At 67.6% G+C, this 54,289-nt stretch carries 63 protein-coding genes and 1 tRNA gene (2 of these 64 only partly in view); 46 read left to right on the top strand and 18 right to left on the bottom strand.

Going from position 1 to position 54,289, the window contains the following annotated elements; translation table 11 throughout:
- On the top strand, positions 1-1,623 hold the 3' portion of the coding sequence (locus GGQ96_RS01480; protein ID WP_184110843.1) for a ribonuclease R family protein. It extends 627 nt beyond the left edge of the window; 1,623 of the gene's 2,250 nt are visible here — the last part of the coding sequence; the start codon falls outside the window, past its left edge; the stop codon is at positions 1,621-1,623.
- Between the two features lie 105 nt (positions 1,624-1,728).
- On the opposite strand, the gene GGQ96_RS01475 is transcribed toward GGQ96_RS01480, so the two are convergent.
- Entirely contained in the window at positions 1,729-3,555 is a 1,827-nt protein-coding gene (locus GGQ96_RS01475) for an ABC transporter transmembrane domain-containing protein (protein ID WP_184110841.1), read from the bottom strand.
- A gap of 169 nt (positions 3,556-3,724) precedes the next feature.
- Here GGQ96_RS01475 and GGQ96_RS01470 point away from each other — a divergent pair, with 169 nt between their 5' ends.
- Positions 3,725-4,954, top strand: a complete 1,230-nt coding sequence (locus GGQ96_RS01470; protein ID WP_184110833.1) for a polyhydroxyalkanoate depolymerase — start codon at positions 3,725-3,727, stop codon at positions 4,952-4,954.
- Positions 4,955-5,027: 73 nt separating this feature from the next.
- Here the strand turns inward: GGQ96_RS01470 and GGQ96_RS01465 are convergent, their stop codons facing one another.
- The 6 genes from GGQ96_RS01465 to GGQ96_RS01440 form a co-directional block, all read right to left on the bottom strand.
- Positions 5,028-5,510 (bottom strand): pyridoxamine 5'-phosphate oxidase family protein, encoded by a 483-nt coding sequence (locus GGQ96_RS01465; RefSeq protein ID WP_184110831.1) that lies wholly within the window; start codon positions 5,508-5,510, stop codon positions 5,028-5,030.
- A gap of 242 nt (positions 5,511-5,752) precedes the next feature.
- Positions 5,753-6,928, bottom strand: coding sequence for an acetyl-CoA C-acyltransferase (locus tag GGQ96_RS01460; RefSeq protein WP_184110829.1), 1,176 nt, complete (start codon positions 6,926-6,928; stop codon positions 5,753-5,755).
- Positions 6,929-6,972: 44 nt separating this feature from the next.
- On the bottom strand, positions 6,973-7,428 hold the full coding sequence (locus GGQ96_RS01455; protein ID WP_184110827.1) for a MaoC family dehydratase: 456 nt from the start codon (positions 7,426-7,428) through the stop codon (positions 6,973-6,975).
- A gap of 183 nt (positions 7,429-7,611) precedes the next feature.
- Positions 7,612-8,397 (bottom strand): hypothetical protein, encoded by a 786-nt coding sequence (locus GGQ96_RS01450; protein WP_246360002.1) that lies wholly within the window; start codon positions 8,395-8,397, stop codon positions 7,612-7,614.
- 89 nt (positions 8,398-8,486) lie between these two features.
- The gene (locus GGQ96_RS01445) at positions 8,487-9,668 is read right to left on the bottom strand and encodes a mechanosensitive ion channel family protein (RefSeq protein WP_184110825.1); all 1,182 of its coding nucleotides are present in this window, start codon (positions 9,666-9,668) and stop codon (positions 8,487-8,489) included.
- Between the two features lie 24 nt (positions 9,669-9,692).
- Positions 9,693-10,691: a DNA topoisomerase IB gene (locus tag GGQ96_RS01440; RefSeq protein WP_343058888.1), complete on the bottom strand. Its 999-nt coding sequence runs from the start codon at positions 10,689-10,691 to the stop codon at positions 9,693-9,695.
- Between the two features lie 111 nt (positions 10,692-10,802).
- On the opposite strand from GGQ96_RS01440, the gene GGQ96_RS01435 reads away from it, so the two are divergent.
- The 3 genes from GGQ96_RS01435 to GGQ96_RS01425 all read left to right on the top strand — a co-directional run bounded on the left by GGQ96_RS01435 (position 10,803) and on the right by GGQ96_RS01425 (position 13,982).
- Positions 10,803-11,354 (top strand): type 1 glutamine amidotransferase domain-containing protein, encoded by a 552-nt coding sequence (locus GGQ96_RS01435; RefSeq protein WP_184110821.1) that lies wholly within the window; start codon positions 10,803-10,805, stop codon positions 11,352-11,354.
- Between the two features lie 139 nt (positions 11,355-11,493).
- Positions 11,494-12,243 carry a hypothetical protein gene (locus GGQ96_RS01430; RefSeq protein WP_184110819.1) on the top strand — a complete coding sequence of 250 codons (750 nt, stop codon included), beginning with the start codon at positions 11,494-11,496 and terminating at the stop codon, positions 12,241-12,243.
- Positions 12,244-12,401: 158 nt separating this feature from the next.
- Entirely contained in the window at positions 12,402-13,982 is a 1,581-nt protein-coding gene (locus GGQ96_RS01425; RefSeq protein ID WP_184110817.1) for a spinster family MFS transporter, read from the top strand.
- A 37-nt stretch (positions 13,983-14,019) separates the two neighbouring features.
- On the opposite strand, the gene GGQ96_RS01420 is transcribed toward GGQ96_RS01425, so the two are convergent.
- Together GGQ96_RS01420 and thpR are read right to left on the bottom strand one after the other, a co-directional pair.
- Positions 14,020-14,553 (bottom strand): superoxide dismutase family protein, encoded by a 534-nt coding sequence (locus GGQ96_RS01420; protein ID WP_184110815.1) that lies wholly within the window; start codon positions 14,551-14,553, stop codon positions 14,020-14,022.
- A gap of 11 nt (positions 14,554-14,564) precedes the next feature.
- Entirely contained in the window at positions 14,565-15,143 is a 579-nt protein-coding gene (thpR, locus tag GGQ96_RS01415; RefSeq protein WP_184110814.1) for an RNA 2',3'-cyclic phosphodiesterase, read from the bottom strand.
- Positions 15,144-15,260: 117 nt separating this feature from the next.
- Between thpR and GGQ96_RS01410 the strand changes: the two genes are divergently transcribed.
- The 4 genes from GGQ96_RS01410 (at position 15,261) to GGQ96_RS01395 (ending at position 18,022) form a co-directional block, all read left to right on the top strand.
- Positions 15,261-16,010 (top strand): Bax inhibitor-1/YccA family protein, encoded by a 750-nt coding sequence (locus GGQ96_RS01410; RefSeq protein WP_184110812.1) that lies wholly within the window; start codon positions 15,261-15,263, stop codon positions 16,008-16,010.
- Between the two features lie 83 nt (positions 16,011-16,093).
- The gene (locus GGQ96_RS01405; protein WP_184110810.1) at positions 16,094-16,879 is read left to right on the top strand and encodes a transglutaminase-like domain-containing protein; all 786 of its coding nucleotides are present in this window, start codon (positions 16,094-16,096) and stop codon (positions 16,877-16,879) included.
- Between the two features lie 89 nt (positions 16,880-16,968).
- Positions 16,969-17,262 (top strand): hypothetical protein, encoded by a 294-nt coding sequence (locus GGQ96_RS01400; protein ID WP_184110808.1) that lies wholly within the window; start codon positions 16,969-16,971, stop codon positions 17,260-17,262.
- Between the two features lie 205 nt (positions 17,263-17,467).
- Complete coding sequence (locus GGQ96_RS01395; RefSeq protein ID WP_184110806.1) at positions 17,468-18,022, top strand: hypothetical protein; 555 nt, start codon at positions 17,468-17,470, stop codon at positions 18,020-18,022.
- A gap of 8 nt (positions 18,023-18,030) precedes the next feature.
- Here GGQ96_RS01395 and GGQ96_RS01390 read toward each other — a convergent pair whose 3' ends face one another.
- The 3 genes from GGQ96_RS01390 to GGQ96_RS01380 form a co-directional block, all read right to left on the bottom strand.
- The gene (locus tag GGQ96_RS01390; protein ID WP_184110804.1) at positions 18,031-18,762 is read right to left on the bottom strand and encodes an extensin-like domain-containing protein; all 732 of its coding nucleotides are present in this window, start codon (positions 18,760-18,762) and stop codon (positions 18,031-18,033) included.
- Positions 18,762-19,553 (bottom strand): NUDIX domain-containing protein, encoded by a 792-nt coding sequence (locus tag GGQ96_RS01385; protein WP_246360001.1) that lies wholly within the window; start codon positions 19,551-19,553, stop codon positions 18,762-18,764. Before GGQ96_RS01385 ends, GGQ96_RS01390 begins: the two co-directional genes overlap by 1 nt.
- A 111-nt stretch (positions 19,554-19,664) precedes the next feature.
- Positions 19,665-19,741 (bottom strand) — tRNA-Trp (locus GGQ96_RS01380).
- Between the two features lie 264 nt (positions 19,742-20,005).
- Here GGQ96_RS01380 and rpsL point away from each other — a divergent pair.
- The 35 genes from rpsL (at position 20,006) to guaA (ending at position 44,015) form a co-directional block, all read left to right on the top strand.
- A complete protein-coding gene (gene rpsL / locus GGQ96_RS01375) occupies positions 20,006-20,377 on the top strand; it encodes a 30S ribosomal protein S12 (RefSeq protein ID WP_019831557.1) in 372 nt (123 codons plus the stop codon).
- Between the two features lie 49 nt (positions 20,378-20,426).
- Entirely contained in the window at positions 20,427-20,897 is a 471-nt protein-coding gene (gene rpsG, locus GGQ96_RS01370; protein WP_184110802.1) for a 30S ribosomal protein S7, read from the top strand.
- 125 nt (positions 20,898-21,022) lie between these two features.
- A complete protein-coding gene (gene fusA / locus GGQ96_RS01365) occupies positions 21,023-23,116 on the top strand; it encodes an elongation factor G (protein WP_184110800.1) in 2,094 nt (697 codons plus the stop codon).
- A 138-nt stretch (positions 23,117-23,254) separates the two neighbouring features.
- Positions 23,255-24,448 (top strand): elongation factor Tu, encoded by a 1,194-nt coding sequence (gene tuf / locus GGQ96_RS01360; protein ID WP_184110798.1) that lies wholly within the window; start codon positions 23,255-23,257, stop codon positions 24,446-24,448.
- Positions 24,449-24,618: 170 nt separating this feature from the next.
- Positions 24,619-24,927 (top strand): 30S ribosomal protein S10, encoded by a 309-nt coding sequence (gene rpsJ / locus GGQ96_RS01355; RefSeq protein ID WP_007406109.1) that lies wholly within the window; start codon positions 24,619-24,621, stop codon positions 24,925-24,927.
- A gap of 214 nt (positions 24,928-25,141) precedes the next feature.
- Positions 25,142-25,897 carry a 50S ribosomal protein L3 gene (rplC, locus tag GGQ96_RS01350; RefSeq protein WP_184110796.1) on the top strand — a complete coding sequence of 252 codons (756 nt, stop codon included), beginning with the start codon at positions 25,142-25,144 and terminating at the stop codon, positions 25,895-25,897.
- A 3-nt stretch (positions 25,898-25,900) separates the two neighbouring features.
- Positions 25,901-26,527 (top strand): 50S ribosomal protein L4, encoded by a 627-nt coding sequence (gene rplD / locus GGQ96_RS01345; RefSeq protein WP_184110794.1) that lies wholly within the window; start codon positions 25,901-25,903, stop codon positions 26,525-26,527.
- A complete protein-coding gene (locus tag GGQ96_RS01340; protein ID WP_125994113.1) occupies positions 26,520-26,831 on the top strand; it encodes a 50S ribosomal protein L23 in 312 nt (103 codons plus the stop codon). The genes rplD and GGQ96_RS01340 overlap by 8 nt, the downstream gene beginning before the upstream one ends.
- 5 nt (positions 26,832-26,836) lie before the next feature.
- Positions 26,837-27,685, top strand: coding sequence for a 50S ribosomal protein L2 (gene rplB, locus GGQ96_RS01335; RefSeq protein ID WP_184110792.1), 849 nt, complete (start codon positions 26,837-26,839; stop codon positions 27,683-27,685).
- Positions 27,685-27,960 carry a 30S ribosomal protein S19 gene (rpsS, locus tag GGQ96_RS01330; protein ID WP_125994115.1) on the top strand — a complete coding sequence of 92 codons (276 nt, stop codon included), beginning with the start codon at positions 27,685-27,687 and terminating at the stop codon, positions 27,958-27,960. Before rplB ends, rpsS begins: the two co-directional genes overlap by 1 nt.
- Positions 27,960-28,337 (top strand): 50S ribosomal protein L22, encoded by a 378-nt coding sequence (gene rplV / locus GGQ96_RS01325; RefSeq protein WP_184110790.1) that lies wholly within the window; start codon positions 27,960-27,962, stop codon positions 28,335-28,337. The genes rpsS and rplV overlap by 1 nt, the downstream gene beginning before the upstream one ends.
- Positions 28,337-29,044 carry a 30S ribosomal protein S3 gene (gene rpsC / locus GGQ96_RS01320; RefSeq protein WP_184110788.1) on the top strand — a complete coding sequence of 236 codons (708 nt, stop codon included), beginning with the start codon at positions 28,337-28,339 and terminating at the stop codon, positions 29,042-29,044. The genes rplV and rpsC overlap by 1 nt, the downstream gene beginning before the upstream one ends.
- A 12-nt stretch (positions 29,045-29,056) precedes the next feature.
- Positions 29,057-29,491: a 50S ribosomal protein L16 gene (gene rplP / locus GGQ96_RS01315; protein ID WP_184110786.1), complete on the top strand. Its 435-nt coding sequence runs from the start codon at positions 29,057-29,059 to the stop codon at positions 29,489-29,491.
- Positions 29,491-29,694 (top strand): 50S ribosomal protein L29, encoded by a 204-nt coding sequence (gene rpmC, locus GGQ96_RS01310; RefSeq protein WP_184110784.1) that lies wholly within the window; start codon positions 29,491-29,493, stop codon positions 29,692-29,694. Before rplP ends, rpmC begins: the two co-directional genes overlap by 1 nt.
- A 12-nt stretch (positions 29,695-29,706) precedes the next feature.
- Positions 29,707-29,979 (top strand): 30S ribosomal protein S17, encoded by a 273-nt coding sequence (gene rpsQ, locus GGQ96_RS01305; RefSeq protein WP_125994120.1) that lies wholly within the window; start codon positions 29,707-29,709, stop codon positions 29,977-29,979.
- Between the two features lie 181 nt (positions 29,980-30,160).
- Positions 30,161-30,529, top strand: coding sequence for a 50S ribosomal protein L14 (gene rplN / locus GGQ96_RS01300; protein ID WP_017979484.1), 369 nt, complete (start codon positions 30,161-30,163; stop codon positions 30,527-30,529).
- Positions 30,529-30,846, top strand: a complete 318-nt coding sequence (gene rplX / locus GGQ96_RS01295; RefSeq protein ID WP_184110783.1) for a 50S ribosomal protein L24 — start codon at positions 30,529-30,531, stop codon at positions 30,844-30,846. Before rplN ends, rplX begins: the two co-directional genes overlap by 1 nt.
- On the top strand, positions 30,839-31,423 hold the full coding sequence (gene rplE, locus GGQ96_RS01290; protein WP_184110782.1) for a 50S ribosomal protein L5: 585 nt from the start codon (positions 30,839-30,841) through the stop codon (positions 31,421-31,423). The genes rplX and rplE overlap by 8 nt, the downstream gene beginning before the upstream one ends.
- A gap of 63 nt (positions 31,424-31,486) precedes the next feature.
- Complete coding sequence (rpsN, locus tag GGQ96_RS01285; protein WP_184110781.1) at positions 31,487-31,792, top strand: 30S ribosomal protein S14; 306 nt, start codon at positions 31,487-31,489, stop codon at positions 31,790-31,792.
- Between the two features lie 10 nt (positions 31,793-31,802).
- Positions 31,803-32,198 carry a 30S ribosomal protein S8 gene (gene rpsH / locus GGQ96_RS01280; protein ID WP_125994124.1) on the top strand — a complete coding sequence of 132 codons (396 nt, stop codon included), beginning with the start codon at positions 31,803-31,805 and terminating at the stop codon, positions 32,196-32,198.
- A complete protein-coding gene (gene rplF / locus GGQ96_RS01275) occupies positions 32,198-32,731 on the top strand; it encodes a 50S ribosomal protein L6 (protein WP_184110780.1) in 534 nt (177 codons plus the stop codon). Before rpsH ends, rplF begins: the two co-directional genes overlap by 1 nt.
- The gene (gene rplR, locus GGQ96_RS01270) at positions 32,731-33,081 is read left to right on the top strand and encodes a 50S ribosomal protein L18 (protein WP_184110779.1); all 351 of its coding nucleotides are present in this window, start codon (positions 32,731-32,733) and stop codon (positions 33,079-33,081) included. The genes rplF and rplR overlap by 1 nt, the downstream gene beginning before the upstream one ends.
- Before the next feature lie 2 nt (positions 33,082-33,083).
- Entirely contained in the window at positions 33,084-33,884 is an 801-nt protein-coding gene (gene rpsE / locus GGQ96_RS01265) for a 30S ribosomal protein S5 (protein ID WP_246360000.1), read from the top strand.
- A 6-nt stretch (positions 33,885-33,890) separates the two neighbouring features.
- Positions 33,891-34,067, top strand: a complete 177-nt coding sequence (rpmD, locus tag GGQ96_RS01260; protein ID WP_017979476.1) for a 50S ribosomal protein L30 — start codon at positions 33,891-33,893, stop codon at positions 34,065-34,067.
- Between the two features lie 168 nt (positions 34,068-34,235).
- A complete protein-coding gene (gene rplO / locus GGQ96_RS01255; RefSeq protein WP_184110778.1) occupies positions 34,236-34,778 on the top strand; it encodes a 50S ribosomal protein L15 in 543 nt (180 codons plus the stop codon).
- 161 nt (positions 34,779-34,939) lie between these two features.
- Positions 34,940-36,286 (top strand): preprotein translocase subunit SecY, encoded by a 1,347-nt coding sequence (gene secY, locus GGQ96_RS01250; RefSeq protein ID WP_184110777.1) that lies wholly within the window; start codon positions 34,940-34,942, stop codon positions 36,284-36,286.
- A 41-nt stretch (positions 36,287-36,327) separates the two neighbouring features.
- Positions 36,328-36,972: an adenylate kinase gene (locus GGQ96_RS01245; RefSeq protein WP_184112124.1), complete on the top strand. Its 645-nt coding sequence runs from the start codon at positions 36,328-36,330 to the stop codon at positions 36,970-36,972.
- A 249-nt stretch (positions 36,973-37,221) separates the two neighbouring features.
- Complete coding sequence (locus GGQ96_RS01240; protein WP_184110776.1) at positions 37,222-37,914, top strand: winged helix-turn-helix domain-containing protein; 693 nt, start codon at positions 37,222-37,224, stop codon at positions 37,912-37,914.
- Entirely contained in the window at positions 37,914-39,254 is a 1,341-nt protein-coding gene (locus GGQ96_RS01235) for a sensor histidine kinase (RefSeq protein ID WP_184110774.1), read from the top strand. Before GGQ96_RS01240 ends, GGQ96_RS01235 begins: the two co-directional genes overlap by 1 nt.
- Before the next feature lie 31 nt (positions 39,255-39,285).
- Positions 39,286-39,528, top strand: a complete 243-nt coding sequence (locus GGQ96_RS01230) for a hypothetical protein (protein WP_425506679.1) — start codon at positions 39,286-39,288, stop codon at positions 39,526-39,528.
- 153 nt (positions 39,529-39,681) lie between these two features.
- Positions 39,682-40,050 (top strand): 30S ribosomal protein S13, encoded by a 369-nt coding sequence (gene rpsM / locus GGQ96_RS01225; protein WP_184110772.1) that lies wholly within the window; start codon positions 39,682-39,684, stop codon positions 40,048-40,050.
- Positions 40,051-40,154: 104 nt separating this feature from the next.
- On the top strand, positions 40,155-40,544 hold the full coding sequence (gene rpsK / locus GGQ96_RS01220; RefSeq protein WP_019516037.1) for a 30S ribosomal protein S11: 390 nt from the start codon (positions 40,155-40,157) through the stop codon (positions 40,542-40,544).
- An 86-nt stretch (positions 40,545-40,630) separates the two neighbouring features.
- Complete coding sequence (locus GGQ96_RS01215; RefSeq protein WP_184110770.1) at positions 40,631-41,695, top strand: DNA-directed RNA polymerase subunit alpha; 1,065 nt, start codon at positions 40,631-40,633, stop codon at positions 41,693-41,695.
- Positions 41,696-41,915: 220 nt separating this feature from the next.
- On the top strand, positions 41,916-42,338 hold the full coding sequence (gene rplQ / locus GGQ96_RS01210; RefSeq protein WP_184110768.1) for a 50S ribosomal protein L17: 423 nt from the start codon (positions 41,916-41,918) through the stop codon (positions 42,336-42,338).
- 123 nt (positions 42,339-42,461) lie between these two features.
- Positions 42,462-44,015, top strand: coding sequence for a glutamine-hydrolyzing GMP synthase (gene guaA / locus GGQ96_RS01205; protein ID WP_184110766.1), 1,554 nt, complete (start codon positions 42,462-42,464; stop codon positions 44,013-44,015).
- Positions 44,016-44,150: 135 nt separating this feature from the next.
- Here the strand turns inward: guaA and GGQ96_RS01200 are convergent, their stop codons facing one another.
- From GGQ96_RS01200 to uxaC, 3 genes are read right to left on the bottom strand one after another with little or no spacing between them, the layout of a single operon-like run.
- Positions 44,151-45,470: a glycoside hydrolase family 28 protein gene (locus GGQ96_RS01200; protein WP_184110764.1), complete on the bottom strand. Its 1,320-nt coding sequence runs from the start codon at positions 45,468-45,470 to the stop codon at positions 44,151-44,153.
- A gap of 7 nt (positions 45,471-45,477) precedes the next feature.
- Entirely contained in the window at positions 45,478-46,488 is a 1,011-nt protein-coding gene (locus GGQ96_RS01195; RefSeq protein WP_184110762.1) for a sugar kinase, read from the bottom strand.
- Positions 46,488-47,924 (bottom strand): glucuronate isomerase, encoded by a 1,437-nt coding sequence (gene uxaC / locus GGQ96_RS01190; protein ID WP_184110760.1) that lies wholly within the window; start codon positions 47,922-47,924, stop codon positions 46,488-46,490. Before uxaC ends, GGQ96_RS01195 begins: the two co-directional genes overlap by 1 nt.
- Positions 47,925-48,086: 162 nt before the next feature.
- Between uxaC and GGQ96_RS01185 the strand changes: the two genes are divergently transcribed.
- Positions 48,087-49,532: a mannitol dehydrogenase family protein gene (locus GGQ96_RS01185; RefSeq protein ID WP_184110758.1), complete on the top strand. Its 1,446-nt coding sequence runs from the start codon at positions 48,087-48,089 to the stop codon at positions 49,530-49,532.
- Between the two features lie 13 nt (positions 49,533-49,545).
- Here GGQ96_RS01185 and GGQ96_RS01180 read toward each other — a convergent pair whose 3' ends face one another.
- Genes GGQ96_RS01180 through GGQ96_RS01170 form a run of 3 tightly spaced genes read right to left on the bottom strand, consistent with a single transcriptional unit; the run spans position 49,546 to position 53,900 of the window.
- Positions 49,546-49,911, bottom strand: coding sequence for a response regulator (locus tag GGQ96_RS01180; RefSeq protein WP_184110756.1), 366 nt, complete (start codon positions 49,909-49,911; stop codon positions 49,546-49,548).
- Positions 49,904-53,350, bottom strand: coding sequence for a CheR family methyltransferase (locus GGQ96_RS01175; protein WP_184110754.1), 3,447 nt, complete (start codon positions 53,348-53,350; stop codon positions 49,904-49,906). The genes GGQ96_RS01180 and GGQ96_RS01175 overlap by 8 nt, the downstream gene beginning before the upstream one ends.
- Positions 53,343-53,900: a PAS domain-containing protein gene (locus GGQ96_RS01170; protein WP_184110752.1), complete on the bottom strand. Its 558-nt coding sequence runs from the start codon at positions 53,898-53,900 to the stop codon at positions 53,343-53,345. Before GGQ96_RS01170 ends, GGQ96_RS01175 begins: the two co-directional genes overlap by 8 nt.
- A gap of 189 nt (positions 53,901-54,089) precedes the next feature.
- Between GGQ96_RS01170 and GGQ96_RS01165 the strand changes: the two genes are divergently transcribed.
- A protein-coding gene (locus GGQ96_RS01165) for a M3 family metallopeptidase (RefSeq protein WP_184110750.1) crosses the window boundary here: on the top strand, positions 54,090-54,289 show its start. It continues 1,828 nt past the right edge of the window; 200 of the gene's 2,028 nt are visible here — the first part of the coding sequence; its start codon is at positions 54,090-54,092; its stop codon lies off the right edge, out of view.

Genomic DNA, 54,289 nt, shown 5'->3' with positions numbered 1-54,289 from the left:
CGCAGCTTCTCGCTGATCGCGATCCACAAGCTCCGCATTCCCGACGTCTTCTCCGATGCGGTGCTGGACGACGCCACCCGCTCGGCGGCGCGGCCGCCGGGCGAGGGACGCGAGGATCTGCGGTCGCTGCCGATTGTCGCGATCGATCCGGCCGATGCGCGCGATCATGACGATGCGGTCTGGGCCGCGCCCGACGACGATCCGGCGAACGAGGGCGGGTGGAAGGCGATCGTCGCGATCGCCGATGTCAGCTATTACGTCCGCCCCGGCAGCCCGCTCGACGTGGAGGCGCGCAAGCGCGGCAACTCGGTCTATTTCCCCGACCGGGTCGTGCCGATGCTGCCCGAGATCCTGTCGGCGGACGTGTGTTCGTTGAAGGAGGGGGAGGATCGCGCCGCGCTCGCCTGTCACTTGCAGGTGACGAAGAGCGGCGCGCTGAAGGGCTGGCGCTTCAGCCGTGCGCTGGTGCGGATCGCGGCGAACATCGCCTATGAGGAGGCGCAGGCGGCGATCGACGGCACCGGCGCCGCCGATTGGGACCGGGATCTGGTCGACACGGCGCTGCGCCCGCTTTGGGACTGCTGGCGCGCGCTCGCCAAGGCGCGCGACGCGCGCGAGCCGCTCGACCTCGACCTGCCCGAGCGGCGCGTGGTGCTGGACGAGAAGGGCCGCATCCTGTCGGTCGCGCCGCGCGAACGGCTGGATGCCCACCGGCTTATCGAGGATTACATGATCGCCGCCAACGTCGCCGCCGCCAAGGCGCTGGAGGCCAAGAAGGCGCCGGTCATGTACCGTGTCCACGAGGCGCCCGCGCGCGAGAAGCTGGTGGCGCTGAAGGACTATCTGGAGACCTATGGCGTCGCCTTCGCGCTGGGCCAGGTGATCCGCCCGGCGACGTTCAACCATATCCTCGACCGGATCGGCGAGGCCGATTTCCGCCCGCAGGTGATGGAGCAGGTGCTGCGCACCCAGACCCAGGCCTATTACGCGCCCGCCAACCAGGGGCATTTCGGCCTGTCGCTGGGCAGCTACGCGCATTTCACCTCACCGATCCGGCGCTATGCCGATCTGGTCGTCCACCGTGCGCTGGTCGGCGCGTACGGCCTGGGCGAGGGCGGCCTGCTGCCCGAGGCGGCGGACATGGAGCGGATCGGCGAGGGGATCAGCCAGCTCGAACGCCGGGCGATGGAGGCGGAGCGCGACACGATCGACCGCTATGTCGCGGCCTATCTGTCCGAACATGTCGGCGAAGAGGTCGATGCGCGGATCACCGGCGTGCAGGCCTTCGGCTTCTTCGCGACGGTGGAGGGCGTCGGCGGCGACGGGCTGATGCCGGTGCGCGAGCTGGGCGGGGAATATTTTCATTACGACGAGGCGGGGCGGCGGCTGATCGGCGAAAGCAGCGGCGACGTCTACGCGCTGGGACAGCGATTGCGGCTGAAGCTGGCGGATGCCAATCCGGTGTCGGGTGCGTTGCGCTTCGACCTGCCGGGCGGCGGTGGCGGAGGCTATGCGCCCGCCCCCGGGCGGAGCGAGGGGCGGGGCGGCAAGGCCAAGGCGCCGCGCGTGCTGAAGCGGCGCGGACGACCGGGGAACATCCGGCATCAAGGGCGGAAGCGGTGAAGCCCCGCGATCGATCCCGCAAAGGCGGGACGATCTGACGACGTGCGTTTGAGCGCGGACGCCCGTCTTCGCGCGAACATCGATGCCTGGCTGCGAGAACCGCTCTCAGGCGTCGTGGAACTGCAGGCTGGCGAGACGGGCATAAAGGCCGCTTTGCGCGATCAATTCGCCGTGAGTGCCCTGTTCGACGATCCGGCCTTCGTCCATCACGATGATCCGTCCGGCCGCGCGCACCGTCGCCAGCCGGTGGGCGATGACCAACGTGGTGCGCGTCGTCATCAGTCGCTCCAGCGCCTGCTGCACCAGCCGTTCGCTTTCCGCGTCGAGCGCGCTGGTCGCCTCGTCGAGCAGCAGGATCGGCGAGTCGCGCAGCAGTGCGCGGGCGATGGTGATGCGCTGGCGCTGCCCGCCCGACAGGCGCGCGCCGCCCTCGCCCAGATAGGTGTCGAGCCCGCCAGGCAGGCGGCGCAGGAAGTCGGCGGCATTGGCGGCTTCGGCGGCGGCCCAGAGCGCGTCGTCGTCGGCGTCCCAGCGGCCATAGCGAAGATTGTCGCGGGCGGAGGCGGCGAAGATCACCGTCTCCTGCGGCACCATCGCGATTCGCGCGCGCAGGTCCGCCGGATCGGCCTGCGTCAACGGCACGTCGTCGATCAGCACCCGGCCGGCCTGGGGGTCGTAGAAGCGCTCGGCGAGCTGGAACAGCGTCGACTTGCCGGCACCCGAGGGGCCGACCACTGCCACCGTCTCACCCGGCCGCACGTCCAGCGTGAAGTCGTGCAGCGCCGCGACATCGGGGCGCGTGGGATAGCGAAACTCGACGCCCTCGAACCGCAGGGCGCCGCGCGCCGGCACGGGCAGGGCGGCGGGCCGGGCGGGGGCGGCGATCGCCGGCACCTCGCGCAGCAGCTCGGACAGCCGGCTCGCCGCGCCCGCGCCGCGCAGCAGGTCGCCATAGACTTCGGTCAGCGCGCCGAACGCGCCGGCGACGATGCCGCCGGTCAGCACGAACGCCGCGATCGACCCGCCCGACAATCGCCCGGCGGCGACGTCGATGGCGCCTTCCCACAGCACCAGCGTGATCGACCCGAAGACGAGCGCGATGACGATCGCGGTCATGCCGGCGCGCAGCGCGTTGCGGCGGCGGGCGGCGTCGAACGTGGCCTCCACCGCCGCGCCGAAGCGTCCGGCCTCGCGGTCCTCCTGCCCGAAGGCCTGGACGATGCGCATCGCCCCCAGCACCTCGGTGGTCAGCGAGCCGACCTCCGCCACCCGGTCCTGCGAAGTGCGCGAATGGTTGCGGACGCGCCGGCCGAGCAGGGTCATCGGCAGCACGATCAGCGGGATGCCGATCAGCAGCAGCCCGGCGAGCTTGGGCGAGATGACGAACAGATAGATCATGCCGCCGACGCCGGTGAAGGCGTTGCGCAGCGCGATCGACACGGTGCCGCCGACGATCATCTCGATCAGCGCGGTGTCCGAGGTGAGGCGGGAGGCGATCTCCGACGGCCGGTTCTCCTCGAAGAAGCGCGGCGACAGGCGCAGCAAGTTGCGCTGCACCGCCAGCCGGATGTCGGCCACCACGCGCTCGCCCAGCCAGGACACGAAATAGAAGCGGATTGCGGTCGCGACGGCGAGCACCGCCACGATCATCAGCAGATAGTGGAAGGACGAGGCGAAGGAGGTCGCCTCGCCGGTGGCGGACGCCGCCCCGCCGAAGCCGCGATCGATCACCCGCTTGAATCCATAGGGGATGCCGACCGTCGCGGCCGAGGTGGTGACCAGCGCGGCCCCGGCGATGGCGATGCGGCCGGGATAGCGGCGGGCATGGTGCCAGACCATCGACAGGTCGCCCAACCGGCGACGCTCCGGCGCTTTCGCCGCCGCGTCCCGCTGGTCGGTGGAGCCGATGGGCGGGCGGGGAGTTCTGGCCATGGTCCCCGCCTAGCAGCGGCTCCCCGGTCGCTCAACGGGCGTCGCTCGGTCTACGGGGATCGTCTATAAGACTCCTGCGGCACCGCACCACCGCTCGTCGTCCGCCGCATTGCCAATCGGTCAGATTGCGTTACGGCTCTGGCAACCCAAATGGGGGTAAGGATACCCGATGCTCTACGACGCTTATGAAATGCAGCGCTCCATGCTCGCGGGTGCCAGCGCCATGGCCAATTTCGGCGCGGGCCTTTTGCAGAACCCGGCGAACCCCTTCGCCTATCTGGGCGGCGGCGCGATCGTCGGGTCGGCGCTGGAGGTTTTCGCCCATGCCGCCGCCCCCCGCGGCAAGCCCGCCTTCGGTCTGGATCATACGACCATCGACGGCCGCGACGTGCCGGTCGTCGAGGAAATCGTGCTGCGCAAGCCCTTCGGCCAGCTCAAGCGCTTCCGTCGCGAGGGCGTCGAGGGCGGCCCCAAGCTGCTGATCGTCGCGCCCATGTCGGGCCATTACGCCACGCTTCTGCGCGGCACGGTGGAGCGGATGCTGCCCTTCGCCGATGTCCATATCACCGACTGGCGCGACGCCAAGTTGGTGCCGCTGAGCGCCGGACGCTTCGACCTGGACGACTATATCGACTATCTCGTCGCGTTCCTGGCGGCGATGGGCACGGACGACGCGCCGCGCTCGCACATGCTGGCGGTGTGCCAGCCCTCGGTTCCCGCCTATGCCGCTGCCGCGGTGATGAGCGCGGAGCGGCATCCGAACCGTCCGCTGACGCTGACCATGATGGGCGGGCCGGTCGATACGCGCGAGGCGCCGACCGCCGTCAATACGCTGGCGACCGAACGGCCCCATGCCTGGTTCCGCCAGAACGCAATCGTCACGGTGCCAATGACCTATCCGGGCGCGGGGCGGCAGGTCTATCCGGGCTTCCTCCAACTCGCCGGCTTCATGTCGATGAACCTGGGCAACCACCTGGTCAGCCATTGGGAGCTGTTCAAGCATCTGGTCCAGGGTGATGGCGACAGCGCCGAGGCGACCAAGCGCTTCTACGAGGAATATCGCTCGGTCTGCGACATGACCGCCGAATTCTATCTGCAGACGATCGAGACGGTGTTCCAGCGCCATGCGCTGCCCAAGGGCGAGTATCTGCATCGCGGCCAGCGTGTCGATCCAGGGGCGATCACCGATATCGGCCTGCTCGCGATCGAGGGCGAGCGGGACGATATTTCCGGGCTCGGCCAGACCCGCGCGGCACTGACGCTGGCGACCAACCTGCCGGCCGAGAAGAAGCAGTATCTGATGGCCGAAGGCGTCGGCCATTACGGCATCTTCAACGGCTCCAAGTGGCGCAACCGCATCGCGCCGGTGTGCGAGGAATTCATGACCGCCAATGGCTGATCGGCTATAGGCGGATAACAAGAAGGGGGCGGTGGTTGGTGCCACGGCCCCCTTTTGTGTGTCGGACGTCGGATCAGGCGATCGAGCCGACCACCGCATGGCTGGACGACTCGTCGCCTCGGATCGTGCCGCCGAACAGCATCTTCACCCGGCCCGACAGCGAGATGTCGGTTTCCCAAAGCTCCGCCGAATCGATGTCGAAGCGGAGCAGCGCCAGGTTCGGGTCTTCCTTGCCGCCGGGGAACCAAGCCTCGACCTGATTGCTCCACAGCTTGTCGATCTGCGCGCGGTCGTTCTGCTGGCTGATCGTGCCCGCCAGACAGGCGAAGAAGTCGTGCCCCTTGCCGACGAACTGCGCCATCGCATCGCCGCCCTTGGCCGCGCGATTGTCCTTGCCGGCGAAGAAGAACAGCGTGTTGGGCTGGTCGTCATCGATCTGCGCGGTCATCGGCTCGCTATGCTGGCCGTCCATCAGGCCGAGCATGACAAAGGGGCTGGCCTTCAGCTTGTCGATGAAGGTTGCGGCGATTTCCTGCGGGCTGTCGGTGTCGGCCATAATTCGCTTCTCCTTTGATCTTGTTACATGGGGAAACGTGGCGGCGGTGGGTTGGTTGCGGGGCGGGCCGGCGCCGTTGCGCGCCACCAAGGATGCGCCTTCCTCTTCGGCACGCCAAATGTGGCGAAGCGATATGCCGATCCCCTACTTCCCACCCCCCGGCGGGGGCCGGGGTGGTGGGAAGGGTCTTGCGGCTAACCCTTATGAGTGGGTGATCGGATAGTTGATGACTCCGGTGCGGCTCACAGCACCTCGAACAGGCCGGCCGCGCCCATGCCGCCGCCGACGCACATCGTCACCACGACATATTTCGCGCCGCGCCGCTTGCCTTCGATCAGCGCGTGGCCGGTCATGCGCGCGCCTGACATGCCGTACGGGTGGCCGATCGAGATCGCGCCGCCATTGACGTTGAGCAACTCGTTCGGGATGCCGAGCCGGTCGCGGCAATAGAGGACCTGCACCGCGAACGCCTCGTTCAGTTCCCACAGGCCGATATCGTCCATCGTCAGCCCGTTGCGCTCCAGCAGCTTGGGGATGGCGAAGACCGGACCGATGCCCATCTCGTCCGGCTCGGTGCCCGCCACCGCCATGCCGACATAGCGGCCGAGCGGGGTGAGGCCGCGCCGGGCGGCTTCCTCCTCCGACATCAGCACCGAGGCGGAGGCGCCGTCCGACAGCTGCGAGGCATTGCCGGCGGTGATGGTGCCGCCCTCGATCACCGTCTTCAGCCCCGAGAGCCCCGCCAGCGTGGTGTCGGCGCGATTGCCCTCGTCCTGAGACAGGGTCACCTCGTGATGCGAGACCTCCTTGGTCGCCTTGTCCACGACCGCCATGGTCGCGGTGACGGGAACGATCTCGTCGTCGAACTTCCCGGCCGCCTGCGCCGCCGCCGTGCGCTGCTGCGACTGAAGGCCATATTCGTCCATCTGCTCGCGGGTGATGCCATAGCGCTTCGCGACCACCTCGGCGGTCTGGAGCATCGGCATGTAGATATTCCGGTGCATCGCCAGCAGCTCGGGATCGGGCGCGACGTTCATCTTGGGGGTCTGGACCATGCTGATCGACTCGACGCCACCGCCGATCGCGATGGCCATGCCGTCGCTGACGATCTGCTTGGCGGCTGTGGCGATCGCCATCAAGCCGCTGGCGCATTGGCGGTCGACGGACATGCCCGCGACCGTGGCCGGCAGACCGGCGCGGAGCAGCGACGTGCGGGCGATATTGCCGGCTTGGTGCCCCTGCTGAAGCGCGGCGCCCCAGACGACGTCATCCACCTCCTCGCCGGACAGGCCAGCGCGCTCGACGGCGGCGCGGATCGCATGGGCGGCGAGGCTGGGTGAGGGCAGGGCGTTGAATGCGCCGCGATAGGCGCGACCGATTGGCGTACGGGCGGTGGAGACGATGACGGCGGAGCGCATGGTCGGCAATCCTCAGGGCTGGGAAGGGAAGGGAGAAGCGGAGATCAGGTGAAGGTCTGGCCGATCCATTCTGCGATCAGCGCGGGCTTGTCCTGCCCCTCGATCTCCACGGTGAAGGCGTGGGTGAGCTGGTACTGGCCCGGCCGCTTCTCCATGAAGTCGACCAGGCGGAAACGGCCGCGCACGCGCGCGCCGGAGCGGACGGGCGACAGGAAACGGACGCTGTTGCCGCCATAGTTCACGCCCATCCGCGCCCCGGCCAGTCGGGGCAGGTCGGTGCGCGCGGACAGCATCGGCATCAGCGACAAGGTCAGGAAGCCATGGGCGATGGTGCCGCCGAACTCCGTCTCGGCCGCACGGACCGGATCGACATGGATGAACTGCTCGTCGCCGGTCGCCTCGGCGAAACGGTCGATCATCGCCTGGGTGACCTCCACCCAGTCGGAGACGTGCTCCGTCCCGATGTTCTCCTTCATCTGCGCGGGGGTGACCGTCGCCATGGCTCGTCCTGTTCTGTGGCGCTCGACTGCGCGCCGCCCTTCTAGGACGGGGATCGCCCACACCGCAAGCCTTGCCGAACCGATCATTCGATAAGGGAGGTGGGATGGTGCGGTGAGGGTTGATTTGTCCGTGGAAAGGGCGAACCCGATCTTCTAAAAACAGTGGGGCACGGCCTCGTCACGCTATTTCAGGGTGGCGTTGCCTTGCGTGTACTCGATGCGGATGCGCACCCAGGCGCCGATCAGCGGCTTGCCGCCCAGGCGCGGCGGGCGGACGCGGAACTGCCAGGCGGCGAGGCGCAGCGAGCGGGCGAAACCCGAACCGAGCGGCGATTCGCCCAGCGATCGGCAGTTGTCGACATGATAGTCTTCGATCGTGCGGCAAGCGACCATGCCCCAGCCGGTCGGCGGTGCGTCGGCGGGCAGATAGCCGTTCAACTCGCTGTTGCTCGGCTCGCGATACCATTCGGCGTTATAGAGCCGTTGCCCGCCCGATCCCTCGCCGGGGCCATAGACGGAGCGGCTGTCCTTGCCGTCGCCCGCCTCGCCGTCATTGTCGCCGGCGCGGCCGCCGCCCGATCCCTGCACCTTGGCGAGGTCGAACGAGTCGAACAGCGTCTTGCTATTGGGGATCACGCCGGGCGCGAAGGGCGGCGGCACCGGTGCTTCGACCGGTTTGGCCTGGGCGACGGGGCGGGGTGTATCGACCTTGACGGCATCGCCGCTCTTGCGCGGCTCGACCCGGGCGGTCTTGCCTTGCGCGGCGGGCTTCGGCGCTTCGCCGCGATCGGGGAGCAGCGAGAAGCTGGTCGGCGGCTCGTCCGGCTTGCGCTCGGTCAGCGGCGGGGCGAGTCGCAGCAGCAGCAGGAGCAGCAGCAGATGCGCCAGCACCGTGAGGATAAATGCGCCGGTTCGGCGACGCGACGCACCCTGACCTTGGGCATGGGACTGGAGATACGCCGAGCGCATGAGCGCGTCGGTTAGGGCGCGATCATGGCTGCGGCAAGGCGCTCAGCCGGGGATGGCGGATTTGTCATCCATGGCGGTTTGGCGTCACTCTAGCGGTCGGGGCTGTTCTCGACATGCACCGGCTGGACCTCCGGATAGGGCATGATGATCCGTCCGTCGGGCGCGGCGGTATAGGTGGTCTGAGTCGGATAGGGGATGCTGATCCCTTCCTTCGCGAAGCGGCGCATGATCGCCACCACGATCCGGTCGCGCATCGGATGCGCCTTGTTCCAGTCGTCACCGGGCACGTCGAACAGCAGAGACAGGTCGATCGAACTCGCTCCGAACGTCTCGAAGCCGGCGCGCGCCACCGTGCCACCCTCCGCTTCGACGATCTCGCGCAGGATCGCGGGTACGCGCTCGAGCAGGTCGGGCGGCGTCTCATAGGCGACGCCGATGGTGAAGCCGATGCGGATATGGTCGCGCACCGTGATGTTTTGGATTTCCTTGTCGAGCAACTGGCGATTGGAGATGATGCGCAACTCGCCCGTATAGGCACGAATGCGGGTGGACTTGAGGCCGATCCCCTCGATCACGCCGCTGGTCTGGTCGTAATTGACCTTGTCGCCGCGCCGGAACGGGCGGTCGAAGATGATCGCCAGGGCCGCGAACAGGTCGGCGAAGATGCCCTGCGCCGCCAGACCGATGGCGATGCCGCCGACGCCGAGCCCGGCCACCAGGCCGGTGACGTTGACGCCCAGATTGTCGAGCACCACGACCAGCGCGATCGCGAACAGCGCGAAGGTGACGAGCAACCGGATCAGCCCCATCGCCGACAGCAGCGCCTCGCCCTGGTAATTGGCGGCGGAGGTGCGATGCTCGATCGAACCCAGGATCAGTTCGCGCGCCCAAAGCGCCGCCTGGAACACGGCGGCGATGGTGAACAGAAAGTGGACCGTGCTTTCGACCTGGACCGGCGCGCCGGCGTAGCCGACCACCAGCTTGGCGGCGAGCATGACGATGAAGATATTGCCGGTGCGCGACACGGTGCGGCCCAGCACGACGCCCCAGCCCGCGGCCCAGTGCGGCCGGTCGCACAGCTTCGCGCCGACCCGGCGCAGCGCATGCAGCACCAGCACGATGACGGTGCCGATCGCGAAGGCGACGAGGATTTGCAGCCAATGTTCGCGCAGCCATTCGGTGGAGGCGGCGATGAGTCCGTGAGTCTGGGATTGGAGCGCCGCCGCGTCGAAGATCGGCTCCTGCGCATTGGCAGGCGGGGATTTGGACATGAAAACCTCTTCAGAAATGCCGATTCAGGTGGCGGCCGGCGGCGTGCCTGCCTCCAGAAAGGCGATCAGCCCGCGTTCGGTGCGGCTGAGATAGGGACGTGAGCGCGGCAGGCGCAACGCCTTGCGAAAGGCTGCCTGGCCGGTCTTGGTCAAGGCGATCAGCGCCGGATGGACGTAGCTCTTGCGGGCAATCGCGGGCGTGTTGCCCAGTCGCGCGACCACCGGCTCCAGCATCGCCTTGAGGCTCAGATCCTCCTCGGCTTGGGCGAGCGCCTCGAACGCAGCGACGCTGGCGCCCCAGGTGCGGAAATGCTTGGCGGTGAAGTCGCAGGTGGTCGCCTGCTTGATATAGGCATTGACGTCCGAGGAGGTGACCGGGTGCGCCTCGCCTGCGGCATCGACCCAGGCGAACAGATGCTGCTCGTCCAGATCCTCCATCCGGCGCACCGTACTGGCCAGCGCGCGGTCGGTGATCGCGACGTCGCGCATCTTGCCCGACTTGCCCTTGTAGCGCAGCTTCAGCGTCGATCCCCGTACCGTACCGTGGCGCTTGCGCAGCGTGGTCGCGCCGAACGACTTGTTCGCTTCCGCATAGGCCTCGTTGCCGACGCGCAGATGACCGATGTCGAGCAGGCGGACGACCGCGGCGACCGCGCGTTCCTTGCACAGGCCGCGCCGCTTCAAATCGGCTTCCACCCGCTTGCGCAGCCGGGGCAGGGCGGTGCCGAACTCGCAACACCGATCATATTTGGCGGCCTCCTGCGCGGCGCGGAAGTCGGCGTGATAACGATATTGCTTGCGGCCCTTCTCGTCCCAGCCGATCGCCTGGATATGGCCATTGGCCTTCGGGCAGAACCAGGCGCGCTCATAGGCGGGGGGCAGGCCGATCGCGTTCAGCCGGGCGATCTCGTCCGGGTCCGTGATCCGCTCGCCCGCCGCGTCACGATATTCCCACTGGTCGCGAACCTTGCGGCGGGAAATTCCTGCTTTGGAATCATCGCAGTAGACGATGCGCGCGGTCACCCGGATCTCCTTCGTAGGTTTTTGCAAATGCGCGCGCGTCCGGGTTCGTTCCGGAACGGGCGCGCGCCGCATGGGTTCTCGGCGACGGGTTTCCCCCACAGGAGTAGTGACATGGCCGACCTTTCCAACGCGCGCGTGCTGATGATCGCCGCCGACGGGTTCGAGACGGTGGAGTTGTTCGAGCCGAAAAAGGCGCTGGAGGCGGCGGGCGCGACGGTCGCGCTGGCCTCGATCAAGCGCGACCCGATCCAGGGCATGGAGCAGGACATCAACAAGGCGGAGACGGCAACGCCCGATCTGACCCTGGCCGAGGTCGATACCGACGATTACGACGCCCTGGTCATTCCCGGCGGTACCTGCAACCCGGACAAGCTGCGGCTCGAAGAGCGTGCGGTGGAGATCGTCGCGGAATTCATGGAGGACGACAAGATCGTCGCCGCCATCTGCCATGGCCCGTGGCTGCTTGCCGAGGCGGACGTGATCGACGGCCGGCGACTCACCAGCTATCCGTCGATTCGCACCGACCTGGAGAATGCCGGGGGCGAGGTCGTTGATGAAGAAGTGGTGATTGACGGCAACCTGATCACCAGCCGCAATCCGAACGACATCCCCGCTTTCAACCAGGCGATCCTGAGCGCCCTGGAAGAGGAAGTGTCGGAATAAGGTCGGGAATGTATCGATAACGGCAGGGGACTCAGCGCCGCCGGGCCGATCCGGCGGCGCTGACCGCCCATATTTGCCACCATTGCCGTTTCACTTTTATTTACCATTTCCCGCAAGACATGGCATCGAAAGGTTTGCCATGCATCGTTTCCACCGCACGCCCCTGATCCGTACGCTGCCGTTCATCGCGGCCGGCCTGGCGTCCCTGATCGGTGCGGCGGTGGCGGCGGAGGCGTCGCCGGTCTGGATTGCCGCCGTGGTGCGGCCGACCGGAATGACGGCGCTGTTGCCGGTGCTCGGTACGATGCAGGGGCTGAGGGTGGTGGCGATGATCGCCGCCGCGCTGCTTGTCGCGGGGTTCGTCTGGTCCAGCCTCTATCTGCTGTTCGGCCATGGCGGTGCGCTGGTGCGCAAGGGCAAGCGGGCGCGGGCCGCCGTCTGGGGCGCGGGGCTGGAGCCTTTTCCCGAGGAGGAGCGGCGGCTGCCCCGCGATCTCGACCAGCCGCTTGCCGCGTTCGACCCGGATGCCTTGCCGGTCGTGCCGTTGCAGCCGGTGCCGACGCCATCGCCGCCGCAACTCTGCGCGGCCAAGGGCGTGCGGGAGGAGGAGCAGGAAGTGGCGGCGGAGGACGCGCCGGCCACGCCCCCCGATCCGGCGGAGGCGCCCGTCGACCTGCTGCCGATCGCCAATCTGCGATCGGGCGAACCGCCCCGGCTGGGCGAGGATGCGATCACCTATCTGCGCTCGGTCGACCTGAGCAACAACTTGTCCTCCTTTGGCAAGCGAAGCGCGCCGACGCCGGCCGCCGAGGAGCCCGGCGCCGAGCCGAGCATCGCCGCCCTGCTGGCGCGGCTGGAACGGGGCGCGGCCGGGATGAAGCAGGGCTGACCACGACGGTCGGGGATGCCGAAACCACGAACATCCTGACTGGCATGGCCCATTGCGGGGCTGTCACGGGATTGGTGGCCATACCCGATGCACGAAATCCGTTGATCGGCCGCCAGCCTCTGATAGCCTGACCGCTCGTGATGAGAGCGGGAGAGAGCATGGCCTACGCACCAGAAGCCGCCGAACCGGGCGGCATTCCGCCCGCCGCCGCCGCACCGCGCTATGCCTGGTACGTGCTGTTCATCCTGTTCCTCGTCTATGTGCTGAACTTCATCGATCGGCAGATCATCTCGATCCTGGCGGAGGACATCAAGCGTGACCTGGGCCTGCGGGACGAAGACCTGGGTTTCCTTTACGGCACCGCTTTCGGTGTCTTCTATTCGCTGTTCGGCATCCCGCTCGGCCGGCTGGCGGATAACTGGCATCGCGGCCGGCTTATGGTGATCGGTCTCGCGCTGTGGTCGACCATGACCGCCTTGTCCGGTCTGTCGCGTAGCGGCGGCCATCTCGCGGCGGCGCGGATCGGCGTCGGCATCGGCGAGGCGACCGCCAGCCCGTCGGCCTATTCGCTGATCTCCGACTGGTTCCCCAAGCGGCTGCGCGCGACCGCGCTGTCGATCTACTCTGCCGGCCTCTATGTCGGGGGCGGTTGTTCCCTGTTCATCGGCGGGTTGATCGTTCAGGGCTGGAACCGCGCCTATCCGGGCGGTGGCCCCTGGGGGCTGGTCGGCTGGCAGGCGGCGTTCCTGGCGGTTGGCGTGCCGGGACTGCTGGTCGCGGCCTGGATCGCGACCTTGCGCGAGCCGGTGCGCGGCGCGGTCGAAGGATTGCCGCCGCCCGCGCCGCATCCCGCGCCGTTCCGCGCCTTCCTGTCCGAGCTGGTGACGATCATCCCGCCGCTGACGCTGGTCGGCGCGCTGGCCGGCGGCGCGCGCGCCTTCCTCGTCAACCTGCTCGCCGCCGGGCTCACCGTGGCGGCGGTGGTCGGGCTGGTCGCGATGGGCGAGCCTTGGCCGCAATGGACGGCGGTCGGGATCGGCATCTATGCCGTCTTCTCCTGGGCGTGCGCGCTGCGGCGGCGCGACCCGCCGACCTTCGCGCTGATCATCGGGACGCCCGCCTTCGTGCTGACCGTCGTGGCCTATGGCCTCAATGCGTTCATCGCCTATGCCGCCAGCTTCTGGGCGGCGCCGTACGCGCTGCGGGTGCTGGGCGCGTCTCCTGCCACGGCCGGTTTCTTCCTGGGGGCGAGCGGCGCGCTGGGCGGCTTCCTGGGCGTGACGTTGGGCGGAGTCGCGGCGGACCGGCTGCGGCGGCGGCACCCGGCGGGGCGGCTGATGGTGGTGATTTTCGGCGCGGTCGTGCCGCTGCCCTTCTTGGTGCTGGCCTTCACCGCCGACTCGACGGCTTTGCTCTACCCGATGCTGTTCGCGGCGCAGGTCACCGCCAGCGTCGCGCTCGGCGCGGCGGCGGCGACCACGCAGGATCTGGTCCTGCCCCGGATGCGCGGAACGGCGACCGCAACCTTCTTCATCGGCACGACCCTGCTCGGCCTTGCTCTCGGGCCCTACCTGGCCGGACGGGTGTCGACGCTGTCGGGCAGTCTGTCGATCGGGATGCTGTCGCTGCTCGCCTCCGCGCCGATCACGCTCGCCGCCGCGATCGCCGCCTTCCGCCTTGTGCCCGCCGCCGAGCGATCGCGCGAGGATCGGGCACGGGCGGCGGGCGAGGCGCTGTAATCGGAACGGGCGGGGCGCATCGCCCGTTCCGGACGGTTCAGGCCGGCATGAACACGCCGCAGGCGATGCGGCCGCCGCTATTGCCCGACGGATCGGTCTTCAGGTCGTCGGGCGCGGCATGGACGATGATCGCGCTGCCGTCGGCGTCGAGCAAGCCGTCCAGCGTCGCGCCCGGCACCGTCACGCCCAGCGTGCCGCGGCCGTCGCTGCCGATGATCAGGTTGGGAAGATCGCCCTCGTGCGGACCCTGCGGATTCTGGCTGCCGTGCTTCATGGCGGTCGGATTCCAGTGTCCTCCTGCCGTGGTGAAGTCCGGTGCATCGCAGCGTCCGGTGGTGTGGACATGCGCGCCATGGGTGCCAGGCGGCAGGCCCTGCGTGTCAAGCGTCACACGCAGGCCGCCCGCGACCTCGGTGGCGGTCGCGCGACCCGCATCGCCACCGGCCGCAGTCCGCAGGTTCGCTGTGGCGGAGCGGCCGCCAGGCACCGCCTCGCCGATCGCCGTCCGATCCTGCGAACAGCCCGCCAGCGTCGCGGCGGCCAACCCGATGATCACGATCCCCTTGTACATCAATGCTCTCCCTATGATTCCGCGGTCAATCGTTCCGGCTCTGGTCCCGGTTCCAGCGGCCAGCGCGCTACCGGCTCGTACATCGCGCCCTCGCCGCCCAGATGGCTCTGGTAGAGGATCAGGTGCGGCAAGACGAAGGATGCGCTGGTCAGGCCGGCATGGTCGCCGCACCAATGCGCCACCTCCGGCGCGTGGCCGAGCGCGCGGGGCAGCCGCGCGACGGTGATATGCGGCAGATAGGCGCGGGTCTCCGGCGGCAGACCGGCGCGGCGGCAGGCCTGCTCCACCTTGGCGGCGAGGTGCGCGAGCGGTGCGGCCGGCGCCAACCCGGCCCAGAGCGTATCCGCCCGCCCGCCGCGTCCGAAGCTGCCGACCCCGGACAGGGCGACGTGCGGCGCTGGCGCATGGATGCTCGCCAGCGCGGCGGCGAGGTCCTCGCCCTGGTGGCGGTCGACCTCGCCGACGAAGCGGAGCGTCACATGCAATTGCTCGTCCGATTGCCAGCGTGCGCCGGGCACATGGTCCATCAGATCGGCCAGCGAATCGCGAATGGCGAGCGGCGGACGGAGGGCAACGAACAGCCGGATCATGTCCGGCTCTTAACCCGTGGGTGGGGGGACTGTCATCGCCCCGCGCTTGAAACATGCCGCATTCGGGCCGATATACGGCCCATCCGGCATCATGCCGGGGAGGGAGTTTTATTCACCATGGCGAATTGGTCCGATCCACGCCCCAACGCCGCGCCGTTCGGCAGGACGTTCGCGTCCGCGGGTGACGCGGCCCGTGACGCGGGCCTGCGCAGCTATATGTTGCGCGTCTACAACTATATGGCCTCGGCCGTGCTACTGAGCGGCATCGTCGCGATGCTGTTCGCCGCCGGCGGCCGGGACTCGCTGGCCGCGCAGGTCTTCGTGAGCGGCGGCATCCTCCGCTATGTCGTGATGTTCGCCCCGCTGGCGATCGTCTTCGCGATGAGCTTCGGCCAGAACCGCATGTCGACGGGCACGATGCAGGGCCTGTTCTGGGGCTTCGCGGTGCTGATGGGTTTGTCGCTGTCGACCATCTTCCTGGTCTATTCGGGCACCTCGATCGCGCAGGCCTTCTTCGCGACGGCGGCCGGCTTCGCGGCGCTCAGCCTCTACGGCTATACCACCAAGCGGGACCTGTCGGCCTTCGGTACCTTCCTGATCATCGGCGTGGTTGGTTTGCTGGTGGCCAGCGTCATCAACATCTTCCTGCAGTCGGGTCCGATGGCCCTGGTGATCAGCTTCGTCGGCGTCCTGCTGTTCGCTGGCCTGACCGCCTATGACACGCAGCGCACCAAGAGCCTGTATTACCAGGTCGCCGGCACCGAGTATGAGGGCAAGGTGGTCGTGATGTCGGCGCTGAGCCTCTATCTCGACTTCATCAACATGTTCATGTTCATCCTGCGCCTCTTCGGCAGCTCGCGCGACTGATCGCGCGGACGGGATCGAACCATCCGGGCCCGGCGGATCAGATCCGCCGGGCTTTTTTCATGCCCTCCGCTCGGAAGCCCGTCATGCCGACCCGCCTGTCGATCGCCGTCGATCTCGATTACGGCCTGCCCGAGCCGGCCGATGTGCTCCTCCAGATCGCGGCGGCGGCGCTGCCGGACCAGTGGATCGAGTCGGAGGCGCTCGACGTCTGGTCCGACCTGCCGCTGGCCGCCGTGCCGGGCGAGGAGGGAATCGGCCAGCGATGCTGGTCACACGCGGTCGGCCGCTTCACCGCCCGCTACGCCGCGACCCTGGTGGTGGATCGCCTGGTTCACCCGCTCCACCGGCTGCCGCCGACCCCGGTGCGGCATCTGCCAGGGCCAGTGGTCGGCTATCTGATGCCAAGCCGCTACTGCCCCTCGGACAAGCTGGAGGGGTTCGTGCGCGCGGAATTTGCGGGACTGAGCGGCGGCGCCCTGGCAGCGGCGCTGACCGAATGGACGGCCCGCTCGCTCCGCTATCGCCCGAGCGGCAGCACGGGCACCACCACCGCGCTCGATACCTTCGCCAGCCGGGAGGGCGTGTGCCGTGACTATGCGCATCTGCTCGTCGCGCTGGCCCGCGCGGCCGAGATCCCGGCGCGCTGCGTCGCGGCCTATGCGCCCGACGTCACTCCGCCCGACTTCCATGCGGTGGCGGAGCTGTGGCTGGACGGCGGCTGGCATCTGGTCGATGCCACCGGCATGGCCAGCCCGGCGGAGATCGCGCGCATCTGCGTCGGCCGCGATGCGACCGACATCGCGTTCATGACCGTGTTCGGCACCGCGCAGTTGATCGCGCAGCGCGTGCGCGTCGACCGGCTCGACTGATCCCATTCGGTCTTCCGTCGATCATCCGACAGGAACGCGCCGCGACACCGCTCGTTCTGTGCGTGGAACGGACATGTGGGAGAGCCGATATGAATGCCATCGACGATCGCGCGCTCGACAGCCTGTCGGTCGCGCCGGATGCGCCCAATGCGGGCAACCAGGGCCGCGATCCCCGTCAGGACGCGGGACAGGACAAGTCGATCACCAAGCGTTTGCAGAAGAACCCCGACAGCGTCGACGCCCGGCTGGACAATGGCCTGGATGAGACGATGGACGGGAGCGACCCGGTGGCCATCTCCGAGCCGGACGGTGGTGAGCCGGTCCCGTCCTCGGGCTATGACGAAGATGGCGAGCGGGCGCGCAAGGATCAGGACAACGCCTGATCGTTCCGCCAGCGGACCGGAATGTTGCCGTTTGGTGACAGCGTCGGATGCGATGATTGCGCGATTGCGCGGTTCGTCGCATCTGATGTTGCGTTGCGGCATGACATTGCGCAGTTTTCCTTTGCCGGTCGGATGCCGTTAAGCAGGCTGTTAACCATCTTGCGCTATTCCGGATCGGCGACAGGAGCTGGGCGGGGTCAAGACGATGGTATCTCGGAGCAGACCGGCAGAAGGCGCGATGGCGCTGGCCGAAATGAAGGAATTTGCGAGCTTCCCCGGAGCGACGCAGCGCTATATCCGGCGCTCGCTCGACATCGGGCTGGACCGCGACGACGCCATGAGCCGCTGGTCGCGCGACGTGGTCGAGGCCGCCTCGATCCGGGCGCAGGCGCGCCTCTACCGCGCGCTGCCCGAGCTGCGCGAGCGGGTGCCCGACGATAGCGGGCTGGAGGCGGTCGAGCCGTTCCTGGCACCGCTGGTCACGATCGTGGCGTTCGATCTGGGGCAGGGCCGGCTGAGCAGCTTCTCGGCGGTTCGCTTCCTCTACGAGCGGCTCATCGGGGCGGAGGCGCGGCCGTGGCTGCCCGCAGCGTTCTGCGCGGCGGCGGCCTTGCCGCACCTCCATCCCGACAATCGGCGCGCGCTGCTTCAATCGATCAGCGAGGCGGCGGCGACGGCATCGGGCTGGTCGAACCGCCAGCCGAGCTTCTTCCCGCATTGGGTGGAGAAGGTCGAGGGCGGCCAGTCGCTCGCCAACTGATCGTTTTCTCAGCGACAGGCGCGCCAGCCTGTCGCGCCACGCGCCGCCTGGTCCAAGTGCAGATGGTCGCGATGCGCCTCGTTATAGTCAGGCGATAGGGTCGTGGCGAACAGGTCGCACGCCCCGTCGCGCACCGCATGGAGGAAGCGGGCGGCAGGGGCGTGGCCCGTCCAGTCGCGCGCCACGCTGATCGAGCGGCCATCCGCCAACTGGAACCCGGCGATATCGATCGCATTGGCACGGGCGTGTTCGCTCCAATTGCCCTGATCGCGGCCATAGAGCCGGCGGCAGCTATAGCTGCCGAAATGACGGATGGCGACGATCCGGCTCCCCAGGATCGCCTCCGCCTGCGGCTGCACCACATTCCATTCCCACACCGCCAGAGCCGCCGCCACCGGGCAGGCCGTGCCGAGACCGGCCGGTGCGTAGGCGATCCGCCGCGCCCCGCCCGTCGCGAATCGCACCGCATCGTCATAGCCGCACTGCGCGCCGTCGGCGCGAACCGGCAGCGCGGTAAAGCGGACGCCCGCCCGGTCGAGCAGCGCGCGGCACGCGGCCGCGTCGCTGGTCAGGGCGGTCAGCTTGCGTCCGGTGAACAGGCCCACCGGCGCGCCCAGGTCGAGCGGCGTCCAGGGCAGGTCCTGTGGACGCCCCCGGACCATCGCCCAAAGCAGGAAGAGGAGCGATAGCAAGATGCCGCCGAGGATCACGACTCCCGCGATCCGGCGTAGCGCACGCATCAGCCGCGCATCGCCGCGCCGATGGGCTCGGCGGTGACCGGATAGCCCGCATCGTCGGGTATGCAGAGCCACGCATGGCCGTCGCGAAGCGCGAGACGCGGCGTGATGGTCCGCATCGGATAGCGTGCGGCATCGGCGACCGCCGCCTCGAAGTTGGTGAACTGCGCCAGCCGCTCCAGATTGCGTCGGGTCGGGTAAATGACCATCGCCCGCCCCGAATCGGCAGCGGCGAGCAGGGCGGCAGCCCCAGTCCAGACCAGCCGAACATTCTCGCTATGGTCGACGGTCGCCGGCGGCGCCCCCGCTGGCAGCGCGGCGAGGTAGAAGCGCGTGTCGAAGATGCGCGCCAGGTGATGACCTTCGGTCGGTTCGGGCCGCCAGCGGGCGAACGGGATCAGCACGGCCGGGTCGAGGGCGAGCCCGGCTTCGTCGAGCAGGGCGTCGAATGCTTCGCCGGCGTGGAGCCGCTGACGCAGCGCCGCCAACTGGCCCGGCGCGGCGCTGAAGCCAATTGCAAGTCCCGTTTCCTCCAATGTCTCGCGGGTCGCGGCGACTCGGGCAGCGGCTTCGTCGCAGGGCAGGTCCGGGAAGCGTCGCGCAAGGCGGTGGTCGCCCGGATCGACTCTACCGCCAGGGAAGACCATCGCACCGCCAGCAAAGGCGAGGGTGGCGGCGCGCTCGACCAGCAGCAGGTCGGGCGGCCCGTCGTCGCGCTCGCGCATGATGACGATGGTCGCAGCGGGAATCGCATCCACCGGGGAGGGCGCAGGGGAGGGCATGGCAGTCACCATGGCCGAACGCCCAAGTCGAGTCGGTGGTCGCACGGCGGGCGCGCTTTACCAAACCGTGGAGCGCGGCGATACGCACGAGCACGGCGTCGGACGAACAGCGATGGCGGAAAGTGGCAGGGGAGCTCGGATTCGAACCGAGGGCCTTCGGTTTTGGAGACCGACGCTCTAACCAGCTGAGCTACACCCCTGTGCGGAGGCGGGCATTAGCGCCACCGCCCGGACGATGCAAGCCGCTTCTTGATGCCCTGGCCGAGCGCCGGGCGGGTGGTTGACCGGATCGCCCCCCTTGCGTATAGGGCGCGCCTGTTTTCAGGAGCTCCTGGCTCCCGAAGGCACGCTTGAACATTGCTGGAATGAAAACGAGCCCTGGGCGCGCCGATGGTGCGCCCCCGGGCTCCTTTTGTATTCTGGATGGCTCCAGCAAAGTAACCACTTGAAAGGTGAAGGCTTCAATGCCCACGATCAACCAGCTGGTCCGCAAGGGCCGCGAGCCGCAGAAGGCCAAGTCCAAGGTCCCTGCGATGGAGCAGAATCCGCAGAAGCGCGGCGTCTGCACCCGCGTCTACACGACGACCCCGAAGAAGCCGAACTCGGCGCTTCGCAAGGTGGCCAAGGTCCGCCTGACCAACCAGCGCGAAGTCATTTCGTACATCCCGGGCGAAGGCCACAACCTTCAGGAGCACTCGGTGGTCCTGATCCGCGGCGGCCGTGTGCGCGACCTTCCCGGCGTGCGCTACCACGTGCTGCGCGGCGTTCTCGACACGCAGGGCGTGAAGGATCGCAAGCAGTCCCGCTCCAAGTACGGCGCCAAGCGTCCGAAGTAAGCCGGTCACGCTGCTGACCACATAAGGCTGAAGTTAGAAGGAAGAAGAAATGGCACGTCGTCGTCGCCCCGAGAAGCGCATCATCCTGCCGGATCCCAAGTTCGGTGATGAGGTTCTCTCCAAGTTCATGAACTCGGTCATGCTGGACGGCAAGAAGTCCGTCGCCGAGCTGATCGTCTATGGCGCCCTGGAAACCGTCGAAGCCCGCGCCAAGCGCGAGCCGCTGGGCGTGTTCCATGACGCGCTCAACAACATCAAGCCGGGCATCGAGGTCCGGTCGCGCCGCGTCGGCGGTGCGACCTACCAGGTGCCGGTCGAGGTCCGTCCGGAGCGTGCCCAGGCGCTGGCGATCCGCTGGCTGATCAGCGCCGCGCGCAACCGCTCGGAGAACACCATGTCGGCGCGTCTGTCGGGCGAGTTGCTCGACGCCGCCAACAACCGCGGCAACGCGGTGAAGAAGCGCGAAGACACGCACCGCATGGCGGAAGCGAACCGCGCCTTCTCGCACTATCGTTGGTAAGGGGCCGGTCGGCGAAGGTTCCCCGGAGCTGACGCCGACGGCTTTTCACCGGCAGCAATTGCACCTATATCGTGGGGAGCGGGCGTCATCGCCCTGCTCCCCACATCGCTAAGGAAGCACCGATCATGGCCCGCAGCCATCCGCTCGAACAGTATCGCAACATCGGCATCATGGCGCATATCGACGCCGGCAAGACGACCACGACCGAGCGTATCCTCTATTACACCGGCAAGTCCTACAAGATCGGCGAAGTGCACGAAGGCACCGCCACCATGGACTGGATGGAGCAGGAGCAGGAGCGCGGGATCACGATCACGTCGGCCGCCACGACGTGCTTCTGGAAGGCCGAGGAAGGTCAGGGTCTCGAGCACCGCATCAACATCATCGACACGCCCGGCCACGTCGACTTCACCATCGAGGTGGAGCGTTCGCTCCGCGTGCTCGACGGCGCGGTCGCGTGCTTCGACGGCGTTGCCGGCGTGGAGCCGCAGTCGGAGACCGTGTGGCGCCAGGCCGACAAGTACGGCGTGCCGCGCATGTGCTTCGTCAACAAGCTCGACCGTACCGGCGCCGATTTCTACTTCTGCGTGAACTCGATCATCGATCGTCTGGGCGCGCGTCCAGCGGTGCTGTACCTGCCGATCGGCATCGAGGGCGGCTTCAAGGGCCTGGTCGATCTGGTCGAGAACCGCGCGATCATCTGGCTCGAGGAATCGCTGGGCGCGAAGTTCGAGTATCAGGACATCCCGGCCGACATGGCCGAGAAGGCGGCGAAGTATCGCAGCGACCTGATCGAGATGGCGGTGGAGCAGGACGATGCGCTGATGGAAGCGTATCTCGAGGGCAACGAACCGTCAGTCGCCGATCTGAAGAAGCTGATCCGCAAGGGCACGCTGAACATGTCGTTCGTGCCGATCGTCTGCGGCTCGGCGTTCAAGAACAAGGGCGTGCAGCCGCTGCTCGATGCCGTGGTCGACTATCTGCCGAGCCCGCTCGACGTGCCGGCGATCAAGGGCGTGAAGCTCGACGGCGAGACGCCGGACGAGCGTCCTTCGTCGGACACCGAGCCCTTCTCGGCGCTGGCGTTCAAGATCATGAACGACCCCTTCGTCGGCTCGCTGACCTTCGCGCGCATCTATTCGGGCAAGCTCGAAAAGGGCTCGTACCTGAACTCGGTGAAGGACAAGAAGGAAAAGATCGGCCGTATGCTCCTCATGCACGCGAACTCGCGTGAGGACATCGACGAGGCCTTCGCCGGCGACATCGTCGCGATCGCGGGTCTGAAGGAGACCACGACCGGCGACACGCTCTGCGCGCAGAATGCCCCGATCATCCTGGAGCGGATGGAGTTCCCCGAGCCCGTGATCGAGCTGTCGGTGGAGCCGAAGACCAAGGCCGACCAGGAGAAGATGGGCATCGCCCTCAACCGCCTGGCCGCCGAGGATCCCTCGTTCCGCGTCTCGACCGACCATGAGTCGGGCCAGACCATCATCAAGGGCATGGGCGAGCTTCACCTCGAGATCCTGGTCGACCGCATGAAGCGCGAGTTCAAGGTCGAGGCGAATGTCGGCGCGCCGCAGGTGGCGTATCGCGAATATCTCGCGAAGAAGGTCGACATCGACTACACCCACAAGAAGCAGTCGGGTGGTTCGGGTCAGTTCGGCCGCGTCAAGGTCACCGTGATCCCCGGCGAGCGTGGCTCGGGCTACCAGTTCTTCGACGAGGTCAAGGGCGGCAACATCCCGCGCGAATATATCCCGTCGGTCGAGAAGGGCTTCCGCGAGACCGCAGAGTCGGGTTCGCTGATCGGCTTCCCGATCATCGACTTCGAAGTCCATCTGACGGACGGCGCGTACCACGACGTCGACTCGTCGGCGCTGGCGTTCGAAATCTGCGCCCGCGGCGCGATGCGCGAAGCGGCGCAGAAGGCGGGCATCAAGCTGCTCGAGCCGATCATGAAGGTCGAGGTCGTCACCCCGGAGGATTATCTGGGCGACGTCATCGGCGACATGAACAGCCGTCGTGGCCAGATCCAGGGCACCGACAGCCGCGGCAACGCGCAGACCGTCGAGGCGATGGTCCCGCTCGCCAACATGTTCGGCTATGTGAACCAGCTCCGCTCGTTCACCCAGGGCCGGGCGCAATACTCGATGCAGTTCTCGCACTATGACGAAGTGCCGAGCAACGTCGCGGACGAGATCAAGGCCAAGATGGCGTAATCGCCACGTTTCGGTCCGGCCGGCGGCTTTCGGGCGCCGGTCGGATGGAAGCACTGGCATTCCGTCCAAACTGTCGTTATGGGGCCGCGTTCGCATGGCCTCGGATGCGGCAGCGGATTCGATTCAGAAGGTAGGAAAATGGCAAAGGCAAAATTCGAGCGGACCAAGCCGCACCTCAACATCGGCACCATCGGTCACGTCGACCATGGCAAGACCTCGCTGACCGCGGCGATCACCAAGGTGCTGGCGGAGACCACCGGCGGCACGGCCGTGGACTTCGCGAACATCGACAAGGCGCCGGAAGAGCGTGAGCGCGGCATCACCATCTCGACCGCGCACGTCGAGTATGAGACGACGAACCGCCACTATGCGCACGTCGACTGCCCCGGCCACGCCGACTATGTGAAGAACATGATCACCGGCGCGGCGCAGATGGACGGCGCAATCCTGGTCGTGTCGGCCACGGACGGCCCGATGCCGCAGACCCGCGAGCACATCCTGCTCGCCCGTCAGGTCGGCGTGCCGGCGATGGTCGTGTTCATGAACAAGGTCGACCTGGTCGACGACGAGGAAATCCTCGAGCTGGTCGAGCTGGAAATCCGCGAGCTGCTCAGCTCGTACGAGTTCCCGGGCGACGATATTCCGATCATCAAGGGCTCGGCCACCTGCGCCCTGTCGGGTTCGAACGACAAGTTCGGCAAGGAAGCCGTCACCGCGCTGATGCAGGCCGTTGACGACTACATCCCGCAGCCGGAGCGTCCGCTCGACAAGCCGTTCATGATGCCGATCGAGGACGTGTTCTCGATCTCGGGTCGCGGCACCGTCGTGACCGGCCGCGTCGAGACCGGCGTGGTGAAGGTTGGCGAGGAAGTCGAGATCGTCGGCATCCACCCGACCGTCCGCAAGACCACGGTCACCGGCGTCGAGATGTTCCGCAAGCTGCTGGACCAGGGCCAGGCCGGCGACAACGTCGGTGCGCTGATCCGCGGCGTCGCTCGCGACGAGGTCGAGCGTGGCCAGGTGCTCTGCAAGCCCGGCTCGATCAAGCCGCACACCGACTTCAAGTCGGAAGTGTACGTGCTGTCGAAGGAAGAGGGTGGCCGTCACACGCCGTTCTTCGCCAACTATCGTCCGCAGTTCTACTTCCGCACCACGGACGTGACCGGCACCGTCGAGCTGCCTGAGGGCACCGAGATGGTCATGCCCGGCGACAACGTCGCGCTCGGCATCAAGCTGATCGCGCCGATCGCCATGGACGTCGGCCAGCGTTTCACGATCCGCGAGGGCGGCCGCACCGTCGGCGCCGGCGTCGTCAGCGCGATCGACAAGTAAGCATCACCGCTTAGGCCTGTCCGCAGGTCCGGCCGCCTCGGCCCGCCTTTGAAAAAAGGCGGGGCGGGGCGGTTGCCTTTTTATGAGAGTGGCGCTAATCGCGCCCCTTCACTTTCATCCGCACAGCAAGAGCCCGGCAACGGGCCCGCTCTTTCGCATCGGTAGGGATCATGGACAGCAACATCCGCATTCGCCTGAAGGCGTTCGACCATCGCGTTCTCGACCAGGCGACCGGCGACATCGCCGACACCGCGCGCCGCACCGGCGCCCTCATCCGCGGTCCGATTCCGCTTCCGACGCGCATCGAGAAGTTCACGGTGAACCGTGGGCCGCACATCGACAAGAAGTCGCGCGAGCAGTTCGAGGTCCGCACCTACAAGCGCATGCTCGACATCGTGCAGCCGACCCCGCAGACCGTCGACGCGCTGATGAAGCTCGACCTCGCGGCCGGCGTTGACGTCGAGATCAAGCTGGCCTAAGGGGCCACAGCGCCGCGGTCGACTCCGGTCCCGCGGCGCTCTCGCATTTTGAGATACCGCTGGTGGCTTCGGCTGCCGGGTCAGCGTCTCCCGTCATGTTCTCGCGCTTACGGCACGAGGACAACCAGCCCGGGACGGGGGCACGCTTCGCATTTCCGGGCTGACACGCATGGGTGGAATGGGTCTGCCTGTGCCTCTGTGAGGAGTGTTGGTCATGCGTACCGGCGTGATCGCGAAGAAGATGGGGATGACCCGCCTGTTCCAGGAAGACGGTCGGCACGTGCCGGTCACCGTGCTTCAGCTGGACGGGCTGCAGGTCGTGTCCCGCCGCGAAATGAATACGGACGGCTATACGGCTGTCCAGCTTGGCGCGGGCAGCGCCAAGGCCAAGAACGTCGCCAAGCCGCAGCGCGGCCATTTCGGCAAGGCCGAGGTGGAGCCGAAGGCGGTCCTGGCCGAGTTCCGCGTGACCGAGGACAATCTCCTCGACGTCGGCGCCGAGCTGTCGGCTGACCACTTCGTTGCCGGCCAGCTGGTCGACATCCAGGGTCGCACCCAGGGCAAGGGTTTCGCCGGCGCGATGAAGCGCTGGAACTTCGGCGGTCTGCGCGCGACGCACGGCGTCTCGGTCAGCCACCGTTCGCACGGTTCGACCGGTAACCGCCAGGATCCGGGCCGCGTCTTCAAGAACAAGAAGATGGCCGGTCACATGGGCGACCGCAACCGCACCCAGCAGAACCTCGAGATCGTCGGCACCGACGTCGAGCGCGGCCTGATCTTCGTGAAGGGCTCTGTGCCCGGCTCGAAGGGCGGCTGGCTGTTCGTCAAGGACGCGGTCAAGGTCAAGGCGCACGCCGATGCGCCCTATCCAGCCGGCCTGAAGGCCGTCGCCAGCAACAACAATGCGCCTGCCGAGACGCCCGCCGAGACCGCGGCCGCTCCCGAGGCCACCGAAGGCCAGGAGGGCTAAACAGTGAAGGTCAAGGTTCAGTCCTTTGCCGGCACCGACGCCGCGGACATCGAGCTCAACGACGAGGTCTTCGGCCTCGATCCGCGCGCCGATATCCTGCACCGCGTGGTGACCTGGCAGCTCGAGAAGCGTCGCGCGACCGCGCGCGGCACCCGCGAGCGTGCGGACGTCGCCCGGTCGGGCAAGAAGCTGGGTCGCCAGAAGGGCGGCGGTGTCGCTCGTCACGGCGATCGTCGCGCGCCGGTGTTCATCGGCGGTGGTAAGGCGCACGGCGCCCGCGTCCGCGACTTCAACCCCTCGCTGAACAAGAAGGTTCGCGCGCTGGGTCTGAAGATGGCGCTGTCGAGCCATGCCAAGGCCGGTTCGCTGATCGTCATGGATGCGCTCACCGTCGACGGCAACAAGACCAAGTCGCTCAAGGGCGATCTGGCCAAGCTGGGCTGGGGCAATCGCGCGCTGGTGATCGATGGCGACGCCGTCGAGACGAGCTTCGCGCTGGCCGCGGGCAATCTTCGCGAAGTGGACGTGCTGCCGGCGATCGGCGCCAACGTCTACGACATCATCAAGGCCGATACGCTGGTGCTGACCCGCGCGGCCGTCGAGAAGCTGGAGGCGCGCTTCAATGGCTAAGCCGCAGAACGCTGTCGACATCCGTCACTACGACGTGATCGTCGCGCCGCACATCACCGAGAAGGCGACGCTGCTCAGCGAGCAGAACGCCGTCGTGTTCAAGGTCGCCAACAGCGCGACCAAGCCCGAGATCAAGGCCGCCGTCGAGGCGCTCTTCGATGTCAAGGTTCTGAACGTGAACACGATCGTCCAGAAGGGCAAGACCAAGAAGTGGAAGGGCGCGCCCTACCAGCGGTCGGACATGAAGAAGGCGATCGTCACGCTCGCTGACGGTCAGTCGATCGACGTGACGACGGGGGTCTGAGGATCATGGCACTCAAGCAATACAATCCGACGAGCCCGGCCCGCCGCGGCCTGGTCCTCGTCGACAAGTCGCAGCTCTGGAAGGGCAAGCCGGTCAAGGCGCTCACCGAGGGCAAGAACAAGACCGGCGGTCGCAACAACAAGGGTCACGTGACCAGCCGCGGCATCGCGGGCGGTCACAAGCAGAAGTATCGCTACATCGACTTCAAGCGCCGCAACTGGGGCGTCGAGGGCACGATCGAGCGTTTGGAATATGACCCGAACCGCACCGCCTTCATCGCGCTCGTCAACTATGGCACCGATGCGGACGGCAAGGTCCAGCAGGCCTATATCCTGGCGCCCCAGCGTCTGGGCGTGGGCGACAAGGTGATCGCCGACAAGCGCACCGACGTGAAGCCGGGCAACGCCATGGAGCTCGGCCAGATGCCGGTCGGCACCATCGTCCACAACGTGGAGATGAAGCCGATGAAGGGTGGCCAGATTGCCCGTTCGGCCGGCACCTATGTGCAGGTCGTCGGTCGCGATCGCGGCATGGTCATCGTCCGCCTCAACTCGGGCGAGCAGCGCTATATCCATGGCGAGTGCATGGCCACGGTGGGCGCGGTGTCGAATCCCGACAACCAGAACCAGAATCTCGGCAAGGCCGGTCGGTCGCGCTGGATGGGCTCGCGTCCGCTGACCCGCGGCGTCGCCAAGAACCCGGTCGACCACCCGCACGGCGGTGGTGAAGGCCGGACCTCGGGCGGCCGTCATCCGGTCACTCCGTGGGGCAAGCCGACGAAGGGTGCGCGCACCCGCCACAACAAGGCGACGGACAAGATGATCATCCGTAGCCGCCATGCGAGGAAGAAGTAATGGCTCGCTCTGTCTGGAAGGGCCCGTTCGTCGAGCTCAGCCTGCTGAAGAAGGCTGAAGCCGCGCAGGACGCCGGTGGCCGTGCGCCGATCAAGACCTGGTCGCGTCGCTCCACCATCCTGCCGTCGTTCGTGGGTCTCACGTTCAATGTCTACAACGGCAAGAAGTTCGTGCCGGTGTCGGTCAACGAGGACATGGTCGGCATGAAGCTGGGTGAGTTCGCGCCGACGCGCTACTTCCCGGGTCACGCCGCCGACAAGAAGGGCAAGCGCTGATGAGCAAGCCGCAATCCCCCCGCAAGGTCGGTGACAAGGAAGCGCTGTCGGTCGGCACGCAGATCCGTGGTTCGGCTCAGAAGCTGAACCTGGTCGCGGGCCTGATCCGTGGCAAGAAGGCCGGCGATGCGATGAACATCCTGGCCTTCTCGACCAAGGCGATGGCCGTCGACGCGCGCAAGGTGCTGGCGTCGGCGATCGCCAATGCCGAGAACAACCACAACCTCGACGTCGATGCGCTTGTCGTCGCCGAGGCGTCGGTCGGCAAGTCGATCACGATGAAGCGCTTCGCGACCCGCGGCCGTGGCAAGTCCACCCGCATCCTGAAGCCGTTCAGCCGTCTGCGCATCGTCGTGCGCGAGCAGGAAGAAGCGTAATGGGTCACAAGAGCAATCCGATCGGGATGCGGTTGCAGATCAACCGCACCTGGGACAGCCGCTGGTTCGCCGAAGGCGCGGACTATGGCCGTCTGCTGCTGGAGGATCTGAAGATCCGCCAGTACATCATGAAGAACCTGCCGCAGGCCGCGATCAGCAAGGTCGTGATCGAGCGTCCGGCCAAGCTGTGCCGCATCTCGATCTTTGCGGCGCGTCCCGGCGTCATCATCGGCAAGAAGGGCGGCGACATCGAGAGGCTGCGCAAGACGATCGGGGCGATGACCTCGTCCGACGTCTCGCTCAACATCGTCGAGATTCGCAAGCCGGAGGTCGATGCCCGTCTCGTCGCGCAGGGCATCGCCGACCAGCTGGAGCGCCGCATCGCGTTCCGCCGGGCGATGAAGCGCGCGGTGCAATCGGCGATGCGCCTGGGTGCCGATGGCATCAAGGTGTATTGCGGTGGCCGTCTGGGCGGCGCCGAAATCGCCCGCTCCGAGAGCTATCGCGAAGGTCGCGTTCCGCTGCACACGCTGCGCGCGAACATCGACTATGCCGAGGCCGAGGCGCACACGTCCTACGGCGTGTGCGGCGTCAAGGTCTGGGTCTTCAAGGGCGAGATCCTGGGTCACGACCCGATGGCGACCGACCGGCTCATGATGGAGGCTCAGACCTCCGGCGTGCGCCCGGCGCGCGATGACCGTCGCTAAGGAATAGAAGCAATGCTGCAACCGAAGCGCACCAAGTTCCGCAAGGCGTTCAAGGGCCGCATCCATGGCGACGCGAAGGGGGGCACCGCGCTCAACTTCGGTGCCTATGGCCTGAAGGCGATGGAGCCCGAGCGTCTGACCGCGCGTCAGATCGAGGCCGCCCGCCGCGCCATCACCCGCCACATCCGCCGTCAGGGCCGTTTGTGGATCCGCGTGTTCCCGGACGTGCCGGTCTCGTCCAAGCCCGCCGAAGTCCGCATGGGCTCGGGTAAGGGTTCGCCCGAGTTCTGGGCCGCCCGCGTCAAGCCCGGCCGCATCCTGTTCGAGCTCGACGGTGTCGACGGCCGTCTGGCCGCCGAAGCGTTCGAGCGTGCGGCGATGAAGCTGCCGATCAAGACCAAGGTCGTCGCCCGCCTGGGCGACACCAGCCACCTCGGAGGCGAGTAATGGCCAACACCGACTATAACGGCCAGAGCGACGACCAGCTCAACGAGAGCCTGGCGCAGCTGAAGCGCGAGCAGTTCAACCTCCGCTTCCAGGCGGCGACGAGCCAGCTCGAAAAGCCGAGCCGCGTCCGCGAAGTCCGTCGCGACATCGCGCGCATCAAGACCCTGCAGACGCAGCGCACCCGCGCCGCGTCCGCCAAGTAAGGAACCGAGCACATGCCCAAGCGCGTGCTGACCGGACTGATCGTCTCCGACAAGGGCGACAAGACGGTGGTGGTGAATGTCGAGCGTAAGGTAAAGCACCCGCTCTACGGCAAGATCATCCGCCGCTCGAAGAAGTATCACGCCCATGACGAGGCGAACGAGTACAAGGCCGGCGAGACCGTGCGCATCGAAGAGATCGCGCCGCTCTCCAAGCTGAAGACCTGGAAGGTGATCGAGCGGGTGAACACCCACGCGACCCCCGACCGGGTCGACGTCGACGCCTGATCGCGCGGCCCGGCTCCGGTCGGGCCCGTCATCAAAAGGCAGGAGCGAAGGGCATTGCCTTTCGTGTCCGGAGTGGCTAAAGGCGCCGCTCCCCCTGGTGCGGATTGTCCGCGCCGGGGGTCGTTATTTTTAGGCGGGGTTGGGTCGGTATCCACCCCATGAAGAGAAGGAAGCAGGATCCATGATCCAGATGCAGTCCAATCTCGACGTCGCTGACAACAGCGGCGCGAAGCGGGTTCAGTGCATCAAGGTGCTTGGCGGTTCCAAGCGCCGGACGGCCAGCGTCGGCGACATCATCGTCGTGTCCATCAAGGAAGCGCAGCCCCGCGGCAAGGTGAAGAAGGGTGACGTCCATCGCGCCGTCATCGTCCGCACCGCCAAGGATATCCACCGCGCCGATGGCTCGACCATCCGCTTCGACGGCAACGCCGCAGTCCTGGTCAACAAGAACGAGGAGCCGATCGGAACCCGTATTTTCGGCCCGGTCGTGCGCGAGCTGCGTGGCAAGAAGCACATGAAGATCATCTCGCTGGCTCCGGAGGTGCTGTAATGGGCGCTGCGAAGATCAAGAAGGGCGACAAGGTCGTCGTCCTGTCCGGCAAGGACAAGGGCAAGACCGGCACCGTCACCCAGTCGATGCCGAAGGACGGCAAGGTGATCGTGGGCGGCGTCAACGTCGCGACCCGTCACCGCAAGCCGACCCAGGCGAACCCGCAGGGCGGCCTGGAGAAGGTTGAGGCTCCGCTGCACGTCTCGAAGGTCGCGCACGTGACCGCCGACGGCAAGCCGACCCGCGTCCGTTTCGATACGCAGGACGGCAAGAAGGTCCGCGTGGCCGTGAAGACCGGGGAGAAGATCGATGGCTGATGCCTACAAGCCCCGGATGAAGGGCATTTACGAGGACCGCATCGTCAAGGCGATGCAGGAGAAGTTCGGCTACGAGAACGCGATGCAGATTCCCCGCATCGAGAAGATCGTGCTGAACATGGGCGTCGGCGAGGCCACCCAGGACAAGAAGCGCGTCGACCAGGCTGCGTCCGAAATGGAGTTGATCGCGGGCCAGAAGCCGGTGATCACCAAGGCGAAGAAGTCGATCGCGCAGTTCAAGCTGCGTGAGGGCATGCCGATCGGCGTGAAGGTCACGCTGCGTCGCGAGCGCATGTACGAGTTCCTCGACCGCTTCATCACGATCGCGCTGCCCCGCGTGCGCGACTTCCGTGGCCTGAACCCCAAGAGCTTCGACGGTCGCGGCAACTATGCCTGCGGCATCAAGGAGCAGATCATCTTCCCCGAGATCAACTATGACCGCATCGACAAGGTGCGCGGCATGGATGTGATCGTGACCACCACGGCGAAGACCGACGAGGAGGCGCGCGAGCTGCTTCGTCTGTTCGGCTTCCCGTTCCCGCTGGAAGAGTCCGCCGAAGAGAAGAAGGCGGCCTGACATTCTACCCTCTCTCCCGCTTGATCGGCGGGGGAGGGGCTTTTCAAGGAAGAGCTTAAGTCCATGGCGAAACTGAGTTCGATCAACAAGAACGAGCGTCGCAAGAAGCTGGTTGCGCAGTACGCGCCGAAGCTGGCGAAGCTGAAGGCCCAGGCCAATGACGAGTCGCTGAGCGAGACCGATCGTCTCATCGCGCGTCTCAAGATGGCCGAGCTGCCACGCAACGGCAACCCGACCCGGATCCGCAACCGCTGCGAGACCACCGGCCGTCCGCGCGCCTATTACCGCAAGTTCCGTCTCTGCCGCGTGCAGCTCCGCGATCTGGCCAACAAGGGCCTGATCCCCGGCGTCACCAAGTCGAGCTGGTAAGGATAGTTCAATGGCAGTGACCGATCCCCTGGGTGATTTGCTCACCCGCATCCGCAACGGCCAGCGCGCGCGGAAGGACTCCGTCCTGAGCCCCGCGTCGAAGCTGCGCGTCCGCGTCCTCGACGTGCTGCAGCGCGAAGGCTATATTCGCGGCTATTCCGAAGAGCAGATGGGCCCCGCCGCCGGCGTGCGCATCGAGCTGAAGTATTTCGAGGGCCAGCCCGCGATCAAGCATGTCGCGCGCGTCTCGAAGCCCGGCCGTCGCGTCTATAGCGGTTCGCAGGAGCTGCCCCGCGTCATGAACGGCCTGGGCATCACCATCGTCTCGACGCCCAATGGCGTTCTCTCCGACGCGGAAGCGCGCGAGCAGAATGTCGGCGGCGAAGTGCTTGCGGAGGTCTTCTGATGAGCCGCATTGGTAAGAAGGCCGTCCCGGTTCCGGCCGGCGTGACCGCCGCCATCGCTGACCGCGTCCTGAGCGTGAAGGGCCCCAAGGGCACCCTGACGCTGCCGCTCGCCGACGAGATCACCTATGACGTCCAGGCGGACGGTATCTCGGTGCAGCCGGCGAACGACACGAAGCGCGCCCGTGCCTTCTGGGGCATGCAGCGCACGCTGGTGCAGAACCTGGTGACGGGCGTCACCACCGGCTTCTCGAAGAAGCTGGTCATCACGGGCGTCGGCTATCGCGCCGCGGCCCAGGGCAAGACCCTGAAGCTGCAGCTCGGCTACAGCCACGACGTCAACATCGACGTGCCGGAAGGCCTCGAGGTGAAGACGCCGGACGCCACCACCGTCGAGATCAGCGGCTCGGACAAGCAGAAGGTCGGCCAGCTGGCCGCCGAGATCCGTCGCTGGCGCAAGCCTGAGCCTTATAAGGGCAAGGGCATCAAGTACGACGGCGAGTTCATCTTCCGCAAGGAAGGGAAGAAGAAGTAATGACCAAGGGTCTCTCTCTGTTCGAGAAGCGCCGTCGGCGCAATCGTACCGCGCTCCGTGCGCGCGCCGGGACGCGTCCGCGCCTGTCCGTGCATCGCTCGGGCAAGCACATCTATGCGCAGGTGATCGACGATGTCGCGGGCCGTACGGTCGCGTCGGCCTCGACGCTGGCGGGCCACGAGGGCTCGACGGCGAACTGCGATGCCGCGTCGGCCGTCGGTCGTCGCGTCGCGGAGGCCGCCAAGGCCGCCGGCGTCACCCAGGTCGTGTTCGACCGTGGTGGCTTCCTCTTCCACGGCCGCGTGAAGGCGCTGGCCGAGGCCGCGCGTGAAGCCGGATTGGAGTTCTAAGAATGGCTGATACCAACGATATCCAGTCGCAGCCCGGCGCTCCCGCCGCGGTTGAGGCTTCCGCCGGCGACGCCGGCGCTAACACCGGCAACACCGGTGGCGGCTATCAGGGTCAGGGCGGCGGTCGTGGTCGCGGTGGCCAGGGCGGTCGTGGCGGCCAGGGCGGCGGTCGTGGTGGCCCGGGCGGCAACCGTGGCGGTCGCGACGGTGGTCGCGGTGGGCGTGACGGTCGCGGTCGCGGCGGTCCCGGTCAGGACGATGGCGGCGAGGAGCTGATCGAGAAGCTGGTCCACATCAACCGCGTCTCGAAGACGGTGAAGGGCGGCAAGCGCTTCGGCTTCGCGGCGCTGGTCGTCGTGGGCGACGGCAAGGGCCGGGTCGGCTTCGGTCATGGCAAGGCGCGCGAAGTGCCGGAAGCCATTTCCAAGGCGACTGCCTCGGCGAAGAAGAAGATGGTCCGTGTGCCGCTCAAGGACGGTCGTACGCTGCACCATGACGCGAACGGCCATTTCGGCGCCGGCCGCGTGACGCTTCGCTCGGCCCCGCAGGGCACCGGCATCATCGCCGGCGGTCCGATGCGCGCCATCTTCGAATCGCTCGGCGTCGCTGACGTGGTGACGAAGTCGGTGGGCACGTCGAACCCCTATAACATGATCCGCGCCACCTTCGGCGCCCTGACCGAGCAGACCAGCCCCAAGGCGGTCGCACAGCGTCGTGGCAAGAAGATCGCGGACCTGCTGGGTCGCGGCCAGGGCGCCACGGCGCAGGTGGCCGAGGCGGAAGCCGCGGCGATCACGGAGTAAGCTGACATGGCGACGATCAAGATCAAGCAGACCGGTTCGCCGATCCGCCGCACCAAGGATCAGCGTGCGACGCTGATCGGCCTTGGCCTCAACAAGATGCACAAGGTGAGCGAGCTTGAGGACAGCCCCGAGGTTCGTGGCATGATCCGCAAGGTCCAGCACATGGTCGAAGTGCAGGGCTGAGGCCCCGCATCTCTCATGCGCCGGAAGGGGCGGCGTCGGTTTCGACCGACGCCGCCCTTTTGCATTGTGGCAATGGCGGTGACATCTTCGCTCGACAAGCGGGCGACTCCCCGTTATGGGCCGCCGCTTCCATCCAACAGCGCGTCAAAAGCGAAAGCGAGTGCAATCATGAAGCTCAACGAACTCCGCGACAATCAAGGTGCCCGCAAGTCCAAGATCCGCGTCGGTCGCGGCATCGGCTCGGGCAAGGGCAAGACCGGCGGCCGCGGCGTCAAGGGTCAGAAGAGCCGCGAGGGCGTGTCCATCGCCGGCTTCGAAGGCGGCCAGATGCCGCTCCACATGCGTCTGCCGAAGCGCGGCTTCAACAACATCTTCGCCAAGGACTATGCCGAGGTGAACCTGGGCGCGATCCAGAAGGCGGTCGATGCTGGCAAGCTGTCGACCGACGGCACGATCGACCATGCCGCGCTGAAGGCGGCCGGCTTGGCGCGTGGTGGCAAGGACGGTGTCCGTCTTCTCGCCAAGGGCGATTTCTCGGCGAAGCTGAGCTTCCTGGTCGCGGGCGTCTCGGCCGGTGCGCGCAGCGCCGTTGAGGCGGCCGGCGGTTCGGTCGAAGTGCCGACCGTCGTGCCGGCCGCCGAGAAGGCCGCCGCCAAGAAGGGCGTGAAGTATCGTGAGCGCCAGGCGCACAAGGCGTCGTTCAAGGCCTGATCCGGTAGCGGCCGTCCCGGTGTGACGACGCGGCCACGGTCGCGCGAAGGCCGGGACGGTTCGACCGTGTAGGCATTAGACAAGCCCGCACGGGTGCCTATATGAACGGCGGGAGCGGGCAAACGCATCCCGCCGTTTTTGTTTCCAGGACGAATCATCGCATGGCAACCGCAGCCGACCGAATGGCGCAAAGCATCAGCCTGGGGAAATTCGCCCAGGCCACCGACCTCAAGAAGCGGCTGTGGTTCACCATCGGCGCGCTGATCGTGTTCCGCCTGCTCAGCTATGTGCCGCTGCCGGGCATCGACCCCGTCGGTCTCGCCGGGCTGGCGAGCCGTACGCAGGGAGGCGTGCTCGACTTCTTCAACACCTTCTCGGGCGGCGCGCTCTCGCGTGCCTCGCTGATCGCGCTGGGCGTGATGCCATACATCACCGCGTCGATCGTCGTGCAGCTGGCCACCTCGCTGGTCCCGCAGCTCGCCGCGACCAAGAAGGAAGGCGAGAGCGGCCGCAAGAAGCTGAACCAGTATACCCGCTACGGCACGGTCGCGCTGACCGCGATCCAGGGCTTCTTCATCGCCCGTGGCATGGAAGCGGGCGGGGCGGTGGTCCAGCCGGGAACGATCTTCATCGTCTCGGCGGTGATTAGCCTTATCGGCGGTACCATGTTCCTGATGTGGCTGGGCGAGCAGATCACCAGCCGCGGCATCGGCAACGGCGTGTCGCTGATCATCATGGCCGGCATCGTCGCGCACTTGCCGACGACGCTGTTCAACCTGCTGGAGGGCGGCCGCACCGGCAGCCTCGATCCCCTGCGCCTGATCGGCATCATCGTCGCCGTGATCGGCCTCGTGCTGTTCATTTGCTTCATGGAGCGCGCGCAGCGCCGCATCCTGATCCAGTATCCCAAGCGCCAGACGCAGCGCGGGATGCAGGCGGATCGCAGCCATCTGCCGCTGAAGATCAACACGGCCGGCGTGATCCCGCCGATCTTCGCCTCGTCGCTGCTGCTGATGCCGCTGACGATCAGCCAGTTTGCGGGCCAGCACACCGCCGGCGAGAGCCGTTGGGGCGACTTCATCATCTCGCTCAACCAGTATCTGCAGCATGGCAGCCCGGTCTACATGGCGCTCTACGCCGCCGGCATCATCTTCTTCTCCTTCTTCTACACGGCGGTGGTGTTCAACCCCGAGGAGACGGCGGACAATCTGAAGCGCTATGGCGGCTTCGTGCCGGGCATCCGGCCGGGCAAGAACACGGAAAACTACTTCGACTATGTGCTGACGCGAATCACGGTGATCGGCGCCGCCTATCTGACGGTGATCTGCCTGCTGCCGGAATATCTGGTCAGCGCGCTGTCGATCCCCTTCTATCTGGGCGGCACCAGCCTGCTGATCGTGGTCAACGTGACGATGGACACGGTCACGCAGATCCAGTCGCATCTGCTGGCGCATCAATATGGCGATCTGATCAAGAAGTCGAAGCTGAAGGGCGGGCGCACCCGCTGAGGCGGGCGCATGGCACGGGCGTGAACAAGGGGAATGCGACGGTGAACATCATCCTGCTGGGTCCGCCGGGAGCGGGCAAGGGCACGCAGGCGGCGCGTCTGGTGACGGATCGGGGCATGGTCCAGCTATCGACGGGCGACATGCTGCGCGCGGCGGTGAACGCCGGGACGCCCGTCGGTCAGCAGGCCAAGGCGGTCATGGACGCGGGCGAGCTGGTGTCGGACGCGATCGTCTCTGCGTTGATCGGCGAGCGGCTGGACCAGGGCGTGGCCTCGGGCGCGATCTTCGACGGCTATCCGCGCACCACCGCCCAGGCCGAGGCGCTCGATCTCTTGCTGAGCGAGCGCGGGCAGCGGCTCGACCATGTCGTCGAGCTGGAGGTGGACGAGGCGGCGCTCATCGAGCGGATCGTCGGGCGCTTCACCTGTGCGTCGTGCGGCACCGGCTACCACGACCGGTTCAAGCGGCCGGCGGTCGAGGGCGTGTGCGACGTGTGCGGCTCGTCCGAGTTCAAGCGTCGGCCCGATGACAATGCCGAAACCGTTTCGACGCGCATGGTCGAGTACCGTGCCAAGACCGCGCCGATCCTGCCCTTCTACGAAGCGCGCGGGCTGGTCAGCCGGGTCGATGGCATGGCGGACATGGACGTCGTCGCCGGCCAGATCGCGGCGATCCTGGATCGCTGAGGTCGATGCCCACGGCGCGGCTGGAGATCATGAACATATTGTCATGTCGCCGTCACCGCGCTGATCGATCCCGAGGTCTATCTCTGTCCCATCGCCGGTGAGTTCCGGACGACAGGACCGCCCGCCCGGCGCGGTTCGATCGAGATAGACAGATCGGTGCCCGACACTCCCGGGGGTGCCGTAGGGCCGGCGAGGACTTGGTTCTCGCCGGCCTTTCCCGTTTACGGGAGCCCTCTTACGGAGTCTGTCGTGAACCGGAAGATCCTGATCGTCGAGGATGATGCCTCCACCTCCGCCTATCTGGCCAAGGGACTGGGCGAGGCGGGCTATGCGGTCGAGACCGCCAGCGATGGCCGCGACGGCCTGTTCCTGGCCAGCGAAGGCATATTCGACCTCATCATCGTCGACCGCATGTTGCCGGGGCTGGACGGGCTGGCGATGACCGGCGCGCTGCGGGCGGCGAACATCGCGACGCCGGTGCTGGTGCTGTCCGCGCTCGCCGCGGTCGACGACCGGGTCGACGGGCTCAAGGCGGGCGCCGACGATTATCTGTGCAAGCCCTTCTCCTTCGCCGAACTGTCGGCGCGGATCGAGGCGCTGGTCCGCCGTTCGGACCGGGCGGCATCCGAACCGCAGAAGACCCGGCTGTCGGTCGGCGACCTGGAGATCGATTTGCTCGCGCGCCACGTCACCCGCGCGGGACGCACCATCCCGCTGGGCGCGCGCGAGTTCAACCTGCTGGAGTTCCTGGCTCGCCATGCCGGGCAGGTCGTCACCCGCACGATGATGCTGGAGAAGATCTGGAATTATCACTTCGACCCAGGCTCGAACGTCGTCGACGTCCATATCGGCCGCCTGCGGCGCAAGCTGGAGGAGGGCTTCGGCTCGCCCATCCTGCATACGGTCCGGGGCGCCGGATATCGGTTGGCTTCCGAGGGCTGATGCGGCTGTCGGTCACCGCACGGATCGCCTTGCTCTCGATCACGCTGGCGCTTGCCTCCAATCTCGCGCTGGTCAGTTTTCTGTGGAAGCAGACGCAGGACGTCGCGCTCGCGGCGACCAAGCGCGAGATGATCGAACAATCCGATGCACTGCTGATGATCTGGCGGCAGGGCGGGCTGAAGGCGCTGATCCCTGCGGTGAAGGGCGCGCGGCCGCCCGGTGACAACTCGCTGCTGGTCGCGATCGTCGATGACGAAGGACGACGGTTGGTCGGCGACGCGCCCGCGCGCCTGAGTGTCGCCCTCGGCCGGCAGGGTTTCCGCGTCACGCCGCTGTCGGCCGAGCCGGGATGGGCGGACCGGGACATCGGCTATCTCATCCATCCGATCGGCCGCTACTGGCTGCTGACCGGCAGCAAGCTCGACGTGATCGAGGCGGAGCAGACCGCGATCGAGCGCGCCCTCGCGCTGGCCATCACCCTGTCGCTGGCGCTGGGCGTGGCGGCGGGTCTGGTTCTGGCGCGCTATGTCGGGTCGCGGCTGGACCGGATCGCCGGGGTGATCGAGGCGGCCGGCGATGGCGACCTGTCGCAGCGGGTGCCGACGCTGGCAGGCGGCGACGCGTTCGACCGGCTGGCGGGCGAGCTGAACGCGATGCTCGACAAGATCGCGCGGTTGATGACCGAGCTGCGCGTAGTCACGGACAGCCTGGCGCACGACCTGCGCTCGCCGCTCGCGCGGCTCCGGACCAAGACCGAACAGGCGCTGCTGGTCGCCGACCCCGAGCAACGCGACGCGGCGTTGAGCGGGTTGCTGGTCGAGACCGACCTGGTGATGCGGATGCTGACCACGGTGATCGAGATCAGCCGGTCCGAGTCGGTGTCGCGCGACCGCTTCACCTCGCTGGCGCTGGCCGATCTGGTCGAGGAAATCGGTGAGCTTTACGAGCCGGTGGCCGACGAGGCCGGCATGACGCTGACCGTGGCGATCGACGACCGTCCACAGGCACGTCCGATCCACCGCGAGCTGATGACCCAAGCGATCACCAATCTGGTCGACAATGCGCTGAAACATGCCGCCGGCACCGGTTCGCTGGTGCTGCGGCTGTCGGAGAGTGCGCAGGGGATCGCGATCCAGGTCGAGGATCGCGGACCGGGTATCCCGCCCGATCAGCGAGAGCAGGCGATCAAGCGGTTCGGTCGGCTCGACCGGGCGCGATCGACCCCGGGGGCGGGGCTCGGCCTGTCGTTGATCGAGGCGGTGGCGCGGCTGCATGAAGGGCGGTTCGAGCTCGCCGACAATGCGCCCGGCCTGATCGCGCGAATCGTGCTGCCCGCCTGAGCCGCTTGCGGGAGCGGAACGCAGCCGCCACATGGGGCGGATGGATGCGCTCACCGCTTTCGGCCTGTTCGCGGTGGCCTTCACCCTGGTCTGCTACACGCTGGAGGACCGCGCGCCGTTCTGGACGCTGCTCTTCGCGCTCGGATGCCTGCTCGGCTCGGCCTATGGTTTCCTGCAGGGAGCATGGCCGTTCGGTGTGGTGGAGCTAATCTGGTTCGTCGTGGCGTTGCGACGCTGGGCGAAGCTGCGGCGGCGGGTGGAACCGGTCGCTTGACAGCGCGTTGCGCCGCGCTTACCTGACCCCTTCCATTGCACCGGTTTCCGGCGGCGCTCGTTCGCGTTCGCCGTTTTCCTGTATGGAGCTAACGCGCTGAGATAGCGGTCGTGCTGCCATGCCGGCCGCTGTGGAGCTAGGAGAACTTATACCATGGCACGTATCGCGGGTGTTAACATCCCGACCAACAAGCGCGTGGTCATCGCGCTGACCTACATCCACGGCATCGGTCCCGCCCATGCCAAGGCCATCACCGAGAAGCTGAACATCGCCGCCGAGCGTCGCGTGCAGGACCTGTCGGACCAGGAAGTCCTTCAGATCCGCGAGGCGATCGACGCCGAGTACACCGTGGAAGGCGATCTGCGTCGCCAGACCGCGATGAACATCAAGCGCCTGATGGACCTGGCCTGCTATCGCGGCCTGCGTCACCGCAAGGGCCTGCCGGTCCGCGGCCAGCGCACGCACACCAACGCGCGCACCCGCAAGGGCAAGGCGAAGCCGATCGCGGGCAAGAAGAAGTAAGAAAATCGTCCGGGGACGATTTTCACTTCTTCTCCGCCGGAGGCGGGCTTGCGGCGTACTGCCCGCCGGCCTCCGTACCACGAGATTAAGGTCAGGATTTTAGAATGGCACAAGCACCGCAGCGCATTCGCCGTCGCGAGCGCAAGAACATCACGGCTGGCGTCGCGCACGTCAACGCGAGCTTCAACAACACCATGATCACCATCACCGACGCGCAGGGGAATGCGATCTCCTGGTCGTCGGCCGGCATGATGGGCTTCAAGGGCAGCCGCAAGTCGACGCCCTATGCCGCTCAGGTCGCCGCCGAAGACGCCGGCAAGAAGGCCGCCGAGCATGGTGTCCGCACCCTCGAAGTCGAGGTGAAGGGCCCCGGTTCAGGTCGCGAGTCGGCGCTGCGCGCGCTGCAGGCGGTCGGTTTCCAGATCACGTCGATCCGCGACGTCACGTCGATCCCGCACAATGGCGTGCGGCCGTCCAAGCGTCGCCGCGTCTGACTTCAGGCTCGCCGGCTGACGAGCCGGCGTCCTTTTCTACCTTCGAGGCGGTTTCTCCCCATCCGCCTCCAACCCAGGGGAACCTCGTGGCTGTCAACGCAAAGAACTGGCAGGAACTGAAAAAGCCGAACGGCCTGGAGAAGAAGGGCGGCGACGGCAAGCGCAAGGCGACCTTTGTCGCGGAGCCGCTGGAGCGTGGGTTCGGCCTGACGCTCGGCAACGCGCTGCGCCGGGTGCTCCTGTCCTCGCTGCAGGGCGCGGCGGTGACGTCGATCAAGATCGAGAACGTGCTGCACGAATTCTCGAGCCTGGCCGGCGTGCGCGAGGACGTGACCGATATCGTCCTCAACGTGAAGCAGATCGCGCTGAAGATGCAGGGCGAGGGGCCCAAGCGCCTCCAGCTGTCGGCCACTGGTCCCGCGACCGTCAAGGCCGGCGACATCGCCGTGTCGGGCGACATCGAGGTCATGAACAAGGACCTGGTGATCTGCCATCTGGACGAAGGCGCGACGTTCAACATGGAACTGACCGCCGACGTGGGCAAGGGCTATGTCCCGGCCACCGCCAATCGTCCGGCCGACGCGCCGATCGGCCTGATCCCGGTCGATGCGCTCTACTCGCCGGTGCGCCAGGTGTCGTACAAGGTCGACCCGACCCGCGTCGGGCAGGACCTGGACTATGACAAGCTGACGCTGACCATCGAGACCGACGGCACCGTCACTCCCGAGGACGCGGTGGGCTATGCCGGCCGCATCCTGCAGGACCAGCTCGCGCTGTTCGTGCATTTCGACGACTCGTCCGTCACCCGCGCGGCTCCGGTGGGCCAGGCGGCGGTGCCGGTCGCGGGCGCCGAGCCGGCGGGCGACACCCAGCAGATCAATCGCTACCTTCTCAAGAAGGTGGACGAGCTGGAACTGTCGGTGCGTTCGGCGAACTGCCTGAAGAACGACAACATCATCTATATCGGCGATCTCGTCGGCAAGACCGAGGCGGAAATGCTCCGCACGCCCAATTTCGGCCGCAAGTCCTTGAACGAAATCAAGGAAGTGCTGTCGTCCATGGGTCTGCGCCTGGGCATGGAAATCCCCGGCTGGCCGCCCGAGAACATCGAGGAGATGGCCAAGAAGCTGGAACAGGAGATCATGGGCTGAGCCGCACGCGGATAGCCACGCTATCCGCGAGACGGCCAAGCCCGGCCGGCGGATCGGTCCCGTGCCGATCCGTCCGACGTCCCAGCCGCGGCTTTGCCGCGGCCCGGCTTGTTGAACAATTTTCGACCCTCTTGGTCGAACGGCGATGGTGACGGCCGCTCAACGGTCACCTGCTCTGGGGTTCCGTGACACGGCCCCTTAACGAACGAAGGACTATCCCATGCGTCATCGCGTTGGCGGCCGTAAGCTGCAACGGACCTCGGCTCATCGTATCGCGCTGTTCCGCAACATGTCGGCCGCGCTGATCAAGCATGAGCAGATCACCACCACCGTCGCCAAGGCGAAGGAACTGCGCCCCTATATCGAGAAGCTGGTCACGCTGGCGAAGAAGGGTGGCCTGTCCAACCGTCGTCTGGCCCATGCCCGTCTGCTCGACGACGCGCAGCTCGTGAAGCTGTTCGACGTGCTGGCGGCGCGCTATGCCGATCGCAACGGCGGCTATACGCGCATCATCAAGACCGGCCCGCGCGCCTCGGACGCATCGCCGATGGCGATCATCGAGTTCGTCGATCGCGACGTGTCGGCCAAGGGCCAGGATTCGGGCCCGGTGCTGAGCGACGAGGAATTCGACGACGCGGCCTGATCGCCGCGCGACGATCCAAGAGCGAGAGAGGGCCGCGCTGGCGACAGCGCGGCCCTTTTTCATGGGCTGCCGGTTCGGCGCGGGCCCGGTAGCATCTCGCGGCGTTTCTGCTATGGGGCCGCCATGGAGCATCCCGACACCATCCTCATCGTCGATTTCGGTAGCCAGGTCACCCAGCTCATCGCCCGCCGCGTGCGCGAAGCCGGGGTCTATAGCGAGATCGCCCCTTTCCAGTCCGCCCAGGCCGCGTTCGAGCGTCTGAAGCCAAAGGGCATCATCCTGTCCGGGGGGCCGGCGTCTGTGGTGGACGAGGGCAGCCCGCGCTGCCCGGCCGCGATCCTCGAATCGGGGCTGCCGATCTTCGGCATCTGCTACGGTCAGCAATTGCTCAACGCCCAGCTCGGCGGTCGGGTCGAGAAGGGCAATAGCGGCGAATTCGGCGAGGCGTTCCTCGAGGTGGACGACGCCTGCACGCTGTTCGATGGTTTGTGGCAGGTCGGCGAGCGGCACCAGGTATGGATGAGCCATGGCGACCATGTCGCCGAGCTCGCCCCCGGTTTCCGCCCGGTCGCCTCGTCCAGGGGCGCGCCGTTCGCGATGATGGCGGACGATGCGCGCCGTATCTACGGGATGCAGTTCCACCCCGAGGTCGTGCACACGCCCGACGGCGCGAAGCTGATCGCGAATTTCGTCCGCCATGTCTGCGGGCTCGCCGGCGACTGGACGATGGCCGAGTTCCGCGCCGCCAAGATCGAGGAGATCCGCGCGCAGGTCGGCACGGACAAGGTGATCTGCGGCCTGTCGGGCGGCGTCGACTCGTCGGTCGCGGCGCTGTTGATCCATGAGGCGATCGGCGACCAGCTGACCTGCGTGTTCGTCGACGGCGGCATCCTTCGCGCTGGCGAGGCCGAGCAGGTCGTCAGCCTGTTCCGCGAACATTATCACATCCCGCTGGTCCATGTCGAAGCGCAGGATCTGTTCATGGACGGGCTGAAGGGCGTCACCGATCCGGAGGCGAAGCGCAAGTTCATCGGCAAGACCTTCATCGACGTATTCGAGGCGGAGGCGAACAGGATCGGCGGGGCCAGGTTCCTGGCGCAGGGGACGCTGTACCCGGACGTGATCGAGAGCGTCAGCTTCACCGGCGGCCCATCGGTGACGATCAAGAGCCACCACAATGTCGGCGGCCTGCCGGAACGGATGAACATGGCGCTGGTCGAGCCGCTGCGCGAGCTGTTCAAGGACGAGGTGCGCGTGCTGGGCCGCGAGCTGGGCCTGCCGGACGTGTTCGTCGGCCGCCATCCGTTCCCGGGACCTGGCCTGGCGATCCGCATCCCCGGCGAGGTGACGCGCGAGCGCTGCGACATCCTGCGCAAGGCGGACGCCATCTATCTGGAGGAGATCCGCGCGGCGGGTCTGTACGACGCGATCTGGCAGGCGTTCGCGGTGCTGCTGCCGGTGCGGACCGTCGGCGTGATGGGCGATGCGCGCACCTACGACCATGTCCTGGCGCTGCGCGCGGTGACCTCGACCGATGGCATGACGGCGCAGGCCTTCCAGTTCCCCGGCGACTTCCTGCCGCGCGTGTCGACGCGGATCATCAACGAGGTGAAGGGCGTCAACCGCGTCGTCTACGACTACACCTCCAAGCCCCCAGGCACGATCGAATGGGAATGATCCGGCAATAGCGGACGGCCGGGGGCCGCCCGCCCGGATCATTCGGCGCCGCAAGGCGCCGTGGCCAATCCGGCAATAGCGGACGGCCGGGGGCCGCCCGCCCGGATCACTCGGCGCCGCAAGGCGCTTGCCCGTTCAAGGCAGGTCGCTCTCCGGAAAGGGCAGCCAGGCGGCGGTGCAATCCCGCATCGGCCCCGTCGCAGGCGGGAGGTCGGTGCCGGGAGGCGTAGGTGATACGCCGCCGGGGCCGGCCGCCAGTTGCGCGAAGGCGATGGACCAGCGGGCGTTCGGCGCGAAGCGAACGCCGTCCAGCGTCAGTTGAAGCCGATGGTCGGCGTCGTGGCCGTGCACGACCAATGCGCCGTCGCCGCCCGCGACATCGTGCAGGACGATGTCGCGATACACCGGGATCGCTTCGCCGGTCCTGGTCGCGTCGTAACGCGTGTCGAAGTCGACCGGCCGCTGGTTGCCGCGCAGGCAGACGCCGTCATAGCGGACGCGCGTCACCAGTCCGCCGCGGCTCGCGTCGCTCTTGATGCGCAGGCCGGCGGTGGAGCCGTCCAGCGTCATGTCGTGGACCAGGATGTCGCTGACCCCGGCATTGGTCTCGCTGCCGATGGACAGGCCATGCCCCCAGTAGAGATGATCGTCGAGGATCGACACGTAGCGGGTCGCGCCCTTGCCGGCCTTGATCGCGATATTGTCGTCACCGGTGCGGATGAAGCTGTGGGCGATGGTGATGTCCGTCGATGCGCCGGGATCGATGCCGTCGGTGTTGCGCGCATCGGCGGGCGTGTCGATCCGGATGCCCCAGAAGGTCGCGCCCGCCACCGCATCGAGCGCGACATGGAAGTTGGCCGCGTTGCGCAGGGTGATGCCATGGAAGACGATGTCGCGGGCATGGTCCACCTCGATCAGGCGCGGATTGTTCTGCTGCCCGCCCTGGCGTTGCGCGCGGCGGGCGAGTTGCCACCAGCTTTCGGCATGGCCCGCCATGGTCGCGCCGCCTTGGCCGTCGATCGCCCCCTGGCCGACGATGCCGCCGCCCCGCGTGCCGGTGAAGGAAAGGAAGGGCCGGCAGCCATGGCCCTCAGCCGCGATCGTGCCGCAGGTGCCGCCGCCCCGGTCATAGGCGGCAGGGTCCGACACCGCCGCCAGCACCACCCCCCGGTCGACCCAGAGCGTGACGCCCGATGCCATCCGCAATGGCCGGCTGACGAAGCGTCCGCCCGTCGCCGAGGACACGAGCCGCACCGCCGCACCCGGCGGACAGCGGTCGATCGCGGCCTGCAACCGTCCCGTATCGTCGCCCGTACCGGTGGCGGGTAGGGTCGTGCAGATTTGTGTCGGCGGGAGTGGCTCGGTGACAATACGGCGATCCTGCGCCTGCGCACCGATCGAAACTATCGACGCGCCCGCCAACCCGAGCCTGACGAACCGACGAAGCTGCCTCATCCCGCCTCTACCGTCGGACGTCGAGCCCGCCTGCGACGAACGCGTCGATATCCGCTTGGCGGAATAGCGCGGCATCCCCCGGCAGCGAATGCTTGAGCGCGGCGAGCGCCAGCCCGATCCGTGCCGCGCCCAGACTGTCCTGCCCGGACCGGAGCCCGTGCAGCACGCCCGCCGCGAAGGCGTCGCCGCCCCCGATGCGGTCGACGATGCCGGCGATCAGCACCTCGTCGGTCTGGGCATGACCGTCGCGCGTGTCGATCCGGGCGGACAGGCGGTTGCTGTCGACCTGATCGACATGGCGCGCGGTCGAGGCGATCGTCCGCAGCCGGGGGAAGGCATCGAAGGCCGCCTCGGCCGCGGCGCGGCGGCGATCCTCGCCCGCGCCGGCGAAATCGTCGCGGCCGAGCAGCAGCGCGATGTCGCGATGGTTGCCGAACATCAGGTCGGCATGCGCGACGATGCGGCGCAGGATCGCGCGGGGATCGCCGTCCCAGCGGGCCCAGAGCTTGCCGCGCCAATTGCCGTCGAACGACAGGGCGATGCCGCGCGCGCTGGCGGCCTCGGCCGCGGCGATCGCCGTCTCGGCGGGCACGGGCCCCAGCGCCGGGGTGATGCCGGACAGGTGCAGCCGGTCGACGCCCGCCAGCATGGCGTCCCAGTCCCAGGCCGCCGTGGGCGCCTCGGCGAAGGACGACCAGGCGCGGTCATAGACCACCTCGGTCGCGCGCAGCCCCGCGCCGGAGGTGACGAAATACAGCCCCATCCGCTCGCCGCCGGTCTGGATGTGGCGCACGTCGACGCCGTGCCCGCGCAACGTGTCGATCGCCGCGCGGCCCAGGTCGTTGTCGGGCACGCGGCTGGCCATGCCGACGTCATGACCCAGCCGGGCGAGCTGGGTCGCGACATTCGCCTCCGCGCCGGCGACCCACACGTCGAACCGCGGGGTCTGCATCAGCAGCTCGCGCCCCGGCGGCGAGAGGCGGAGCATGATCTCGCCGAACGCCAGGAACCGGCCCATCACGCGGTCGCCCCGATGCCGCCATCCAGCCGATAGGCGCGGCGGACCAGGCCGCTGGTCAGCTCCTGCGCCAGCTCCGCCGCCTCCCAATCCTCCAGCCGATGCTCGGCGACCAGTCGGGCCAGGAAGGCGCAGTCGACGCGGCGCGCGACATCGTGCCGGGCCGGGATCGACAGGAAGGCGCGGGTGTCGTCGTTGAAGCCGACCGTGTTGTAGAAACCCGCGGTCTCGGTCGTCATCTCGCGGAAGCGACGCATCCCCTCCGGGGAATCGTGGAACCACCAGGCCGGGCCCAGCTTCAGGCAGGGATAGTGGCCGGCGAGCGGCGCGAGTTCGCGCGCATAGGCGCTCTCGTCCAGCGTAAAGAGGATGATGGTCAGGTTCGGATCGGTGCCGACCACGTCGAGCATGGGCTTCAGCGCCGCGACATAGTCGGTACGCATCGGGATGTCGGCGCCCTTGTCGCGGCCATGGCTGGCGAACAGCCCGGCATTATGGTTGCGGAAGCTGCCGGGATGGATCTGCATCACCATGCCGTCTTCCGCCGACATACGCGCCATCTCGGTCAGCATCTGGCCGCGGAACAGCTCGGCATCGGCCGCGTCCCAGGTGCCGCCGGTGATGCGCGCGAACAGTGCCTCGCACTCGGCGGTGGAGAGGTTGGCGGTGCGTGCGGACGGGTGGCCATGATCGGTCGCGGTTGCGCCGGCCGCGCGGAAATCGGCGCGGCGCCGTCGATGCGCGGCGAGATAGCCCTGCCAGCTGCCGACATCCTCGTTCGTGAGCTCGGCGAAGCGCCGCATCGCGCCCGCGAACTGCTCATGCTCGACGTCGATCACGCCATCGGGGCGATAGGTGGTGACGACGCGGCCCTGCCAGCCCGACGCCCGGATCGCGTGATGCGCGTCCAGATCGTCCTGCGCACCTTCGGTGGTGGCCAGGAAATCGATATGGAACCGGTCGAACAGCGCGCGCGGCCGGAAGGCGGGGGTGGCCAGTGCCTCGCCGATCGCGTCGAAATACAGGTCGGCGGTCGCAGCTTCCAGCGCAACGTCCAGGCCGAACACCTGAGTGAAGACATGGTCGAGCCACAGGCGCGACGGCGTGCCCCGGAACAGCGGGTAATGCTCCGCCAGCACCCGCCAGGCGGCGCGCGGGTCGGTCGCGGGTTGGCCGGCCCTGGACGGGATCGCCAGGGCGTCCAGCGATATGCCCTGCGAATAGAGCATCCGGAATAGATAATGGTCGGGCGCGAGCAAAAGGCTGGTCGCGTCGGTCCAGGGTGCGTCGGTGGCGAACCAGCGCGGATCGGTATGGCCGTGCGGGCTGACGATCGGCAGCGTGGCCACCGTCGCATAGAGGCTGCGGGCGATGGCGCGGGTGGCGGGATCGGCGGGGAACAGGCGGTCGGGGTGGAGTTCCAGGCGGCGGGTCACGATTATCCTCTCTGGTCACGCGCCGCCCGTGGCGGATCGTCGGGCCGGGGTGGTAGGCACGGGGCCAGGGGCAAGTCAATCGGACCGGGCCGGACTTGCCCGGGCAGGCCCGGCGCGGCAGGGAGAGGCCGGACGATGGCGAGACGCCGTGGGGGAGAGGATATGGAAAAGCTGTCGAACGAGACCCTGGCCCGCGTGCCCGCCGATGTCGCGACGCCGCGCGGCCGGGATGCGGTGACGGTCGGCATCGTCCATTTCGGCCCCGGCGCCTTCCACCGCGCGCATCAGGCGGCCTATGTCGACTCGCTGCTCGACCGCGATCCGCGCTGGGGGATTGCGGTGGTGTCGATGCGCAGCCGTGGCACGATCGATGCGCTGGCGGCGCAGGACGGGCTCTACACGCTGGCGATCCGCGATGCCGAGGCCAGCTTCCGCGTGATCGGCGCGCATCGCCGATTCCTGTCGCCCGAGGATGCCGCCGAGACGCAGGCGCTGCTCGCCGACCCGGCGGTTGGGCTGGTGACCAGCACCGTGACCGAGAAGGGCTATTGCCTGGCGGCGGACGGCACGCTCGACCTGGCGCATCCCGATATCGTCCATGACCTGGCCGGGCCGGGCGCGCCGCGCAGCCTGGTCGGCTGGATCGTCGCCGGCCTGGCCGCGCGGCGGGCGACCGGCACCGTGCCGTTCGTGGTGATGCCCTGCGACAATCTGGCGAACAATGGCGCCAAGCTGCGTGCCGCGCTGGTCGCCTTCGCCCAAGCCCGCGATGCGGACCTTGCGGCATGGATCGACGCCAGGCTGGACGTGCGGTCGACCATGGTCGACTCGATCACCCCGGCGAGCGACGCGGCGCTGGGGGCGACGGTCTTGGACGCGTTGGGCGGCCTGGGCGATGACGCGCCGGTGCAGCGCGAGGCGTTCGCGCAATGGGTGATCGAGGACAATGGCCGTCCGCTTGGCCCCGACCTCGCCTCGGTGGGCGCGACGTTGACCGACAATGTCGCCGGATATGAGCGCGCCAAGCTGCGCATCCTGAACGGCAGCCACTCGACCCTGGCCTATGCCGGCCTGCTACGCGGGCACGAGAGCGTCGCGGGCGCGATGGCCGATCCGGCGCTGGCCGGCTTCGTGGAGGCGATGATCCGCGACGAGATCGCCACCGTTCTGCCCGACGTGCCGGGGCTCGACCTGGCGGCCTATGGCGCGGCGGTGCTGGCACGCTTCCGCAATCCGGTGATCGTCCACCGGCTGGACCAGATCGCGCAGGACGGGTCGCAGAAGCTGCCCTATCGCCTAGGCGACACGCTGGCCGCGCACCGGGCGGCGGGGCGGATGCCGCGCCATGTCGTGGCGGCGCTGGGCTGCTGGATCGCCTTCCTCATCACCCGCGCGAGAGCGGGCGCGCCGATCGTCGACCCGGCCGGCGACCGGCTGGCGACAATCGCTTCGGGCGGCGATCCGCTGGCGGTGACCAGCCGGCTGGCGGAGGCGGCGATTGGCCTTCAGCCCGGTCTGTTCGAGGATGCCGCGGTGGTCGAGGCGATCGCCGGGGCGGCCGGCGACGCGCTGGCGGGGCGGTGGGAGACGCTGCTCGGCGCGGCTTGAGCGAGTGGCCTGATCAGCCGCCCTGCACGCAATGGTGCAGCGCGGCGGTCAGATCGGCCGGCGCGCTGGGCTTGGGGCAGATCTGCGCCTTGGGATAGCGGCGGCGCAATTCGCCGTCATCGGCATGGCCCGAATGGAAGATCAGCGGCACGCCATCGGCATAGAGCCGGTCGGCGGCCGGGAACACAATACCGTCGGACAGCCGCACGTCGAGCAGCGCAGCGGCAAGCGCCGCGCTGCCCAGCCGGTCGATCCGATCCTGCGCCTCGCTGACGCTGGTGCACGGCCCCTCGACGGAGAAGCCGGCATCCTCGATCGTCATCTGCAGGTCCATGGCGATGAACAGCTCGTCCTCGACGAGCAGCACGACATCACTCATCGATCAGCACGCTGTGCGGCAACAGAATCTCCATATGGAAGCGCCCGGCCTCGACCGAGCGGGTCAGCGTGCCGCGCAACTGGCGCACGCTGGTGTCCACCAGGATCGAGCCGAAGCCCGGCTTGGCGGCGGCCGGTGCCTCGATGCGTTCGCATTCCTCGTTCCATATCACCCTCACGCCGCCTTCCTCGCAGCGCCAGCCAATGGTCAGGCCGTGCGCGTCGGGGCTGCTCAACGCGCCATATTTGATCGAGTTCGTCGCCCATTCGTGCAGAATCAGCGCGATCGGCGACAGGCATTCGCGATCCAGCGTCAGCGCCGGCCCCTCGATCCCGATCCGGCCCTGGTCGTCATAGGGGGCAAGCGTCGCGGCGACGAGGTCGCGCAGGTTGATCGCCTGGGAGGCGCCGGCGGGGGAGGCGAGCGAATGCGCCCGGCCGAGCGCGGCGATGCGGTTGCGGATATCCTCCGCGAAGCCCGGAACCGCGACATGGCTGCGCGCGGCGATGGTGATCATGCCGGCGATCACCGCGAACAGGTTCTTCACCCGGTGATTCATCTCGCGCAGCATCAGGTCGCGGGTTTCCGCCAGCAGATGTTCCGGCGTCACGTCGATCGACACGCCGACCAGCCGGCTGGGCTCGGAATTGGCGACCAGCCGCCCGATCCCCTTGACCCAGCGGATCGCCCCATCGTCGCGGCGAATCCGGAACGTCGCCTCGAAATCGCCCTCGCCCCGGATGGTCCGGTCCAGCGCGGCGCCGATCACCGCGCGGTCCTCGGGCGGCACGCGCGACAGGACGGGGTCGATGTGCGCCATTTCGGCATCGCCCGCTCCCAGCAGGTCGCGCTCGGTGGGGTCGAGCACCGTCGTGCCGGAGTCCGGGCAATATTCCCAGACGCCGATGCCGGCGGCGCGGATCGCCAGGTCCAGGCGCTCGCGCTCGGCGGCGAGCTGGCGTTCCAGCGCCAGCGCGTCGGTGATCTCGGTCAGCACCAGCGTCGCGCCGTCGGTCTCGCCCGACTGGGTGTGATAGGGCAGGACGCGCATGGAGAAGACCCGGCCGCCGTCCAGCGTCGTTACCCGGCGCTGGATCGGCAGCGCGCCGCCGGCCACCGCGCGCGCATCGTCGAGATGTGACGATCCCGACAGGCGACTGGCGACATCGGCGAGCGGCCGCCCGCGATCGGCGGGCTTGAGCGGGAAGACGCTGGTCGCCGCCTCGGTGAAGCTGCGCACCCGCTGGTCGGCGTCGAGCACCACGACCGCCAGGTCGGTCGACTCGTAAAAGTTGCGCAGGTCGGAATTGGCGACGGTGAGTTGGTCGACCTTGCTCTTCAGCTCGTCATTGACGGTGGAGAGTTCCTCGTTGGTCGATTGCAGCTCCTCGTTCATCGACATCATTTCTTCGTTGGAGCTCTTCAGCTCCTCGTTCGCGGTCTCCAGTTCCTCGATCGCGGAGCGCAGTCGGTGGCGGGTCAGGCGCAGCTCGTCCTCCAGCGCCTCGAAATGATCGTCGCCCGACTCCAGGTCGTGCAGTTCGCCGCCGTCGTCCGGGCGGAACGGGCCGGTGTCGCGGAACACGCAGAGCAGTGTGCCGTCGCCGAGCGGATCGCAGATCACCTCGACCGGCTGGACGCCGTAATCCGTCTCGATCTTGACGTCGCGGGCGATCACCCGGCGACGCTCGTCGCGCGCCTGGCGCAGCAACGGGCCGATCACGGTGCGCAACCCGGCGCGGGCCAGGTTCACCGCGCTGCTGCCGCCGGTGCGGGTGACCGGGAACTCGAAATACCGGCCGAGCTTGCCATAGGCGGAGATGATCGCGCCGTCCTGGTCGACGACCAGGCTGGGCGGGGCATAGCGTTCGACCAGCCGACGCACCGCCAGCCGTTCGTTGACGAGCGTCGGCGGTTCGACGCCGCCGTCGCGCTCGCGGCGCAACGGCCGCTCGCGACCGCCGCCGGGCAGGTCGATGGGATAGCTAGGCGCGCCGGGCGAGCGTTCGAACAGCCGCGCCTGCTGGTCGATCGGCCGGAACAGATGCTCGAAGCGGCTGACCGACTCGGACGGGCCCAGGAACAGGTAGCCGCCCGGCCGCACCGAATAATGAAGCAATGGCACTACCGATTGCTGAAGCCGGTCGTCGAAATAGATCAGGAGATTGCGGCACGACAGCAGGTCGATGCGCGAGAAGGGCGGGTCCTTCACCAGGCTGTGACTGGAAAAGCGGATCATGTCGCGGATCGCGGACGACATGGTGAACCGCTCGGCATGGAGGATGGTGTAGCGGTCGCGCAGCTCGGCCGGCAGGTCGGCCAGGGCGGAAGCGGGATAGGTGCCCTCGCGCGCGATCGCCAGCATCTGTTCGTCGATGTCGGTCGCGAAAATCTGTACCGCCAGCGGCTGGCCTGACAGCCGCGCCGCCTCTGCGAACAGCATCGCGATCGTATAGGCTTCCTCGCCGCTGGAGCAGGCGGGGATCCAGACGCGGATATCCTCGTCCGCCGTACGCTGGCGCATCAGCGGCTCGATCGCGCGGGTGCGCAGCACCTCGAACGCCTCGGCATCGCGGAAAAAGCGGGTGACGTTGATCAGCAGGTCGCGGAACAGCGCCTCGCACTCCCGCGGATCGGTACGGATGCGCGCGAGATAGGCCCGGCCCGTGTCCAGACCCAGCACGTGCATCCGCCGCTCGACCCGGCGGACCAGGGTCGAGCGCTTGTAGCCGGAGAAATCGTGGCCGATCGCGTTGCGCAGGACATGGCAGAGATCGTCGACATGGTCGGCGACGATATCCGCCTCCACCACGCCCGGACCCCGCTGACGGCGATCGAAAAAGGTGCGGATGCATTCCAGGATCTCGCCCGCCGGCTTGACGAAGTCGACCAGGCCGGTGCCGACCGCCGACAGCGGCATCCCGTCATAGCGCGCGCTTTCCGGCTGCTGGACCAGGCAAACGCCGCCATTCTCCTTGATGGCGCGCAGGCCGGTGGTGCCATCCGCGCCGGTGCCCGACAGAATCACGCAGGCGGCATTGGCCTGCTGGTCGACGGCGAGCGACTGGAAGAAATCGTCGATCGGTCTGCGCAGTCCGCGCGGCTGCTGGAAGTCGGTCAGCTCCAGCCGGCCCTCGCGGATCGCCAGGCCGTGCCCGGGCGGGATGATGTGGACGGTATCGGCCGCGATCCGCTCGCCACCCGCGCATTGCAGCACCCTCAGCCCCGTGGTGCGGTCGAGCAGCTCGGCCAGCATGCTCTCGTGATTGGGATCGAGATGCTGAACCACGACGAAGGCCAGGCCGGTCGGCAGCCGCGCCGGCGCCAGCATCTCGCGCAGCGCCTCCAGGCCTCCGGCCGACGCGCCGATGCCGACGACCGGCACGGCGGCGGTGGCGGGCGCCGCCGCCGACTCCTGGGCCTGGACGACGTTATGCATGGCTCGCCATGTCGAGGCCCGCCAGCATCATCTTCGCTTGGGCGATGGTGGCGGCGCTGTTGGCGATGGTCAGCAGCGTGCCCTCCACCACGATCCCCGCCTCTTCGGCGATCGGCACCAGCTTGCCCAGGGTCGCCTCCAGCGCGCTGTTGTAGTCGGCCAGCAGCTCGCCATGCGAGCGGCTCACATCGAATTGCGAGGCGAAGAGATAATGCGACCCGCCGCTCATGGCGCGCAGCCGCGACATATAGAGGAGGTTGACGAAGGGCCGGCCATCCTTGCGGAAATTGACGATCAGCGTCCGCACATTGGGCTGATGCTCGTTGGCGATGAACTCGCGCAGCCGCGCGCGCGGTTCGATGTTCGGGGCATTGTGCTGGAGCATGCGACAGTTGCGGCCGATCACATCCTCGGGCTCATAGCCGGTCAGCGCGGTGAAGGCGGCGTTGACATGGACCAGCGGATTGTCGTCCGCCGCCGAGGCCACCGCCAGCGCGACACGGGAGTGCCGCAGATAGTCGACCAGCGTTGAGGGTAGCTCGGATTGCACGTCAGGCCCGTCGTTGGAGAGACATGGGGGTTAGCCCCATAAACCTTATCTAGACAAGGGCCAGGCAGAAAGGGTCGTACCTCGCGGCGGCGATTTCCGCCGTCCCGCTTTGCGACACCGGGTGCACGGGGGCGATCGCCGCCCTATGTAACGACGAGACCCGTCCGTCCGATTAACGAGAGAGTGTCCATGACGACTGCCGCTCTGACCCTGCCGACCGAACTGCCGTCCTTCTCGGCGCTGACGCCGGAGGCGATCCTGCCCGCGCTGGACCAGGCGATCGCCGACCAGGACGCGATCGTCGCACGGCTCGTGGTCGAGCGTCCGACCGATTTCGAGACGGTGTGGATGCCGCTGGAGCGCGCCAGCACCGCAATCGACGCGCTCTG

It is taken from the genome of Sphingomonas abaci (assembly GCF_014199625.1).
Taxonomy (GTDB): domain Bacteria; phylum Pseudomonadota; class Alphaproteobacteria; order Sphingomonadales; family Sphingomonadaceae; genus Sphingomonas; species Sphingomonas abaci.
The sequence above is the reverse complement of the archived record's forward strand: the minus strand, read 5'-3'. Positions and strand labels throughout refer to the sequence as shown.

Coding starts and splice junctions, on each gene's coding strand:
- GGQ96_RS01235 (WP_184110774.1), top strand. CDS start 37,914: ATGCGGCTGTCGGTCACCGCACGGATCGCCTTGCTCTCGATCACGCTG.
- GGQ96_RS01460 (WP_184110829.1), bottom strand. CDS start 6,928: ATGCGCTCCGCCGTCATCGTCTCCACCGCCCGTACGCCAATCGGTCGC.
- rplR (WP_184110779.1), top strand. CDS start 32,731: ATGACCAAGGGTCTCTCTCTGTTCGAGAAGCGCCGTCGGCGCAATCGT.
- rpsJ (WP_007406109.1), top strand. CDS start 24,619: ATGGACAGCAACATCCGCATTCGCCTGAAGGCGTTCGACCATCGCGTT.
- GGQ96_RS01340 (WP_125994113.1), top strand. CDS start 26,520: ATGGCTAAGCCGCAGAACGCTGTCGACATCCGTCACTACGACGTGATC.
- rplF (WP_184110780.1), top strand. CDS start 32,198: ATGAGCCGCATTGGTAAGAAGGCCGTCCCGGTTCCGGCCGGCGTGACC.
- GGQ96_RS01195 (WP_184110762.1), bottom strand. CDS start 46,488: ATGGGCCGGTTCCTGGCGTTCGGCGAGATCATGCTCCGCCTCTCGCCG.
- rplX (WP_184110783.1), top strand. CDS start 30,529: ATGGGCGCTGCGAAGATCAAGAAGGGCGACAAGGTCGTCGTCCTGTCC.
- fusA (WP_184110800.1), top strand. CDS start 21,023: ATGGCCCGCAGCCATCCGCTCGAACAGTATCGCAACATCGGCATCATG.
- GGQ96_RS01175 (WP_184110754.1), bottom strand. CDS start 53,350: ATGCATAACGTCGTCCAGGCCCAGGAGTCGGCGGCGGCGCCCGCCACC.
- rpsK (WP_019516037.1), top strand. CDS start 40,155: ATGGCACAAGCACCGCAGCGCATTCGCCGTCGCGAGCGCAAGAACATC.
- GGQ96_RS01405 (WP_184110810.1), top strand. CDS start 16,094: ATGCCGACCCGCCTGTCGATCGCCGTCGATCTCGATTACGGCCTGCCC.
- rpsG (WP_184110802.1), top strand. CDS start 20,427: ATGGCACGTCGTCGTCGCCCCGAGAAGCGCATCATCCTGCCGGATCCC.
- rpsC (WP_184110788.1), top strand. CDS start 28,337: ATGGGTCACAAGAGCAATCCGATCGGGATGCGGTTGCAGATCAACCGC.
- GGQ96_RS01200 (WP_184110764.1), bottom strand. CDS start 45,470: ATGAGGCAGCTTCGTCGGTTCGTCAGGCTCGGGTTGGCGGGCGCGTCG.
- rplC (WP_184110796.1), top strand. CDS start 25,142: ATGCGTACCGGCGTGATCGCGAAGAAGATGGGGATGACCCGCCTGTTC.
- GGQ96_RS01395 (WP_184110806.1), top strand. CDS start 17,468: ATGGTATCTCGGAGCAGACCGGCAGAAGGCGCGATGGCGCTGGCCGAA.
- rpsS (WP_125994115.1), top strand. CDS start 27,685: ATGGCTCGCTCTGTCTGGAAGGGCCCGTTCGTCGAGCTCAGCCTGCTG.
- GGQ96_RS01455 (WP_184110827.1), bottom strand. CDS start 7,428: ATGGCGACGGTCACCCCCGCGCAGATGAAGGAGAACATCGGGACGGAG.
- rplN (WP_017979484.1), top strand. CDS start 30,161: ATGATCCAGATGCAGTCCAATCTCGACGTCGCTGACAACAGCGGCGCG.
- rplP (WP_184110786.1), top strand. CDS start 29,057: ATGCTGCAACCGAAGCGCACCAAGTTCCGCAAGGCGTTCAAGGGCCGC.
- GGQ96_RS01185 (WP_184110758.1), top strand. CDS start 48,087: ATGGAAAAGCTGTCGAACGAGACCCTGGCCCGCGTGCCCGCCGATGTC.
- GGQ96_RS01475 (WP_184110841.1), bottom strand. CDS start 3,555: ATGGCCAGAACTCCCCGCCCGCCCATCGGCTCCACCGACCAGCGGGAC.
- rpmD (WP_017979476.1), top strand. CDS start 33,891: ATGGCGACGATCAAGATCAAGCAGACCGGTTCGCCGATCCGCCGCACC.
- rplB (WP_184110792.1), top strand. CDS start 26,837: ATGGCACTCAAGCAATACAATCCGACGAGCCCGGCCCGCCGCGGCCTG.
- GGQ96_RS01410 (WP_184110812.1), top strand. CDS start 15,261: ATGGCGAATTGGTCCGATCCACGCCCCAACGCCGCGCCGTTCGGCAGG.
- rplE (WP_184110782.1), top strand. CDS start 30,839: ATGGCTGATGCCTACAAGCCCCGGATGAAGGGCATTTACGAGGACCGC.
- rplO (WP_184110778.1), top strand. CDS start 34,236: ATGAAGCTCAACGAACTCCGCGACAATCAAGGTGCCCGCAAGTCCAAG.
- GGQ96_RS01420 (WP_184110815.1), bottom strand. CDS start 14,553: ATGTACAAGGGGATCGTGATCATCGGGTTGGCCGCCGCGACGCTGGCG.
- GGQ96_RS01390 (WP_184110804.1), bottom strand. CDS start 18,762: ATGCGTGCGCTACGCCGGATCGCGGGAGTCGTGATCCTCGGCGGCATC.
- GGQ96_RS01435 (WP_184110821.1), top strand. CDS start 10,803: ATGGCCGACCTTTCCAACGCGCGCGTGCTGATGATCGCCGCCGACGGG.
- GGQ96_RS01470 (WP_184110833.1), top strand. CDS start 3,725: ATGCTCTACGACGCTTATGAAATGCAGCGCTCCATGCTCGCGGGTGCC.
- thpR (WP_184110814.1), bottom strand. CDS start 15,143: ATGATCCGGCTGTTCGTTGCCCTCCGTCCGCCGCTCGCCATTCGCGAT.
- rplQ (WP_184110768.1), top strand. CDS start 41,916: ATGCGTCATCGCGTTGGCGGCCGTAAGCTGCAACGGACCTCGGCTCAT.
- GGQ96_RS01180 (WP_184110756.1), bottom strand. CDS start 49,911: ATGAGTGATGTCGTGCTGCTCGTCGAGGACGAGCTGTTCATCGCCATG.
- rpsN (WP_184110781.1), top strand. CDS start 31,487: ATGGCGAAACTGAGTTCGATCAACAAGAACGAGCGTCGCAAGAAGCTG.
- GGQ96_RS01430 (WP_184110819.1), top strand. CDS start 11,494: ATGCATCGTTTCCACCGCACGCCCCTGATCCGTACGCTGCCGTTCATC.
- GGQ96_RS01385 (WP_246360001.1), bottom strand. CDS start 19,553: ATGGTGACTGCCATGCCCTCCCCTGCGCCCTCCCCGGTGGATGCGATT.
- rpsM (WP_184110772.1), top strand. CDS start 39,682: ATGGCACGTATCGCGGGTGTTAACATCCCGACCAACAAGCGCGTGGTC.
- GGQ96_RS01450 (WP_246360002.1), bottom strand. CDS start 8,397: ATGCGCTCGGCGTATCTCCAGTCCCATGCCCAAGGTCAGGGTGCGTCG.
- rpsL (WP_019831557.1), top strand. CDS start 20,006: ATGCCCACGATCAACCAGCTGGTCCGCAAGGGCCGCGAGCCGCAGAAG.
- GGQ96_RS01230 (WP_425506679.1), top strand. CDS start 39,286: ATGGGGCGGATGGATGCGCTCACCGCTTTCGGCCTGTTCGCGGTGGCC.
- GGQ96_RS01465 (WP_184110831.1), bottom strand. CDS start 5,510: ATGGCCGACACCGACAGCCCGCAGGAAATCGCCGCAACCTTCATCGAC.
- rpsE (WP_246360000.1), top strand. CDS start 33,084: ATGGCTGATACCAACGATATCCAGTCGCAGCCCGGCGCTCCCGCCGCG.
- GGQ96_RS01445 (WP_184110825.1), bottom strand. CDS start 9,668: ATGTCCAAATCCCCGCCTGCCAATGCGCAGGAGCCGATCTTCGACGCG.
- guaA (WP_184110766.1), top strand. CDS start 42,462: ATGGAGCATCCCGACACCATCCTCATCGTCGATTTCGGTAGCCAGGTC.
- GGQ96_RS01400 (WP_184110808.1), top strand. CDS start 16,969: ATGAATGCCATCGACGATCGCGCGCTCGACAGCCTGTCGGTCGCGCCG.
- rplV (WP_184110790.1), top strand. CDS start 27,960: ATGAGCAAGCCGCAATCCCCCCGCAAGGTCGGTGACAAGGAAGCGCTG.
- GGQ96_RS01425 (WP_184110817.1), top strand. CDS start 12,402: ATGGCCTACGCACCAGAAGCCGCCGAACCGGGCGGCATTCCGCCCGCC.
- tuf (WP_184110798.1), top strand. CDS start 23,255: ATGGCAAAGGCAAAATTCGAGCGGACCAAGCCGCACCTCAACATCGGC.
- rpsH (WP_125994124.1), top strand. CDS start 31,803: ATGGCAGTGACCGATCCCCTGGGTGATTTGCTCACCCGCATCCGCAAC.
- rpmC (WP_184110784.1), top strand. CDS start 29,491: ATGGCCAACACCGACTATAACGGCCAGAGCGACGACCAGCTCAACGAG.
- rpsQ (WP_125994120.1), top strand. CDS start 29,707: ATGCCCAAGCGCGTGCTGACCGGACTGATCGTCTCCGACAAGGGCGAC.
- secY (WP_184110777.1), top strand. CDS start 34,940: ATGGCAACCGCAGCCGACCGAATGGCGCAAAGCATCAGCCTGGGGAAA.